Source organism: Lactococcus fujiensis JCM 16395, from assembly GCF_002441655.1.
GTDB classification, from domain to species: Bacteria; Bacillota; Bacilli; order Lactobacillales; family Streptococcaceae; genus Lactococcus; species Lactococcus fujiensis.
Map to the genome: position 1 here is coordinate 1 of NZ_JXJU01000008.1, position 57,671 is coordinate 57,671.

Genomic DNA, 57,671 nt, shown 5'->3' on the forward strand with positions numbered 1-57,671 from the left:
AACTACTGGCGTTACTTGTTTTTTTGATTTCTTCAATTGCATTATACAGTCATAAAAGAGTTGATTTTAAGTGCTTTTTTTATCGTTGGTTCTGTTATTTATCATTATGATTAGCACTTTGGAGTAATTAACTTTAGAAAAGTAAAATTATTGAGTTAAAATTATCTCATCAAAACTCTTTTAAATAAATGACTAGATGATCGAAAAGTTTATCAAACTAAATAAATTGTTTTTTTTACTACGATAGGAAAGACATTAAGATAATAAGTACTTATATATTGCTTGTGAACAACCACCATTATCGTTGTCGTTTACAGAAAAATCAGCTAGGTTTTCGATATTTTTATTCGCATTACCCATTGCAATCCCGAGACCAGCATTTCTTATCATACTTTCGTCATTGTCAGCATCTCCTACTGCAATGGACTCCGATATAGGAATGTTTAAATAATCACAAAGAAATTGTAAGCCACTCCCCTTTTCAACTCCAATTGCTGTCATTTCAAGCCCTGTGGATTCAGCCTTTACCATAGTTACCGTTTCATGACTCAATTTAAGGTAACTTTCTTCTCGCTCTTCAGACTTATGGTGATATAAATTTATTTTTTCAAAATTATCTTTTTCTTTCTCGAGGAGTGAAGTAATGTCATCGACGAGTATCGCTGAACGATCATAAAGTGCCTTGTAGTCTTCCATTTTATATTTGTAAATGTAGTCAAAGTGGGATTGTTGCAAATAGATTTGACCATTTATCATCGCGATAACCATGATATCAGAACATGCTACAAGTTCTTTAATTTTATTTACACTTTCAGAAGGAAGTGTTTTGTGATTCAGCACTTTTTTTTGTTTAAAATCATAAATCAAAGCGCCACTTTCTAATATGCCGTAACGAATATCATCCAATTCTTCTTCATATTCTCTTAATTCTGCAACTGCTCGACCCGTTCCCAAAACAATTTGCTTGTTAAGAGATTTTGCCTTTTTAATGGCAGTAATACTGTCATTAGAAATCATTTTTTGACTATTTAATAAAGTTCCATCCATATCAAATACTATTAATTTATACATTTCTTCCTCTAATTTTCAATTTTTTCATCTTTTTTTTCACGAAAAATTATTAAACATAATCTCTATTACTTATAACCTTCATTTTGTAGGAGGGCAAAGTCTGTAGGCCTCTTTTTCACCCATAATCATTCATCTTTACATCTGCCAAATAATAGTCTTAGAGATTGGCCTTGAAATGGAGTCTTTTGTAGTTTGTGGGAATTAATAATGGTTTTGCTGATGGATCTTAAGACTTGTTTTATAATTCTCATCTTATGCTAAAAGAAAAATAAATAATGCCATTACTTTTTCATTAACTATAATCATTCTCTTGATTGTTCCCTTGACTCTATTTTTTCACTCGTAAAGAAGATATCAATGATTTGTCTCAGCGAGGACAAATCAATCTTTTCCGTCTAACTTTATGCAGCTTCGTCAGCTTGATTTTCCACAAGAATCACAGTTATTATATTTTATGTTCACGGTTTCTCCTTTGGATTTTGATTATACTTTTTTATTGTAAAACTGTCAAATATGTTTTTAGTAAAAAAAGTTACTTATATGATTATAAAAATGCTGCTGATTCGATACAAAAATAGACAAGAAAAGTTGTTCAAAGCATTAGAAATTGAAAATGAGAACAACGTGGTCTGCTGGCATCCTATGCGTGGAATTATCGACAATAATATCGTGAATGATGAGCTAAAAAATATTTGTGATCATGTTATGACCACACACGGACTCCGACATACACGCGTCAGTCCTGATTGATAACAATGTCAATATTATGACCATATCCAAACGTCTTGGCCATGCGAATATTTCGATTAGGCCACACATTATCAAAGAGCTCGAAAAGGTTGAAGATAAAAAAGTGAAGGATCTTTTCAGTAGAATAAATAGAAATTAATTATTTGGTAAAATTTGGTACATATAAAAAATAAAAGCTGTAACCACTAGGGCTACGAGCTTTTTTATTTATTCATTTTAAACTGCAAATATAAATCGTTGTAGACACCAGTCCAATAAGGACTTAAATTCGTGTAAGCTTCGTCATCTTTAATAACCGCTTCGTCTGGATAGTATTCTTTATCCTCACGCATTTCTTTTGGCAATAAGGCTTTAGCTTTATTATTTGGTGTAGAGTAGCCCACCCACTCAGCGTTACTTGCTGCATTTTCTGGCTTTTGCATAAAATTAATAAAAGCATAAGCTGCTTTGATATTTTTGACCGTTTTAGGAATGGCTAAATTATCATACCAGATATTTGTTTTTTCAGGAATAACGTAGTGTAAGTGGCTATTGCTTGTTGTCATTTCTTCTGCTTGACCAGAATAAACGACTGCCATAGGAGTCTCATTATTGGTCATGTAATTCATGACTTCATCCCCTAATATCGCTTTAATATTTGGTGTTAATTGGAGAAGTCGATTGTAGGCCTGATCAATTTGTTTTTGATTTGTCGAATTCACAGAATAGTCTTGTTCAAGTAAGCCCATCCCCATTACATCACGCGTATCATCTGTCAGAATAATGCTATTTTTGTATTTTTTATCCCATAAATCGGTAAATTTAGTCGGAGGATTGCTAATGTATTTATCATTATAGACGATTCCCAAAGTTCCCCAAAAATAAGGTAGAGAGTACTGATTCCCCTTATCAAAACTAGGGTTTAATAGTTTAGGATCATCATCCTGAAGCCCTTTTATTTTAGCGTGATCAATTTTTTCAAGCAACCCCTCTTTTGCCATTTTTTGAACCATATAGTCAGAAGGAACAATAATATCATAACCTGTTCCACCCTGTTTTACTTTGGCATACATTGCTTCGTTGGAATCGAAGGTCATATAATTGACATGGTAGCCTGTTCCTTTTTCGAATTTTGTTATTAAATCGGGATTGATATATTCGCCCCAATTAAAAATTGTTAAGGTATTGCTATCGGTTTTTGCTCCACCATTTGAGGCCAATTTAAGTGTTGTGACACCTAAAACCACAGTAATTGAGAGAATTCCGATAAAGAAATATAGCAATTTTTTCATTTTTTCCCTTCCTACATTAATCTAATCAATTTTCAAATAATCGTAAAATCTTCTTGTCAGTACTGATGTTAAAGTTTCTATAAATTGACAATGCATTGCTAAAATCACTTTGAAACTGCTTAGGTCAAATTCGGTGTTTTACCAGCTGTTTCTGAATCTTTCATGATGAAATAATAGCCCACTACAAGTAAAATTGAAAAGAGGAACACGACCGTAGAAAGTGCATTGATTTCGAGTGAGATTCCTTCTCTTGCTCGACTATATATTTCAACTGAAAGGGTGGTAAAATCGTTACCAGTAACAAAGAATGTGACAGCAAAGTCATCCAGTGAATAAGTAAAGGCCATAAAGAAACCAGCAATAATTCCTGGTGTTAAATAGGGCAAAATCACTTCTTTTAAAATTTGAAAACGATTAGCACCTAAATCACTCGCTGCATCAATCAAGGACTTATCCATTTCTTGATAAAGCGGAATAATCATAAGGACTACAATGGGAATGGAGAATGCAATATGACTAAGCAAAACCGAGAAAAAACCGAGTTGCATACCTAAAAATGTAAATAGGATCAAGAACGAGGCCCCAATAACAACGTCTGGTGAGACCATTAATACATTATTTAAGCCTATAATAGTATCGCGACCTTTATTTTTTACTGTCTCAATAAACATCGCCCCAATCGTTCCAATGAATGTTGCAATTAGAGAACTTAAAAAAGCAAGGAAAAAGGTCTGGACAACAATTAGAATCAAGCGGCTATCAGCAAATAGTTCGCTGTAATTATCCCAAGTAAATCCAGTGAATTTACTCATATCCCCCCCTGCATTAAAGGAATAAAAAATCAGGAAAAAGATAGGCGCATAGAGAATAATCATGACGATTGCCAAATAAATTTTTCCAAGTGGACGTTTTTTCTCCATCTTAGGCTCCTTTCTTTTCTTTGGTTAATCCCATTACAACAAGCATAGCGAGAACTAACACTACAGCGATTGTTGAACCCATTCCCCAATTTTGTGTTATCAAGAAATGTTCTTCAACAGCCGTTCCAAGTGTAATGACCTTATTTCCGCCTATCAAACGCGTCAACATGAAAAGTGACAAACTTGGAATAAACACAGCTTGAACACCAGCTCGAACACCATTAAGTGACAACGGCCAAATGACATTGATAAAGGTTTGAATTTTACTAGCGCCTAAGTCGTAAGAGGCATTAATGAGGTTCGAATCCAAATCTTCTAAAGCATTAAATATTGGTAATACCATGAATGGAATTGAAATATAAGATGCAACAAAGATAAAACTCGCATCCGTAAAAAGGATTTGAACTCTGCCAATTCCAATGAATTGCAAAAAACCATTGATTGAGCCATATTTACCAAAAATTCCAATAAAGGCATACGCTTTTAAGAGTAAATTTACCCAGGTGGGCAGTATAATCAGCATCAACCACATCTGTTTCATTTTCAATTTCGTCAAAACATATGCAGTTGGATATGAAATGAGCAGTGTGACAACTGTGATTATCAAAGCATAAAGAACGGAATTCCAGGTCATCATTAAATAAGTTCCACTTGTAAAATAAGTGCTGTAATTTGATAATGTGAAATGTCCTGAAATATCAAAGAAGCTTTGATAAAAGAGCATGGCCAGTGGAATAATGACAAAGAGTCCAATCCACAAAAAATAAGGAATCGAATAGAGTCTCTTTGTCATTAATGATGGCCTCCTTCTATTTCTTCGTCAGCATCAATCACTTCATGCAGATTTTCAAGTGTATCTCCATCGGCATCAATCGCCTCTTGAACGGCATCATGAACTGCTTCTTGAACTGTTTCTTGGAATTCAGCTTCTTCTTCAGCGATAACGTTGGAAAGTCCAATCGTTTGCTCATCTTCTTCTACGTATTCCTCGATACGGGCATCAAATTCTTCTTCCGTTTCGTTTAAACGCATGATATGAATTGCTTCGGGATCAAAATCGAGTCCTACCGTTTCGCCAACAATTGCTTTGTGAGTTGAATGAATCAGCCATTCATTATTAAATTCATCGTAAGCAACGATTTCATAATGCACGCCGCGAAAAAGTTGTGTATCCACTTTAACATTAAACTTTCCTTCATTTGGACGGCTAAAAACAATGTCCTCAGGACGAATGACAACTTCAATGGGTTCATTTTTACGCATCCCACCATCAACAGCTTCAAATTGTTGACCATTAAACTCAACTAAATAGTCTTTAACCATCCGTCCACTTAATATATTAGATTCTCCAATGAAATCTGCAACGAAGTGATTAATTGGCTCATCATAAATGTCGGTCGGTGTACCTGATTGCACAATTTCTCCATCATTCATGATGAAAATCCAATCAGACATCGCTAAAGCTTCTTCTTGATCATGAGTGACAAAAATAAAGGTAATTCCTAAATTTTGTTGCAGTTCACGTAATTCGTACTGCATATCTTTTCGCAGTTTCATGTCCAGTGCTGACAAAGATTCGTCCAACAAAAGAACTTTGGGGCGATCAATGATGGCACGAGCAATCGCTACGCGCTGTTTTTGCCCTCCTGAAAGTTTCGCAATTGCTCTTTTTTCATAGCCACCCAACTGTACCATTTCGAGCGCTTCTTTAACTCGAACAGCGATTTCTTTTTTGTCTAACCCTTTGATTTTGAGCGCAAACGCTACATTATCATAGACATTCATGTTTGGAAAAAGAGCATAAGATTGGAAAATAGTATGCACATTTCGTTTATTTGAAGGCAAATCATTAATTCGCTTACCATCCAAAATAACATCACCTTCCGTTGCATCTAAGAGTCCAGCAATAATATTTAAAATCGTTGATTTTCCAGAACCTGATGCGCCAAGTAAGGTATAAAACTTTCCTTCTTCAATTTCGAAACTGACGTTTTTCAAAACGACCGTATCACTGTCAAAATAAGTTTTTGAGACATTTTTAAATTCGATAATATTTTTTGTCATTTCAATTGATACTTCCTTTATCCAAAAATTTAGCTGAAAACAATAAAAAACCAAGCTTTTTACTTGGTTACATTCAATATCGTATTTTTTCCCGCCTAAAAGGCAAAAAGGGTCCGAGTTCAGAGTCTATAGTGCAGAAGAACTTTTAATACTCTTATTGATGCGCGCAAGCGTGTTTTCTTGGGTGAGGAAACAAGTCCCCATAGTTGAATGTTTTCAACTAATCAATAAGGCAACGAAAGTCGCCAATTTCGGCTTTTGACCCGGCTGTCCGTCTGGCCTTAGCTCTTCTGTCAGCACTGACAAAAAGCGGTCAAATCTTCTGCTTATACACAGAATAATTCAATTATAACTTAAAATTTATAGCATTTCAAGTATTTTTGCACGATTGGAAATATACTTTAATCGACTTACATTAAGAATACCCTAATTTTCCCCAATTATCCTTACTTCAGTTTCAAGTTTTATTCCCAATTTTTGGTTAACTTGTTCAATGACATAGGCAATTAAGTTCTCGTAATCTTTGGCCGTTCCATCTGCCACATTAACCATAAAACCTGCATGTTTTTTCGAAACTTCAACACCACCAATACGGTGACCTTGGCAGCCAGCTTCCTGAATAAGTCGACCTGCGAAATGCCCTTCTGGTCGCTTAAAGACAGACCCACAACTAGGATATTCCAAAGGTTGTTTGCTACTTCTGAGCTGATTTAATCTGGTCATTTCATTCAAAATGACAGCCGGGTCGCCCGTTGACAATTCAAACTTAGCGGAAATGACAATCAGATTTTGCTCACGAATGATCGAATTCCGGTAACCCCAGTGCATTTCTTCGCCTCTTAAAACAGAAATGTTCCCCTCGGTATCAATAACCTTGCAAGAAGCCAATACTTGTGATAATTCGCCCCCGTAAGCCCCAGCATTCATGAAAACTGCTCCACCAACAGAACCTGGAATCCCACAAGCAAATTCAAATCCTGTCAGTGCGTGCTTTTGTGCTATCTGTGAAACTTCTATTAATGGTGCGCCAGCTTGCGCTTCGATTGTATAACCTGCAATATTCACAAGGTTTAGCTGCTCCAGTAAGATTACAATTCCACGGATGCCACCATCACGAACAATTAAGTTTGACGCATTTCCTAATACGGTAATCGGAAGATCATTAGTACGTGCTACTTCAATGAGTGTCTGCAGTGCGTCAATTGACTTCGGAAAAGCCAACACATCAGCAGGACCGCCTACTTTTGTAAATGTGTAATGGCTAAGTGGTTCATTGTATTTTAATTCTAAATCGTCGATGGTTTCAAATTTACTTTTATCTAACATATTTTTCCTTAATCAAAATGATCGATTTTATGTAACAATTATATCATTTTTTTGGAGAAACTTCCCTCATCTTCAAATTAATATCGTGTACACTTAAAATGTATAAGAAAAACAACTCATTTGTCACAAAATAAACGGGATTTGATGGAAAAGGGGAATTGTATCCATCATGTCGCCTGTCATGTCTGTTCCATCACGGTTATCTCAAATCACATTAAAAGCAGTCGTATGAGTTAATGCCCTATAGCTGTTGGATTCCCAGGCATTTCTGGCGCACCAAAATCAAAGCTAGAGTTGAGATAAATATTTCCAGTTGGAGCTAAAAATTATTGATCAGGAGTTGCACCAATAGCCTTGCCAAAGACCTCATAAACAATCGGATGTGATTTTTCATTAATTTCAGGTCCATAGGAGCCATGTCATACCTCCGCAAGCAAACGATACTCTTTTTATTACAAGAGCGCAAGATTTGTTTATTCTTTTAATCACAAGTTAAATTGTTATCCTATCCTATCCTATCCTAGCCTAGCCAAATAAAAAAACCTATCCCATCAGATAGGTTTATCATTGCTTAAATAAATTTAACAAACCTTTCACGCCATAAATTCTCGAAGAAAGCGATTGTGGCATCTGCCGTCATGAAACGATTGTCATATGTTGACGAATAACCGTGTTTCATCACGTTATTGAAGCCAAGTCCATGAGCAAACTCCAAACTAGCATTGATACAATAATCCGTTTGTGCACCACAAAACTCAATCGAACGAACATTTAATTTTGTTAGAACCTTTAACAGATTGGTCTGATAAAAACTGTTGGCATGCCTTTTTTTCACATAAAAATCAGAGCCACGATGATCGATTTCCGACACCAGTTGCCATTCTTCTGATTCTGCCTGGAGCAGCTCATCTTCATGCTGGACAAATATAATAGGGATGTGATTATCACGGTAAGTATCTATTCGACTCGTGATGGCTTCAAGAAGTTCATCCCTATGCCAAATTTCCTGTTCACCATCCTTCAAAACACCATTTTGTAAATCAATTACAAGAAGCACATCTGCAAACATCCCTCTCCTCCAAACGTTTTGATCGATTGAGCAATATTTTTATGCCAATAAATCCAGTTTTCTTAAGCGATCATCTATTTGTTGCAAAACAGCTTCCAAGTCTTCAGGGTTATTAACAAAGTCAATGCTATCGCCATCAATTTTTATTTTTGGTGATACATCATAATTTTCATACCATTCGGGGTATTCTCCATGAACCTGATTGTAATATTCTTCAAGTCCAGGCTGTGACTCAACTTGCTCAAATGAACGCCCTCGTTGAGCAATCCGTGAGAGCATTGTTTCAAAAGATACATCAATGTACACAAGCAGATCAGGGCGTTTTTTAGGCATTCCTTCTAATTCTTCAAGCATATTTGCTAATAAATCTTTGTAAATATCAAGTTCTGTTTTAGTAACATTCCCATTTTTATAATTTAATGTCAAAAATAATTCATCTTCAAAAATTGAGCGATCCAAAACATTATTATCTTGACGATAGGCCATTTTTATTGATTCGAAGCGTTTGTTCAAAAAATAAATTTGGAGAAGGAAAGCATATTTCTTTGGATCTTCATAATACAAATCAAGCACAGGGTTATTGTCTACTGCTTCATAAAATACTTCTGTTCCCAGATGTTCCCCCAAAGCTTTAGCTAAGCTTGATTTTCCTGCACCTATTGTACCTGCTAATACGATCAAAATTGTATTTTCCTCCTCTAAATTGAACCAACACAAAATAATTTATAACTTCTAGATGTGCGTCGCGTCGTTAACAAAACGCTCTAAATTAATTTACTTAAAACTTCTGGTATTTTTCCATGATACTAAAAAAATAAACAACTCTTTTATTATACTCTAAATTACAAATTTTTCAACAAAAATTCTCGAACTTGAGATGAAAAATAGAGCGAACCCGTGATTAAAAAAATATCATCGACTTGACATTTTCTTCTTATATCGAGTATTTCCTTACGCCAGTCCCCAACGTATTGGACACCGTCAGCAGCGTACTCAGCAAAATCATTCAAAGAAAGGGCTTTAGGATGATCGAACGTCGTCAAAATCAATTGACCATTTTCCACTGAATTCAACATCTCAATCATATGTCGAATATCCTTTGTTGTAATTGCTGAAAAAAGGATCGTAATTTTTTTCCCTGATTGTTCTTTCTTTAAGTTCTCAAGCATTCTTTTCATGGCATGAACATTATGGGCGCCATCGAGTAAAGTTAATGGGGATTCCGCAATTTGTTCCATTCGTGCTGGCCAGTAAGCTGATGCGAGTCCCTCCCGAATTGCAACTTCTGTTAATGGAATGCCCACCCGTTGAGCATACAAATCAGCTATTTCAATAGCCATTGCTGCGTTTTCAATTTGATGGAAGCCCAGCAATGATTTTTCTATTCTTATTAAATTTAAATGATCATTAGTAAAGTTAAAGCATTCATCCTTCAAGACCTCAATTTTATAGGCTTTCTTGAACTCAAACAATTGCGAATGATGTTCTTGAGCTGTTTTTTGAATTACGGCAAGTGCTTCTGGGCCTATATTACCAGAGACAACAGGGATTCCTTCTTTGATGATACCAGCTTTTTGAGCTGCAATTGCTTCATAAGTCTTCCCCAAGATGTCAACGTGATCCAAACCAATTGTCGTAATGGCACAAACTTCTGGTTGAATGACATTAGTACTGTCCATTAAACCACCTAGACCTACTTCAATCACTGCTAAATCAACCTTTTCATCATAAAAATATTTAAACCCCATGGCCGTAATAATTTCAAATTCGGTAATCCCAGTCAATTTTTCATCCGCATCAAGTTGCGCAACGAGCGGTTGTAACAGGTTGACGTATTCAATAATTTTATCATCGGGCATCGGTTGCGTGTTGATTGCCATTCGTTCGCCGAATGTTTCAATAAACGGACTCGTGTAGGATGCCACTTTTTTTAAGCCGGCTTTCATAAAGATGGATCGTACAAATGCGACCGTTGAACCTTTTCCATTGGTCCCGGCAACATGAATCATCGACAAATGTTGCTCTGGATGATCAAGTAAATCAAGCAAGGCAGACACGCGGCTTAAACCTGGGCGAATATTAAATTTTAAACGTGAATGGATCCAGTCTAATGCCTCATCAATTGTAACTACTGCCATTTTTATATGCCTTCTTCTAATAAACTAAAATATTTTTTGAATTCCTCGGGTGCCTCTTCCTGACTCAACAAGTTAAAAGGCAATTCTGCCGAAGACGCGACTTTTTCTTTTTCTAATTTCAATAAATACCTAAAATCAATATGTTGATGTGCTTTTTCATTTCTCTTTTCATTCAGTGGAATCGATATGATATTAGCGTCAACCAAGGTTCCCTTCTCACCTACAAAATAACCTGTTTCCTCATTGAATTCCCGGATTGCTGCCTGAATGGGCTGTTCACCTTTTTCTACATGACCAGCAGGTAAGAGCCATTCCTTCTGATAGGGATGTTCAATAAAAAAGAGTTTTCGACCAACAAAAACTAAAGCTGATGCTGAAATTTGCAAATCAGGATTCGCTTTCCCACGCAATTCTAGTGGAAATAGTTCCAATTTATGCATGAGTCCTTCAATTTTGTTGTCCATTCCTTGTCCTAAAAGTAACTGAAGTTCGTCCGTTAGATCCTTGTTCATTCTATACCCTTTTATACGTTTGATAGGCTTTAATTAAACGGCTTGTTGCTTTTGTATCATGCACACGTAAAATGCGGCCCCCTTCATCCATCATTTTACCCTCTAACATGATCGTCCCTAACAATCGTTCATCGTCTGACAAATCAAAGTCTTGATTTAAAAAACGTTTATTAGAAATTGCGATCATGACTGGCAATCCCGTCCGTGAAAGTAATTCAGAACTTTTTGCTCGTAATAAACTATCTGATCCACGCTTTGGATCAAAAAAACCAACACCTGGATCGATGGCAATCTGTCTCGGATCAAGCCCACATTCCATTAACTCGAGTTTCTTTTTGGAAAAGGCCTGATCAAGATTATCGAACAGTTCTTCTGAATAGGGATAACCAGCTCGTCCATTGTTCATGGCAACCACTGCAGGTTTGTAAGCACTGATGATATTTAATTTCTCATCTGTATCAAAGCCATCAATATCATTGATAATGTCAACACCAGCGTCCAAAACTCGTTCCATAACAAATGGCTCATCAGTGTCCACTGCAACAGTCACCTGTGGGAACTGCTCCTTAAGTGCTGTCAGTGGCCCTTTGAGTCGGTTCCACTCTTCTTTAGGACTAATGTCTTGATAACCTGGACGCGAAGATTTCCCCCCCAGCTCAAGGACACTCGCCCCATCAATTAAAGCAAGTTCCGCTTTTTTTAAAAAACTAGACACAAGTAAATTGTCTGAACTTCCATCATGGAAAGAATCCGGGGTAATGTTCATTATCGTATAGACAATGGGGCTTGTTGTTAAATTAAAAGTAAAGTTTTTCCCTTGCCAAATCATTTTATGACCTTCTAAAATGGCTTCAAAAATGGAACGATCTCTAATGATTGGCCAATTCCGATTCCAGTTTTCAAGATCATAAACATCAAATAAAACGAGGAGTTGCGTCTCATCTAGTAAAGTTTTTTCTGCCTTACGAATCAACGTTCGCAGTAAAAAAGTCCGTTCGTCACTGTTTAAGTCATAAAACAAAACGGGAATATGGCTTATTGTTTTTTGTTCTTGATTTAATAATTCCTTAATTTTCAACATGTCACCTTCACTTCATAAATGATTAATCAAAATTAATTTTTTCTATGGCTTGTTGACTTGTACTTAGATGTTCAATTGCCTTAAGAACATGATTGTATTGGTAAAAATGAGAATCAATGATTTCTAATAAGGGAACCAAGACAAATAAGCGATGGAAAACTTCTGGGTGAGGCAGTGTCAATATCTTGTCATTAGAAACTAATTCATTAAAGAAAAGAATATCAATATCAATTGTTCGTGGTCCCCAATGTATCTTTCGAACCCTTTTCAATTCATGTTCAATATCATGAATTAATTGAAGCAAATCATAGCCACTTAAACTCGTCTCAAGATGCAATGCCATATTGATAAAATCATCTTGAACAACCCCACCAACAGGTGAGGTCTGATAGAAAGATGAGCGCTTTACAAGTGTAACCTGCTCATTTCTACTTAACAGATTAATCGCAGCTACGAGATTTTCATACCTTTGTCCCAGATTACTCCCCAGGCTGAGATAGACATCATTCATTAGAACCTACGCTTTCATAACGACTTCTGCAGCATCAAAAATTCCATCAATTGGCACTGCTAATTTACGCAAATGGATTTCTACAGAATCAATTCTTGTATCCAATGCTTTCACTTGATGAATGATGTCGTAAGCCAGTTTTTCTATTAAGTCAGCCCGAGATTCTTCAACAATTTTCTCCGTCACTTCATAAAATTGAACATAACTTAGTGTATCACGAAGGTCATCATGGCCTGAAAAATTAAAATTTGTATTTACTACCAAATCAATTTCCAAATTTTGCCCAACAATTTTTTCCTCTTTAAGCACACCAATATGTGCTTTAAATTTCATCTTATTTAGTTTAATCTGGAACATTTTTACTCCCTTAATCAACTTTAAATGTTAGAAAAAGCTATGAGCTCTCATAGCCTTTCAATAATCAAATAAATTTTTCGATAGCTCGCCATGCCTCATCTAAGCCAGTTTTATCCGTAGATGAGAAAATAATAAAGTCATCCGTACTATCAAATTTCAATGCTTTTCTAATGATTGATTCCTGACGATTCCATTTGCCACGTGGAACCTTGTCAGATTTTGTAGCAACCAAAATTACTGGAATATGATAATATTTCAAGAATTCATACATCATACAATCATCTTCTGAAGGCTCATGTCTAATATCAACTAAACTGACAACGGCTCTAAGATTTTCACGAGTGGTCAAGTATTCTTCGATCATTTTCCCCCATTTTTCACGTTCTCCCTTTGAAACACGTGCATAGCCATATCCGGGGACGTCGACAAAATGGACCGTTTCATCAATATTGTAGAAATTTAACAACTGTGTTTTTCCGGGATTTGCGGAAGTTCGCGCGAAATTTTTACGATTCAATAATGTATTGATAAAACTTGATTTCCCAACATTTGATCGCCCTGCAAGTGCAATTTCTGGGAGGTCAGATTCAGGATATTGTTTACTTGAAGGTGCTGATACTGTTAGTCTTAGATTATTCAAATTCATTCCTTCATTATATCATACCACAGAATACTTGTAAATTTACTAGGATAAGAATGGATCAAAAAAGATAATAAAAACTCCAATCAATGGAGTTTTTATTCTTCTTCTTCCGCACTTGTTTTATCAGGAATGTTTTCAACTCCTGGGAGTTCTTTTTTAGTCGTTTCTTTTATTAATAGAGGATCGTCTGCCCCATTTACAGCAGCTTCGGTGATAATTACTTTTTTTATGGATTCATCACTTGGAACTTCAAACATAATATCCATCATGACTTCCTCAATAATCGATCGTAAGCCACGCGCTCCTGTTTTACGTTCGATTGCCTTATTGGCAATTGCGCGCAAGGCTTCCGGTTCAAATTCAAGTTCCACACCATCGAAGAAAAGAAGTCGTTGGTATTGTTTGACAAGTGCATTCTTAGGCTCAGTCAAAATATGGACCAAATCTTCTTCAGTCAAGCGTTCTAAAGCAGCAACTACAGGTAAGCGACCAATAAATTCAGGGATAATTCCAAATTTTTGAATGTCTTCTGCAATAATTTCTTGCATATACGAGTCGCCTTCATTCAGTGCCAAATTATTCGCCCCGAAGCCTATAATTTTTTCGCCCAAACGTTGCTTAACGATTTCTTCAATCCCATCAAATGCACCCCCAACGATGAATAAAATATTCTTGGTGTTCACTTGAATCATTTCTTGATTCGGATGTTTTCGTCCTCCTTGAGGTGGAACAGACGCAATCGTTCCTTCAATAATTTTCAAAAGCGCTTGCTGAACACCTTCGCCAGATACGTCACGGGTAATCGAAACATTCTCGGACTTCTTAGCAATTTTATCAATTTCATCAATATAAATGATGCCGCGTTCAGCACGTTCAATATTGTAATCACTCGCTTGTAACAACTTTAATAAAATATTTTCTACATCTTCACCAACATAACCAGCCTCAGTCAAACTCGTTGCATCTGTTATAGCAAATGGAACATTTAAAGCTTTAGCTAATGTTTGAGCAAGGAATGTTTTTCCTGAACCTGTTGGACCAATAAGCAAAATATTTGATTTTTGTAATTCTATATTATCCTCAGTTGAATCAGCAAAATTTATTCGTTTATAATGATTGTAAACGGCTACCGCGAGAGCTCTTTTTGCCTTTTCTTGACCGATAACGTATGAATTCAAGTGATCCATCATTTCTTTGGGTGTCTTAACTTCAAGCATTTCCGATTCAAGGACATCTTTTGCTTCTTCTTCAAGAATGTGGACTGAAAGCTCGATACATTCATTACAAATGTAAACATCACTTCCAGCGATAATTTTTTTTACGTCTTCTTGTGCTTTACCACAAAAAGAGCAATGAATAGTAGGTTGTATTGTATTTGTCATTTTTCGTTTCTATATTTAAAAGAGCATGCCATAAAAAGCATGAATTGAATTTACTAAATTAGTAAAAGCATTTATTAAAAAGAGCGTCCCTAATCCCCAACGTTTTTTTCTAAAACATTGCACCATAATAATAAGGCATACCCAGGCCATCACAGCAGTAAAAAGGCCAAAAATTGATTTTGTCATCAGATTATTTCCATTTGTTTAATTTTGTTAATTAAGACATCACTTTCTTACATATCTTTTGATCGTAAAAGCATAAGCATTCTTCTCATCTACTCCGAAATCTTCTTCAGCAACTGCATGAAAAGTTTGAAAATCAAATGCCTCTGGAAAGTATGCATCACCCACAAAAGTTCCATGGACAAGTGTTCGATAGAAGCCATCCATGTCCTTCTCAAAAAGTCGAAACATCTCTGCTCCCCCTGTAATGAAAAGTGTTTTATCTTGTTGTTTATACCATTCCAAAACTTCTTCTTTACTGTGGAATACGAGAAGATTTTTATTCTCTTTCTCATAATTTAAATCATGAGTAAGCACAATACTTTGACGGCCAGGTAAAATTCTTTTATTCATTCCGTCAAATGTTTTTCGTCCCATAAGGAGAACTTGATTCATCGTGACCTGTTTGAAATGTTGGAGTTCTTTTGGTAAGCGCCAAGGCAATTTACCATCACGACCAATTAAACCATGCTCGTCTTCTGCCCAGATTCCGTATATCATTATTCCCTCCTGATTGTCAGAATTACTCTTATATTATACCAAAAAAAAGCCTTATTTAAACAATTTGGTGCATTTTGAAGTTTTTTTCGATAAAAAGGGGTTAAATTCTTTACAAATGGTTGATGAAGTGCTATTATATTAATTACATTAATTTGTTTCAATCTTTCCTGTTATGATTAAAGCAAATTAATCCCCCAACTAGATTTCTTGCTGAGCTTGACTCCGAGGTATCTAGTTTTTTTATTTTCAAGCTCACCTTAATTCTTTTTATTGTGCTAAAATATTAAAAGAAAGAATAAGGAAAAGAGAAAAAATGAATCATATTGCACTTTTTGAACCAAGAATCCATTTTAATACAGGGAATATTGCCAGAACCTGTGCGGCAACCAACACTGTTCTTCATCTCATACGACCATTTGGATTTGAAATCACAGATAAACATTTGAAACGTGCGGGACTTGATTATTGGGATAAAGTTAATATCGTCTATCATGATAATTTGCAAGACTTCATAGATTCTGTAGATGGTAAACTCTATTTGGTGAGTAAATTTGCAGAACATGTCTATTCGGATGTTGACTATTCTAACACAGATGAAAACCACTATTTCTTATTAGGTCGAGAAGACACTGGACTCCCTGAAGCGTTTATGCATGAACACCGAGATGAGTGCATTCGAATTCCAATGAACGATACTCATGTTCGTGCATTAAATCTTTCAAATTGTGCTTGCATGATGGTTTATGAAGCATTGCGTCAACAGAGTTTTGCTGGCCTTGAACTTGTTCACACTTATGAGCACGATAAATTAAAATAAATAAATCAAACTGAACATTCAATATTAATCCCCCTTCTAAAATTATTGAAGGGGGATTTTTAAAACAGCGTGAATTATCTTATTGGATCATCTAATTTTTGACGGGTCAAGACCATGTTCTTTAGGTTGTCTTTCATCATTTTGTCTGGTAAAAAATTAATTTTTTTCCCTTTAAGATGTTGTGAAAGAGTAAATTTTTCTGGTGACACTGCCCCACGGCTCATCAAATTGATTGAAAAAGTCCCAAGATGTTATAACTTAACTGCATCACCAAGCATTAAATTGTAATTAATTACTTTTGCAAGATTCATTAGTACGGAGGTGATATCTCCTTCTTTGAGGGATGATCGTTCCATAATTTGATGAACAACATCTGGTGTGGAGAGTGTTCGCATTCGGATGAGTTTGCCGTAATACTTTTTTGGCTCATCTCCATTGTTAGGGTTATGCTTTTGAATAATCTTATAATGAGCAACCATTTGGTCACCTCCTTCTATAAAAATTGATCCCTAATTCATAATTCAAAACTGAACTAATCATTAAAAATTCATGCTTAGAATTAGTGAAAATTAAACTATATTTAAATTTAATTCAAGCGAATAAAATTTAAAACTAACGCCTTCCTAATATAATAAACAGGCTTCACTTTCTTCACTTTTTATTATTGTAGTGCTTTATCCTATGTATTCATTATAATAGATTTGTCTCCAAATCCCAAACCATATACAAGTTTAAGTGACTTAACGCAGTCATTTTTTCTTGATGATGAACTGTTATTTAAGAACTAGTCTGAAGAACAAAAGGATTTTAGAAACATTCGACGATATGATTTTAAGTGTGAAAAAAATGAGAATCAAATCGTAAGAACTCAATTATTCCGACCATCATCCTCAAAATTTTACTGCAATGTGTAGAAATTTACTCTTAAAACAAGATAAAAAAATAAGACCTACTGGTCTTTTTTATTATTGAACTTTAACTGATTCTAAGACTTGTTCTGATGCGTGATTGTTCACAACTTCTTTTTTCTTATGGTTAAAAATAAGATTAAGAACAATTGCAGCTAGAGTACTCATGACAATCCCATTAGAGATAAACGGTTGAATGAACTGAGGTAAGCTAGAAAATAGGCTGGTGGAATCAAAACCAACCCCCATTGCGACTGAGACCGCAACAATAAGTAAGTTTTGATTTCCCTCGAAATTGACTGTCGCCAACATTCTCACACCTTGCGTTGCTACCATCCCAAACATAATCAGCATGGCTCCACCGAGTACGGGAGCAGGAATCAGTTGGGCAATCGCAGCAAATTTAGGTAAAATCCCTAAAGCCAAAAGGAAAGCGGCTGTATAGTAAAGGGGTTTCCGCGTTTTTATTCCTGAGAGGTGGACTAAACCAACGTTTTGTGAAAAGCCTGTATATGGAAATGTGTTGAAAATTCCGCCCAACATTACCGCAAATCCTTCAGCACGGTAGCCATTACGCAAACGTGTTTCTGATAACTCTTCTCCCGTGATATCAGCTAGTGCTAAGTATACACCTGTTGACTCTACCAAAGAAACAATGGCTATGATAATCATCATTAAGCTATCAACAAAATAAAATTTTGGTGCTGCGAAGTAAAAAGGTTGTGGCAAATGAATCCAAGGAGTTTGTCCGACAACAGCTGTGTCTACAAGTCCCATTGATGCGGCGAGGAGGGTTCCTCCAACAAGACCAATTAAAATCGCAATTGACCGAATGAAGCCTTTAGTAAAGATATTAATCAATAAGATAAGGGCAATCGTGAAAAAAGCAAGGATTAAACTTGTACTTGTTGGCTTCGTCACATTATTTCCCATGTTCCCAATGGCAACAGGAATAAGACTTAAGCCAATCGTGGTAATGACTGAACCAGTAACAATTGGTGGGAAAAGTTTCCGTATTTTGGAAAAGATGCCTGAAATAAGCATCACGAAGATTCCAGAAACAATAAGTGAGCCAAACATAGCTCCAGAGCCATGTTTTTCACCGATAATAATCAGTGGCGCTACAGATTGAAAAGCAACACCGAGGACAACAGGTAACCCAATACCGAAATGTTTACGTAATTGTAATTGCAATAAGGTGGCTAAGCCACACATGAATATATCAGTAGAAATGAGATAAGTCATTTGTTCTGGTGAATATTTTAGTGCAGATGCAATCATAATTGGAACGAGAATCGAACCTGAATACATCGCTAAAAGATGTTGCAAGCCTAGAACAGCTGCTTGCGTTTGACTGTTTTCATTTTTCTGAAACATGAGCTTTTCCTTTAACTATTTTATTTATCGTAGTTGACATCATCTGCTGGAGCAAATACTATTTTTCCTCCTTCAAAAGCGCCAATACGTGCGAGTGATGTCAACTGAACTCCTTTATCCAAAAGGAGTTGCCGCCCTGTTTGGAAAGATTTTTCGATAACAATCCCTACTCCAACTGCCTGTGCATTTGCTTCTTCAATTAATTTAAGGAGGCCAAGCGCTGCTTGTCCATTAGCAAGAAAGTCATCGATAATAAGAACTTTATCATCAGATGATAAGAACTTCCGTGAAATGGAAACTGTAGAGGTCACCTTTTTAGTGAAACTGAAGACTTCTGTTGTAAGCAATTCTTCATTCATGGTCACGTTCTTCGCCTTTTTTGCAAAAATCATGGGGATTCCAAGGCTTTCAGCTGTGTAAAGTGCAGGAGCAATTCCACTTGCCTCAATGGTGACAACTTTTGTTATTCCCTTGTTCTTGTAAACATCGGCAAAACGTTTACCGATGGCTTTCATCAAATTGTAATCCACTTGGTGTGTTAAAAAGTTATCAACTTTTAATATGTTATCTCCAAGGATACGTCCGTCAGAATTGATGCGGTCTTCTAATAATTTCATTGCTTCTCCTTTAATACAAAAACACCCTGTCAGCTTTCGCTAGGCCTCACAAATGAGGGATGACAGGGTGTTTCTAAAGTACAAAAAAGAATCAAATTTGTCACATTGCAACAAAAAATGAATTCTTATTGTCTCACGTTTGTGGTGTGAGGTAGAAACACCCAGCCATATCCTGGGTATAAATAAGATTTATTTATTATAGTCTTTTTTTTTAATTTTAGCAATCTTATTGTTCGTCATAAACGAACATTTTACTGAATTGTTAGATAATTCAACGAAAAGCCGAACAATAGGTCAAATTGAATCCCCATTCCAAATGGAATTTTTGACCACTACATAATCTACTTTTGTAAGTGCTGATAAATCACGACCACCAGCGTATGAAATTGAACTTTGAAGGTCTTCTTGCATTTCTTTTAGCGTATCTTTAAGGCGTCCTTTATGTGGCAAAAGAATTTTTTTCCCTTCAACATTTTTGTGTTCCCCTTTTTGATATTCAGAGGCTGAACCATAATATTCTTTATAGAGTTTGCCGTCTACTTCAACGGTTTTCCCTGGCGATTCTTCATGTGCTGCAAAAAGTGAACCAACCATGACCATCGTCGCGCCCATCCGAATCGATTTCGCAATGTCCCCATGAGTACGAATTCCACCATCCGCTATAATAGGTTTACTGGCGGCTTTAGCACACCAACGGACTGCTGCTAATTGCCATCCACCTGTACCAAAACCTGTTTTCACTTTAGTGATGCAGACTTTACCCGGTCCAATTCCTACCTTTGTCGCATCGGCACCTGCATTTTCTAATTCACGGACTGCTTCTGGTGTCCCAACATTTCCAGCAATAACAAAAACTGAAGGCATTAAACGTTTGATTAATTGGATCATTTCGATGACTGAATTCGCGTGACCATGAGCAATATCAATGGTGATGAATTCAGGAATAACAGCCTTTTCAGATAATTCTCGGACAAAATCACGTTCATCACCTTTGACTCCTACTGATATTGAAGCAATCAATTTCTTAGCGTGCATGTTTTGGACGAAAGCCAATCGTTTGTCGGCCTCAAAACGGTGCATGATATAAAAATACCCATTTTTAGCAAGTTTTTCAGCAATTGTTTCATCAATAATGGTTTGCATATTAGCAGGGACAACAGGAATTTTAAACGTATATTTTCCTAATTTGACACTTGTATCTGCTTCTGAACGACTATTAATCACACACTTATTTGGGATAAGTTGAATATCTTCATAATCGAATACTGAATTTAAACTGTTCATTGTTGTCCTACTTTATTTTAGATTACAGAATACCGACCTAGCCAATGGCTTCGCTAATTTGGTTGAATAGAACTTCTGCACACCAAACCTTCCATTATTTATTCTAACTTAAATGAGAATGAAAGGAAATAAAAACTCTGTCATTGCTGACAGAATTTTAATAATCGTTCGGAATTAGCTTTGTTCTATTGTTATTTCATTCTTTTTATTCGTGAATAGCCTTTTCGATATAGGCCATAAAAGATAGCTTCGTAGACGATTGCGAAGATTAAAAAGGTGTGCATAAAGTATTGTTCAGGAAGAACATCAATGATTGGATCTTTGGCCGGATCAAAAAGCCAAGTGTTATCACGGAACAAGACTTCATGAAAGTAGAGAAAAAACTGATCAAATCCGATTAAAAAAGCAACAAGACTTATTAAAATAGGTAACCACATCATAAAACGAAGGCCGTTATGAAATACAATTCGTAAGTTGTCCTTGATAAAGAGGACAAATAAGGGGAACAATAAAACAACAAGACTTAGGGCAAACATAAAAAGATGCTTAACTTCGGAAAAATGTTTCAAACCACTTGTAGACGAAGGAAAAACGGGCATCTTCAAAGTACCAATGAAGGGATTCAGTAAGTAATTCATGAGCACAAGGAAGTTATGCCACAATCGGCTCCCAGACATTTGTGCTGCTTCTGTTAAATGATATAGCGGTATTTCTAAGCCAAATAATGGAATAGCCAATAGGATGGTAACAATGACCGAGGTTGCAATAATCCACAATATCGAGCCGGTAAAAATAAATTTATCGCGCACAGCTTCACTTCTTTCTTTATGTTGTACTAAACCTCCCATTCATCAAGACTTGCCACAACATAAGTTGGAGCAAGTGGCAAATGAGGGACTTCTTCTGGTTTCGTAAAGCCAGTGGTTACCAATAATGAGTCTATATCATTATTGAGCCCAGTTTTAATATCGGTCAAATAATTGTCTCCCACCATCAAAAGATCGCTTTTAACAAGACCAAGGTGTTCAACAGCTTTGTCAGCAATAATCGCCTCTGGCTTACCAATATAAGTGGCTTTCACGCGCGTAGCTGCTTCAAGCATGGTAATTAAACTTCCAGCACCTGGCAAAAGGCCACGATGACTTGGTAAATTCAAATCTGGATTCGTTCCAATAAATTTTGCTCCCTTTTGGATGGCAAAGGTGGCTAAAGCCAACATTTCATAGGTCAAATCTGTATCTAGTGCAACAACAACATAGGCAGGATTTTCGCGGTCTTTCTTATAGCCAGCTTCATAAATGGCTTCTTTAAGCCCATCTTCCCCAATAATATAGACCGTTTTTTCAAGACCTAAGTCATTCATATAATCAACCGTTGCAAGACTGGCAGTATAAATAGTGTCTTCTGGTGTATCAATGTTAAATTCATTCAATAATCGCTTTTGCACGACACGAGGAGATTTTGTCGTATTATTAGTCAAAAATAAATAGGGAATATGAGCTTCTTGTAAACGATGAACAAACCTTTCACCTGCAGGGATTCGGTTGTTTCCCATGTAGATTGTCCCATCTAAATCAATCAAGTAACCTTTATATTTTTTCATTATTCTTTATGCTTTCTTCTTTATTGTTGATTTTCAGAAACTTTCTCCCAGCTGATTTCAATCTGTGCACTGTCATCATTTAAGTTATGGTGAGAAACGTTGCTCTCAAATTCCATCTGAGCATGGATGTCAGTCCCATATAAAATTTCATGATTATATTTGATAAATATCTGCTTAGGTTGGTGCGTTTTTCGGAAGTCAAAATCGACCATATCGCTTGCCCAGTCGTAATACTTGGCATTGTTGACATGACCATTCATGTCTAAATCGGAAAAACGAACAGGATAAACAACCGCTTCGGCCTCTTCAAACGAAGCTGCTTTTTTAAATTTGTGAGGTCGAATAATTTTGCTTATTTTCTCAGATTCATATGGTGCCACTATCTCATCTGCAACACGTTCAATTTTACGATTTTCACGGTTCATAAGTACCCAAGTTGAGGTTATCTTTACAAGTGTTTTTCCTTCTTGGTTCTTGAACCAAAAGTTACGATAGCAGAAAAACTTATTGTATGAGATGGCTTCGGTTTCAATAATAATCGCTTCGTCAAAACGAGGTAAACGTTGAATATTAAGCTCATATTCGATGACCGCCCAGAAATTATTATAGTTTTCCGCTACCCAAACGTCTGAGCGCCCTAGCGCTTCCGATTGTTCACCTGAAATTTGTAAAGCGACGGCGAGTAGACTTGAAATTTTCATTTGTTTAAATGTGTCACTCTCATAGAAAGGCACCCGATAGTTCTGTTGATAAAGAATTCCCATTTTTCCCCCTTTTGAAAACAAAATTCACTGCTTACATTTTAACAAAAAAATGAGCAACTTTCATATATTGCTCATTTTAATCTTAAATTTGAGAACAATCAATACTTAGGGTATGAAGCAATTGTTCTTCATAAGGATCTTTCGCGTGATATTCGTCAATGTATTTAATTTCTTTAACTCCCGCAGCCAAAACTAATTTTAAGCAGGCTAAGCAAGGAAAGAGTGTCGTGTAAAGAATTGCCCCCTCTGGAGAAACGCCATGTTTGGCAGCTTGCGCAATTGCGTTTTGTTCGGCATGAACTGTCGCGATACAATGCCCATATTTATCTTCTAAACAGCCCACATCTGTGCAATGTGGCATCCCTGATACTGCACCATTGTAGCCGGTTGACAAAAGTTGTCCACTTGGACTGACTAATAAAGCGCCAACCTGGGCATGGGTACAGGTCGATCTTTTAGCAACGACTTGTACAATTTCCTTAAAATATTCGTCACGAGTAGGGCGCACAAATTGTTCTGTCATAAGTTCTCCTTATTATGTTATCGATTGCTCTATTATAGCAAAAATATTTTCTGATTTTACTATTCAGGGAATAATTTGATTGATGCCAATTATTGTCGGACGTTTTTTCAATCTTTCGGGGTTTAAAATTTTTTCTTCCTAAGTGGCTCAAGATGATCTTCATTCCATTCCCCACTAAGGAACATCTCGATGTGGTCATCGAAGGTAGTTAATTTATATTATAAGAGGTCATGTGATTTTTTCAATTGAGCTATTTTTTGATCCATCTCATCCAATTGGTTCTTAAGGATATGCTTCTGTGCCTGCGTTCTACTAAAAGTCGGTTACGCTTGTGATAAAGCAGCAAAATCTTGTAGTGACTCAATCGATAAGCCTGCTTCCCGAAGCGTTTTCACTAAATATATCCAATTCAAATCAGCATTGCTAAAATTACGATAACCAGAAGTGTTGTGCTTGATTGGTGGGATAACCTTTATTTCTTCATAATATCTTATTGTTGCGGGTGAAATCTTCAACAGCTCCGAAACTTTTTTTATGTTCATTTACTTTCCTTTAATAATCTTTGCCAAAAATCATGAGGTGGGATAAAAAGGATCCCCGCAAGCAAAACACCAATCATTACTGCCGGGGGATAAATTAAACCAAAGGATAGTCCGACAATTTTCAAGCAAAAATCAGCTATTCTTTTGTAGCGCATTCCGAAAATTGAAGCATCATCGTTATCTTTACTCGCTAAATAATAAAGCAAAAAATTGGAGAGGGTAATCAAAATGACGATAATCCCATAGAATTCTTGCGCTACAACTGCAGTGAAATGGCCACTTGCAAAATTAACAGCATAAGGAAAAAAACTACTGAAAAAAAGTAAAACTAGCGAACACCACACCGTTTTATGGCTGATGAGATGCACCCTTTGAAAGGTATTGTGCAGGTTGACCCACATTGTTCCAATCCAGAAAAAAGAGAGGGCATATGTAAAATAATTGGGTAATAATACAGCTAGTGCTTGCCAAGTGGCGTCCGAAGGTTCCTTAAGTCCCAAGACTAAAATCGTCATCACGATAGCAATTACTGCATCGGTAAAAGCAATTAGGCGGTCCTTAGTCATTATTCACCTCACATTCTTAACTGAAAAATATTTTCTATTTTTAACTTTGTCCATTCATTTTACTCTTTTCATAAGCTATTGTAAATTTAATAGGCGTCGAGAATTCATCTTTTTAATATTAAAAAGACTTCACTTGAAGTCTTGTTTATTTATCAAGTTTGTCATAAGTGTCGTCACTTACAGGCTCCAACCACTCTGCTTTGCCAGCTGTCAAAGCCAAATGTGTCATGCTATGTTTGGAACTAGCACCATGCCAATGTTTAATCCCGTCATGTGTGACAATCACATCTCCTTTTTTAATTTTTCGAGCTGCTTGTCCCCATTCTTGATACCAACCTTCGCCATCTGTCACCAACAAAATTTGGTAACCCTCACGATGAATGTGCCAATTATTACGACATCTAGGCTCAAAAGTGACAACACCGACGCCGAAATCAATATTGTCATGGGGATCAACCAAGTGTTTAAGGTAGGACTGTCCAATAAAATACTTCGCAAAAGCATCATTTTTGTCTCCCAATCCGAAAAGAGATTGCAAGTCTTTGTTATCTGTCATTTGTTTGCTTTCTATTCGGGCTATTTTATCCCGAAACCTCTATTTTCTGTAGTGGTCATTATTGATAACAATAAAAGTTGACTTATCACCCCTGTCATTCCTGACAGCTTTACATCATTCCCACGGGTCACTTAATCAACTACCAATTAGGACCTTATGTAACCCAGCAGTGCTCTTTGTGCAAAGTCATGAGGGCACACATAACGCTAATCCATGACTTTTTCCGAGAGAAACAGATGGGTCTACGACGAGAAACGTCCCAATCTTCGTTAATCTTCTTTCCAAATCTCTTTTGCCAAATTAAAGGCAGACCAAGCCTTTGGCCAACCTGTATAAAAGGCCAATTGTGTAATGAGAGCTATGATTTCGTCCTTGGTTACACCATTTTCCTTACCCATTTTGAAGTGACTTTCCAGTTGCGGAAATAAGCCTTGTGCCATAAGTGCGGAAATTGTAATGAGGCTACGTTCGTGCGGTGCAAGGACAGGGTTTGCCCAAACTTCACCGAATAAAACATCATCATTATAGTGAGCAAAATCAGGAGCAAATTCACCTAAATTGTCTCGTCCTGCTGTAATTTTTTTCATGTTATTTCTCTTTTCTTTTAGATAAATTGATTATACTACCGATTGCTCGATAAATGAAATGCTTATTTAAAAGATAATTATGCTCTGAAAGCATCCTTTTTACTACTGAAAATTTTTCCTTCTAATCATTTCATATTTGGATTAAAGTCGTGTGCTCAAAAACTCCAGCAGCTTAGCCAATTCCATTTCGACAAAATCAGGTTTGGCTTTATTTTCCGAGCCAGGCTCCCATAGACCAATGCTGGCGCAATTGTCTAGTTCGGGACTGGCAATCAAGTCCATGATATAATGTACCACGGCTTGGCGCGTCATCTGCACGCCGATAAAAGGCTCCGATTCAGCCAATTTGACATAATCGGTCTTCTGATTATCGTTGTACAGCCAAGGCTGGCGAATGTATGTATAGTTCAGATTTGACGCCTTGAGCACGACATAGCTTTCCTTGTGGCGGTCAATTCCTGCGCCCATCATGCGCTTGTTCCAGTCGCCTTATTTGCCAGCGACTTCATCATGCACACCGAGCGCCGCCGCGATAAGCACGTGCTGCGAAGGGACAAGCACTTCCGTCAAATTTGACGTTGCTTGCCCATTGTCAAAATTCACATAGATAAAATCTTGGTTTTTGACAGCTTGACGTAAAAGCTCTAAATCTTTGGCCTGTGTGACATTTCCGTCAAATTTGACAACATTTTTGTAAGTGCTGACACCAAGAGGTGTGGTCTATCCGCTTTCACTACTTGCATTAATCAATAAAATTTTTGCCATAAATACCTCCTTACGAATAATTAAAACTCGCTCTTTTATATAAGCAAAATATAAGCCTTCAAGTAAACTTGAAGGCAAATAATTAGTATGAATTTATTTAATCAGAAAGTGCTAAAAGTGACTTAATCGTTCGGCGTTGGTCCATATCAACATAAGCTGCCTGAATCTCTTCAAGTTTGTAAGTTTGAGAAAAGACACGACCTGGTTCAATCGATCCATCCAGAACTTTTTCAAGTAACAAGTTCTTAACATCTGATGTGACGGAAGCAATTCCGCCACGTATGCCAATATTCTTCATGAATAATTGGTCCATATAAGGATTATAGTTCATGTCGTGTGGGAGGCCAACACGGCCTACAATAGCACCTGGGCGAGCCACTTGAAAAGCTGTTTCAATAGATTGTGCTGTTCCAACGCATTCAAGTACTGCATCTGCGCCGAGTCCATCAGTTAATGATCGTACCGCTTCAACTGCTTTCTCACCTCTGTCAGCAATGACATCCGTTGCTCCAAAGTCCCGCGCTAAATTTGCTCTGTCTTCATGTCGACTCATCATGATGATTCGAGAAGCCCCAAGCAACTTTGCACCTATGACTGCACAAAGACCAACGGCTCCATCACCAAAGACAACAACCGTGTCTCCAGCTTTGACCTCTGCCGAATCAGCCGCATGAAAACCAGTTGGCATCACATCCGCAAGTGTGGTTAATGAAGCTAACATTTCTGAAGAATAATCCTCAGGTTGACCAGGAATTTTGATTAAGGCGCCGTCAGCATTGATAGCACGTAAATATTCCGCTTGGTAGCCCCCGTTTGAACCTTTTTCGACATTCGGACAGTTGCCATCAAAACCAGCCAAACAAATTTTGCATTTACCACAACCATGCGTAAATGGAACCACAACAAAATCTCCAACTTTAATTTGGTGGACTGCTGAGCCAATTGAATCAACAATCCCAATTGCTTCATGCCCAACCAAACCACTGGGACGTTGTGTTATGCCTCGGAACCACCACAAGTCTGACCCACAAACGCAAGCCCGAACAATCCGAATGATTGCGTCTGTTGAATTTTTGAGTTTTGGTTTTTCCACGTCACGAACATCTATTTTTCCTGCACTTTCAAAATAAGCTGCTTTCATTTTTTTCTCCTTTTTGTATAAAAATTAATCTTCAATTGTCCATGCCAAAAAACGTTGAACTTGCTCTTCATAGGGAAGCTCAAAATAGGCTTTATTTTTATCCATCGCTTCTATTTCTGTCAGCTCTGACGGTTCCAGTTCAAAATCATAGACATCCAAATTTTCCGCCAAATGAACTTCTGATGTTGAACGTGGGAAAATCACAATTCCTTCTTGCAAATGCCAGCGGAGAATAATTTGTGCCGCCGATTTCCCATATTTTTCTCCTAATTCAGCAAATAAAGGTTCTTCAAGCAATACCTTATCTCCATGACCCAAAGGATACCAAGCTTCCATGACCGTTCTATAAGGTGCAAGGTATGCTTTGAGATCTTTCTGTTGTTGATAGGGATGCATCTCCACCTGAATAATTTGCGGCTTTATTTTTGCTGAGTCAAAAATTTTGGTCAACCGAGGCCCGTCAAAATTAGAAATTCCAATGGCTTTTACTTTCCCATCTAAGTAGGCTTTTTCTAGCATTTTCCAGCCTGCATCAACATTGCCAACTTGTTGGTGGAGAAGGACCAAGTCAATGTGCTCTAAACCGAGTCGCTTCAACATGCGATCAATTGCCGTAGGGTCAGCATATTCAGTAGGCCACAATTTACTGGTCACCCAAATGTCATTCCGTTCAATACCAGAATCATTAATGGCTTGACCAACACTTTTCTCGTTCTGATAGGCGTGAGCTGTATCAATGTGACGATAACCAAGCCGCAAAGCAAGACTAACCGCATCATATGTCGCTTGACCTTCAGGAATTTGGTAAACCCCCAAGCCAAGTTGAGGCATTTCTAGACCATTATTTAATTTTATTTTTTTATTCATTTTACTTTTTTACTTTCCTCATTTCAGATTTATAAGATGATTATAAATCATTCTATCGCTAATAACAAATGCTTAATTTGACGGATGATATGCTCCAAAAGCATAATTTGTGACATATAGAACAATGAGACCTAGGGTTAAAAATAGAACCACGAAGCCCATGACAACATGATAATACAACAAGGTATTTTTAATCTTTGCCGTTGCTAAAACAACTAGCGAAAGTCCAACTGGACCACCTAACTGGTGCATCATATTTGTCAGACCAGATGCCGCACCAGATAATTCAGGCGCGACATCTTCCACACCTGCTGCAGTTAATGGAGCCAATAACCAACCTTGTCCTAAACCTACAATGAACATTGGTAAACCAATTGCCAGCCAATAACCATGAGCAGGATTCATCAAAGCTGTCAGAAGCATCCCTAGTAAGAGAATACTCTGCCCAACAATTAATAGAAATTGATTTCCCCATTTTTCAGTCAATTGAGGCAAAACCAGTGCTGAGAAAAACCCAACAAGTGTTAATGGCAGAAAGCCCATGCCAGCTTCTAAAGGACTAAAATGATAAAAATTTTGCATGATTTGTGGAAGGATAAACCAATATGTTAACATGGCCATCATAAACAAAAATCTAGCTAAATAAGCTCCCGTCCGGACTTTATTCTTAAATATTTCCATCGGGATCAGCGCATAAGATAATCTCTGTTCGTACCAATAAAATCCAAAACATGCAACAAGTGACAAGATGATTAATAGCCAACCACCTGTTGTGATACCATAGACAAATAAGAGTGCAATCAGCACTGAGGCCAAACTTCCTCCCCAGTCAATGCGTTGCTTTCGCTTTTTTCCTTTTTCAATCACTTTCCAAGTCATCAAAATTAAAATCAACGAGAGAGGGACATTGATAAGAAAACCGGCACGCCATGTTACCGCCGAAGTCAACCAACCTCCTAAAAGCAATCCTACTGAAGCTCCAATTCCTGCAGTTACCCCATAAGATGCAATGGCTTTCGTTCTCAATTGACCACTGTAATAATCCATTAAGAGTGCCAATGATGTCGGTGCAATAATGGCTGACCCGAGACCTTGAATGGCTCGCCAAACAATCATTTGTGTTCCAGATTGAGTCAGAGCGATACTTAAACTTGCAGTAGCGAAGATTGCTAAACCAATCATAAAAATAATTTTACGTCCCAATAAATCACCCAAACGACCCGCTAGCAATAAAAAACCGCCAAAAGTAATGGTATAAGCATTAGAAACCCATGATAATTGTATTTCATTCATTCTCAGATTCGAAGCAATCTTCAAAGTACTTGTAAAAATGATCGAATTATCCATCAAAATTAAAAAATAAGACATCAAGACGATGACTAAAGGAAGTCCTAATTTTTTACTCTTTTCCATATTTTACCCTTTCATTTTCTAAGAGCAAGTCAAAACAAGCTGCAGCACTCTTGAATTGCAGAAAACCTTCGTGACGTTGAACGTCACAGGCCAATATTGCAATAAGGGGAACATTTTGTTCAAGAAAATAACTTAAGATGACGCCATTTTGACAGGTGATTACAACTGCATCCACCCCTTCAGCTGCCACATGACAAATAAACGGATCATATGCATCCCCCGAAATCAATTGAATTCGGTCCGATACCAGATCAATCCTTCCATCCGCATTTCTTGCCAGTAGTGCTAATTGCCATGAAGTGTTCTCCAAGATCCTTTGCGTTAAATCTCGTCCAATTTTTCCAGCCGCGCCAACAATTAATATTTTCATACCTGCTCCTTTCACATTGAACAGTATAAAACAAAAAAGCACTCCTGAGAAATGCTTATTTTTGACCTTACTATGCTTTTAAAGCATATCTATTCATAAAGATAAAGTTTTATAAAAGCTCTTGTGACTGGGCTAAGCGGAACATTTTTCTTCCAAGCTAAAACACTTTGAGTCAAAATATCAGGATTGAGCGGTCGTGTAACAATATTTGGAAAACCCTCACGTAATGCTCCTTCAGTGACAATGGCAGAGGCTACTCCTTCATTAACAAGTGGAAATAGATTAAATCCAAGATTAAAGCCACCAATGATATTAAAATCTTCAATCTTTCCTTTGGCCCATTCGGCAAAATATTGTCGCACCTCGTGTCTTTGTGAAATCAATAAGGGTTCATTCGCAAGATTTTCAAAGGTCACTGCTTCTAATTGTGCTAAAGGATTATCTCTTTGTGTGAGAAAGACCCAGTGTTCCTTTATATTTAATCGTTCGACATGATATTTTTCAGTCGAGGCGGGTTCAAGAATAAAGCCAACATCCACTAGACCTGAATCAATTCGGCTCTTAATTTCATCAGCATTCCCTGAATATATTGAAAATCTTATTTTAGGGTGTTCATTTCTAAGCACGCGCAAAGTTTTGGCAATACTATCGGCCGTAAAGCCTTCTAATGCACCAATCGTAAGATGCCCTGTAAGTTCAGCATTTTTTCGATCCGCAAAAACACGACTCGTATTGCTTTCGAGTGTCAAAATTTCTTCTGCTTTAATTTTAAGAAATTGACCATCTTCGGTAAGGATCACTTTTCGTCCTTCACGAATAAAAAGTTGTGTATCTAATTCTTCTAATTCCTTGATTTGTCTTGATAACGTCGGTTGAGTGATATAAAGTAGTTCCGCTGCTTTAGAGAATGTCCCCACAGTCGCAACTGTCCAAAAATAGCGTAATATTCTGATTTCCATGCCTATATTATAGCACAGCCTCCAATATTATTAGAAAGAACAGTGGAAAATTCATGATTTATCTGATAATTCTATTTTATTAGAAACAATTCTTTGCTTTTGTATGCTATATTATGTATAATTAATAAAAAAATTAATAGTTTGTTGCAATATTGATATTAGAATCCAAAAAAAGGAGGAAAATTCATGATGACGAGCCATACAAAAACTTGTGCCCCAAAACCAGGGCATTACCACGAGGTTGGACCGAACGGTCAAATTGCTACCAATGGCCATAAAGCTATTATCGGCAAGGGGGATCGACTCCCTCCCACCTCGACTTTTGGAAATCGTTGGGAGCGAGACTAAAAAAAGAGCCTGAAGCTCTTTTTTTATTTTTTAAACTGATAAAAACAACGTTTTGGACTAAAAATTAAATCTTCTTTTTTTAATTGTGCAATCGCTTTTGAAACTTCCTTTTTATCAAGTTCTAATTCAACGGCAATGGCTTTAGAATCTAACATTGTATCTTTTTCTTGAAAAACTCTTAATACTTCTGCTTTTACATCCATTTAGAAATTCCTCCTTTCTAATTTTTGATTCCCAAAAATGTTTTAAGTTGGCTAACCATTAGTTCTGAGTAGGCTTTTGGGTTTGACTTTTTTAGTTTTTCCAGAGCCAATGCTTTTTCAGGATCTGCTTTAAGTTCTGCCGCCTGTTGCTTCATTAAATCAGCTTGACTTTTAACTAATTTATCCGCTTGCGCTTCTGTCAACAAAAGCCATGTTTTCTCTGGAATCTTTATTGTGCTTATTTCTTGAACAAGTTGTCCCTCTTCACCCCCTATGCCAAACAATAATTTTGACCATTTGTCGGTGAATTCACGTCGTTTAGTGATTGTCTCGACTTCGGGTGATTCAAGGTCAACGACTTGATAGGTTGCTTTTTTCTTGATGGCTGTGACTATTTGGCTGATTGAATCTGTAGCAGGCTTAAATTGAGGGCTTGCCTTTTTTTCTGTCTTTGAAGTTCGATAAATGAAAACATAATTTCCGGTATTTTGTCCAATTTCCGCTTTGATAATCATGCCAAAGGGCGAAGACAAATCACCAGCCGTATAAATATCAGTCGAACGTTGACGACTTGTGACAATTTTCGTCCCCCAATTTTTATCCAAATGCAACGTAAGAAGTCCCACAGACAATACTAACATTAGAATCGAAGTCCCTCCAATCAAAATTCGCAATAAAAGTGATTTAAGCACTACCAGACCAATGTAGGTTAATAAGGTAAAGAGCACAATGAGAAAAATAATCATTTGACTTGCCCTCCTTTACTTTGTAAATCGTCAGCCTGATTGGAAATATGTAAAACGTGTCCACGTAAAAAGAATGCTGTAATCAGAGCCATGATAGCAAAAGCGAGTCCTAACGCAAAAGAAACATGATAACCGGTCAACATGGCCTGAATTAATTTATCCGCGTAGAGTAATGGGTTTGTTGTTTTCAAGTGTGCAGCTGGTTGGGCATGGGTAATAACATTTTGTGTCACTGATGATAGGAGAGCCACAACGACCGCCGATGCCACCTGTCGCGCTGTATTGTTGGATGCAGTTCCATCAGCAGCTTCTGAGATGGGTAAGGCCTTCATTGCTGAAGCGGTCAGAGGCATAAAGACCATGGCAATTCCAAACATCCGCATGCCATAAAGAGCCGTGATAAAAATATTGGGCGTCTCAGCCGTTAAAAACACAAAGGGAAAGGTCCCTATAATCAGTATCACTGAGCCTACGAGAGCTAACCGTTTAGCACCTACACGATCATAAGCAAGTCCTGCGATGGGAGACATAATTCCCATCATTAAAGCCCCAGGTAACAAGACCAAGCCAGAATCCAAAGCGGACAGGCCATGCACTTCTTGCATATAAAGTGGCAACATCATTTCGACACCCATCATAGCCATTGTTATTAAGGCGATTACAATCGTCGTCAGTGTGAATTGTTTAGTCTTGAAAACGCGTAAATCCAAAAATGGTTTAGTCATATGAAACTGTCGATAGCCGAAGACTAAGATGATCATCACCCCAAAGAGAATGGGCATAATGACGGTATTCAATTTGGACCAACCATCTGTTGCCACATTCGTAAAGCCCCAAAGAAACAGACCAAATCCTAACACAGATTCAATTAATGAAATAATATCAAGTTTTATGGCTTTATTGGGCAAAACATCTTTGAGCACAAAAGGAGAAATCACAAGACATATTCCCAGAACGGAGAGGGGTAAAATAAATATCGTGCGCCAAGAGTCTGAGAAAGTTATCCCTAAGATCACATGGTTTTTATTTAATATCCAGCCGGCAAAAGTGGGACCAACCGCTGGGGCCAATCCAACAACGAGCCCCCCCAAGCCCATGACAGCCCCCATCTGTTTTGGGGGATACATATTAACAAGCACGACTTGCATGAGTGGCATGGTAATTCCGACAGCAGAAGCTTGTAAAATACGACCTGAAAGAAAAACCCACCAAGTTGACGGTTTTGGCAATGGGGCAGCGAATACAGTAAGCATTCCTGCAAATAAAATTATATATGCTATAATGTAAAGCTTTTTCGTTGAAAATTTAGTTGCCAAGTAGGCTGACACAGGAACCATAATTCCGTTTGCAAGTAAAAACCATGTCGTAGCTTGTTGTGCCGTAGCCATCGAAATGTTGTAATCTCGCATTAAAGTCGGAACAGTTGTCCCCAATACAGTTTGCATGAGCATCCCTGCAAAAGTCGCAAGCAAAATCAATGCGACCATTGGTGCCCTTCGGTAAGTTTTCCCATGACGATCTAAATTAAAAGTTGTGATCTCCTCATTTCCTACTTGCACTTTACTCCTCCTTTTCCTCGACTTTTATTATCTTCGTCCCTAATTCCAGAAAGAGTTCCCAATTACTAATAAATGACTTCGTGCGATTTTCACCCATTTCTTGGAAAATTCGATTGATTCGTCCAATTATACGCTCACGGCTTCGTTTAGTTTCGCGTCTCCCTTTATCTGTTAAAGAAACCAATATTTTTCGCCGGTCTATTCTTGATATTTCGCGCTTAACCAAACCTTTTTCATCTAGATTATTAAGAATATTGGCGACACGTGCAGTACTTGTTCCAATGAATCGGGCAATTTCACTCGGTACAATGCTTTGGCCATTATTTCTATAGAGATAGGTAAGAACGAGCCTTTCCCCTTGAGCCTGCTCATTGAGCCTTAATAAGATTGCCTTACTTTCTTTTTTTTTGATGCATGAAAAAAATTCCTCTGCAGCTTGATTATAATCCATCTGTTCTCCTTAAACTAACGCCCTTCAACTAACTGTATTCTATTGCTAACACTTTTGCTTTTTCAGATTTTACTCTTTTATCATTTTAAAGTCAAGTTATTGTATTCTTTTGATTCCTTTGTAGATAAAAAAAAGAAAAGGTTAACCCTTTCCTGAAAATAATTTGTGATATTCAATTTGTGATCGGATTGTATTCAAATCAACTTCACCAGCATAGCCACCGATTATACCTCTACTAGTGTATTGTTGCATGGCATAATTTAAATCCGTTTTTGGAGAGGCATCCCAAGTCCCCGTATTGCGACCATAATCGGCCATCCATATCGCGTCAAATTTACTTGTATTAATTTTATTTTGGGTAATAAACCAGTCTTGAGCATAAATACCAATTTTTTTGGCGCCTAATGAAACCATTTCAGAACGAAAGGCTTCAATACCACCATTCATATTGGTCATATTTGTTTCTTCAACGTCGAGCCAGTAATAAGTGGGGTGATAGGCCTTTGCATGTTCATAAAAGTTTCGTGCCTGCTGTTTCATTTCAGCATTCGTCTTACCAGTAACATAAGCATATACAGCGACGGGAACATTTCTTTTTTGTAGCTCAATGATGTGCGTTTTGTATGCTTTGTCTTCACCATCAGCTTTAGCCGAACCATCTTCTTTTCCGGGTGTTCCTTCGACGCGAATCACGGCACCAACAATTTGTTTAGCCATAATATCATAATTAATGGTGCTAGGAATTTGCCAGCCTGAAAGGTCAATGACGGGTTTATTTAAATCAACCGTAGTATTTTGAATTCCTAGTGGCTTAATCGTTTCATTTATCGTTTTCTCAGGCTGTATTCGAACCAGTCCTAAAAAGCCAACAAATGAGACCATTAAAATAATAAAGGAAACGGCTGCTAGGCTTTTTAATTTTCGTCTCATCTTTGGTTTCATCATTTCTATTTTATCAAAAATTTGAACAAAATTCTAAGCTGGCACTTTCTTAGGCATTAAAGTTATCATCTAAGAGAAAATCAGCGAATACCTCATTTCCTAGTTCGAAACCTTTATCAGTCAAACGAATGACTTTACGGTCGTCAACAATTAAACCACGGTCAATATATTTCGAAACAACGGCACCGTATAAATTGTTAAAATCAATGCCAAAACGTTGTTCAAATTCTGTCACGGAAACACCCGATTGTTTGCGAAGTCCTAAAAACATTTCTTCCTCAATTTGTTCTTTCTGACTCAAAAACTCCTCGTGAACGCGTTTATTTTCGGCTTCGATATAGTGGTGGACTGGTCCATGGTTCTTGTAGCGTACGCCATCCAAATACCCACTCGCACCGGCACCAATGCCATAATACTCTGCATTGTCCCAATAAGTCAAATTATGTTGACTTTCATAACCCGGTTTTCCAAAATTTGATACTTCATAGTGATTGTAACCGTTTTTAGTTAGGCTGTCAATAATATATTCATACATATCAGCATTTTTATCTTCATTTGGTAATCTCAAAATCCCACGACGTTGGCGATTCATGAAAACAGTATGATCCTCAAGGATCAAGCTATAAAGTGCAACATGAGGTAAATTCAAGGCCAATAGTTTTTGCAAATCTTCTTCAACCATTTCCATCGTTTGCCCAGGAAGTGCATAAATTAAATCAATTGTAATGTTTTCAAATCCGGCAGCGCGTAGTTTTTCGGTGGAGTCATAAACTTGTGCTTCAGTGTGTACCCGCCCAATTTTTTTTAGCAATCGATTGTTGAACGTTTGGACACCGAGTGAAACACGATTCACTGGAGATTGAGCCAACACTTCCACCATTTCATCAGACAAATCGCCAGGGTTTGCTTCAACTGTAAATTCAGAAAGATAGGATAAATCTAGGTTTTCTGTCAGAGCTGACAAGAGACGACGCATTTGACGAGCTGTCAAAACGGTTGGCGTTCCACCACCAATATATAAAGTTTTTAAACGATGAATGTCATGTGCGTTAAACTCTTTAATGAGGGCGTCCAGGTAATCATCTACAGGTTGACCTTCCAAAAATACCTTTGCAAAATCGCAATAATAACAGATATGTGAACAAAATGGAATGTGAATATAGGCTGCTTGTGGCTTTTTCAAGTTCAATCTTCTTTCTTAACTTTTTTTAATCTTGTTTAATTGGTGATTCAATTGATATTTACGCCACTCGAATACGGCACAAAAAACGACGCCAATTAAAATTAAATAAATCGGAAAAGCAACTTCAGCAAATGTCCAATGATTAATCTCAGTAAAACTAGCCGATGCTGATACAACTGAACCTAAATAGAGCCAACCGTTTTCCGTTTCGGGAAACTTCCAGCCTTTAATCAAAGTAGGGAGTGCTGCCAACATATCAGAAGTCAATGAAAGCACAATCGCAATATTGGCATCTTTCGACAAAAACCAAGCTACGAGGGAAAAAATGGAAAAGCCACCGCAAATGAGATCAAATCGAGTCATTTCCCAATAAGAAGTTTTATTAAAAAATGAAGCGATAAAAATCAATAGGGGCCCTATACCAGAACCGAGTACAGGTAAAGCAGCCCAAGTGACACCAGAAGAAAATGCGGCAACAGCACTAATCAGGGGGGCAAGGGCCCATATCAGCCAAGTGACTTTATTAGGTTGTACGGTTCCTTTGATTGTTTCAATCAAATATAAAGCCGAAAATCCTAAACCTATTAATGAGCCGATAATTACAATGCTGTGCATTTTTTTCTCCTTTGTTTTTGAATTTCAAAATAAAAACGGTAGCCCATTTGCCAACCATTTCTATGCTATTTCTATTATAACAAATTTACCACTGAAGCGGAAGATTGTGCCTTTTTAAGATTAATCTGGAAAACGATAAGTTTGAATGCCAAAGTTATCATATGCTTGAAAATAAAGCGTTTTGGACTTCACATCAACGGCACTACGATAAATCGTGTAAGTGTCTGACCGACCGTCTGATTTAGGAACGGTTACACTATTTAAGATATGCCAAGTTTCAATCACATTCGATTTTTCGTTTATTGGTGTTATTGCCCTTTCTTTCAAAACAGTCGCACGGATAAAACGTGTTGTTGGCGTAAATCCACCTGGAAAGACAGACTTTCCACTAAAATTACCTGATGAAATCTGATTAAGGCCTCGTTTTTCATCGGTCAAGTCCAAATAGTCGCCCAATTTTTCAATTTCACGTTCCAATTTAGGAGCATTCGTCACTACTCCAATTGGATTTTCCTTGACTACAAGAATACCGTTAAGTGGTTCAATTGAAATTAAACGACCTGTGGGATCAGTTGCAGAAAAATGTAAATCTGCACGGCCATATTTATATAAGGCAAATTCATCAGTCATGAGCTGAACTTGATTCAATTTAACAATTACCTCAGCAACCGATTGGCAATTCCCCAGCAACCAAAGGACAAATTCAAATGGGGCAAGCGCAATTTTACCAGATTCTGCTTTTTGATTGTATTGAGAAGCATTAGAAAAAGTTAATTTTTGAACGGCAAGTCCAAATTCATTTACCCCATCCGAAATATCGGCATGTCGGTCAACAAAATTTCGACCAACACCCAAAATCGAATATGAATTTGTTATTAAGTCATTATTAAACGATGAATGCCATTGGTAGTTTTTGGGGGCTGTTATTGGAGATGGTGCAAAAGCATGCCAGTCCATTGTACGTGCGAACAAAATGCCGCCATCGCTTGATTTCATTTGAATTGATGTACACATAAATTCCATTATACCCTATGTTAAGCAAATCAACAACTTAATTATTCCAAAAATTAGAGTCAATCGGACTGCTGAAAAGAATAAAAAAAGCACTCTCGTGCTTATTTATTTTATTTATAGATATCAAGTAATCCAAGGAAGCTAGCTGCTTGAAGTGATGCTCCACCAACAAGTGCGCCATCAATGTTTTCTTTAGACATTAATTCTTCAACTGTTTCTGGTTTAACTGAACCACCGTATTGAATACGAACAGCTTCAGAAACGTTTTTACCGTAAAGTTTTTCAACAACTGAACGGACAACGCCACAAGTTTCGTCAGCAATTTCAGCTGTCGCAGTTTTACCAGTCCCGATAGCCCAAATTGGTTCGTAAGCGATGACCATAGATGAAACTTGTTCAGCTGTCAAACCTTTGAGACCAGCTTCAATTTGTCCTGAAACCCATTCTGCTGTTTTGCCAGCTTCAAAAGTCTCAAGTGTTTCACCACAACAAAGAATTGGTGTTACACCAGCAGCAAACAAAGCATGTGCTTTTTTATTGATGTCTTCATCTGTTTCGTGGAAATATTCGCGACGTTCTGAGTGACCAATAATAGAATATTCAATTCCTTCGTCTGCGAGTGCTTTAGGTGATGTTTCACCTGTGAACGCACCTGAATTTTCGAAGTAAACATTTTCTGCAGAAACTTTAAGTGGGTTATTGCCACGATGGTGTACCAATGGAATGAGGTACATCGCAGGTGCAGCGATAGCAACTTCTACTTTGTCTTCTGATGGCAATTTACCGTCGATTTCGGCCAAGAATGCAAGTGTTTCCTTAAGATTCTTGTTGAGTTTCCAGTTCCCTGCGATAATAGGTTTACGTGATGACATTGAGTGTTTCTCCTTTTTAACTTTGTAAGGCAAAGTTTATGTCCTTAAAACACGATTAACGTGTTTTCAATTTTAAGCCTTTCAGCTCATCTTTACATTATAATTTTATCACAAACTTAGCATTTTGTCAGCCATGAATGTTCTTTGATTCAGATAAAAGCGGTTTTATTTCTGGTTAAATTTGATGTTTGATGGAACTAAAGTTCTCTTTCAAAATAGCCGCTGATTTTTTGTAAGCCGTAGCTTCTTTTTCAGATAATTCAACCTCAAATATTTCACGGACCCCATTTTTACCAATCACACAAGGTGCTCCTATATAGACGTCTTTGATGCCATAATGACCTGTCATGTAAGCTGAAACAGGTAGGAGGGCTTGCTCATTTCGAGTAATGGCAACCGTCAGGCGGGCTAAAACTGAAGCAATTCCGTAAGAGGTGTTCCCTTTTCCATTGAAGATATCAAAACCAATCTCTCGAACCCGATTATCAAAATAGTCAAAGTCGGCCAGTTTAGATTCTGGATGCCGTTCAAGCCACTTTGTCAAAGGTAATGAGCCAATTGACAGATTTGACCAAGCTGCAAAACTGCTGTTCCCATGTTCACCTAGTACATAGCCGTGAATGTTTTTCGGATCCACGACCACCTCTTCAGCAATCATATCACGTAAGCGTGCCGTTTCAAGCAATGTACCAGTCCCAATAACTTGACCTTTGGGCAGGCCAGATACTTCTGCAATCACTTGAGAAATAACATCAACTGGATTCGATGCGACTAGAAAAACACCATTAAAGCCGGATGCCATGACACGCTCAGTAATTGATTTAATCATGGAGACATTCGCTTCGAGGAGTTTCAAACGATCCATATCCCCGTCAAAAGTCGCGGCGCGTGCATTAGCAGTGATGACAACAATATCGGCATTTTGACAAGTCTCGTAGTCAGCTGAATAAATCTGTTTGGCTGAAGACTTGAGATAAGGGAGAGAATGGCGCAAATCCCATGCATTGGCTTCAGTTCTTTCTTTGTTAATGTCAATGATGGCAATTTCATCAATTAAATCTGCTGCCACCAGTGTATTGGCATAAGTCATTCCTACTGCACCTGCCCCGATTATTGCTACTTTTGTCACTTCTATCTCCTTTTTTCTTAATCTCTAGTGTCTTATTCAACGGTAAATTTTCGAGCGACGATTTCATCATCTTTCATTTGTTTGATAAGTTCATCCATCCCATTAAACTTGACCATATCGCGAATTTTATCCAACCAATATACAGTCAGATTTTCACCATAAATATCCAAATCAAAATCAAAAACATGGACTTCGATCGTTTTCTCTTTCACATTGAAAGTTTCATTATATCCTATTGATGCAAAGCCTCGATGACGCTCACCTTGAATCAGAACATCGACCACATAAACGCCGGCCGACGGAATACGAATATAATCCTTGATGACCAGGTTGGCGGTTGGATAACCTAATTGGCGACCACGGGCATAGCCGTGGACTACTAGACCAGTGGTTTCGTAGGAATAGCCTAATAATTGATTGGCCTTTTTAACATGACCTGCTTCAATTTCTTTCCTAATCCGAGTCGACGAAATTTTTTCATCGTCCTCTGAAACTTGAGGAATTTGTATGACACGAAAAGCTTCGGTGGACTCCATCTGCTTCATATCTGAACCTGTTTTATGATCAAATCCAGTGATAATCACTTTAGGATGAAATCTTGATAAAATTTGTTGGCTAAATTCTGTCCGCGTTAATTTCGCAAAAGCTGAGGTCATATTTTTAAAAACTAAGTAATCAACCCCATTTTCAGCAAATAGTTCCGCACGTTTTTTATCGCTCGTCAACTTCAATAACATTTCAGGTTCAAATTTTTCAAAAGTTAATGATGGCTTTTCAGGAAATGTGAGGACCACGATTTTTAAATTTAACACTTTAGCTACTTTTCGTGCTTCATTGAATAAAGCTTGGTGACCTCGGTGTAAGCCGTCAAAATAACCTAAAACAAGAACAGATTCATGATCAAATTTTAAATTATCATCAAATTCTAATATTTCCATTACCTTCTCCATATCAACCAAACACTTTATTTGGTTTCCAAATTCCTTCTTTTTCAGGGTGTCGCATATAAACTGCCACAAGTTTACCATCGTAAAGGGCAGCAAATCTTTCTGCTTTCAGTGCCGACAATTTCGTAAATTCAGCCTCGGAAAATTTTTTGCCTACGCGAGCAGCTTCCATCTGATCCAATGATAAGTCAATTTGTGGCAAATCCGAAACAGCATATCCAATGGGATAAATGAGTTCGGAAAGTTTTCCAGTATCACGATAGCTCTCAATCTGCTCTAAAGTCACAGCCTCTTCAATTTTGAGTCCGTTTGCTGCTGTACGCTGAAGTTTAGACATGTGCCCTTCAAGACCCAATGCTTTAGCCAAATCAACTGAAAGCGTACGAACATAAGTTCCTTTTGAGCAAGAAACGCGAAAAGTAAAGGATTCCGTTTTATTTACCGAGTCATAGACAACTGGACTCGTTCGTACAAATTCATGAATATTAATGGTTCTTTTGGGCCGATCAATGGTCACCCCTTGTCGAGCATATTCGTAGAGTTTTTTCCCATTTATTTTGACCGCCGAATACATTGGCGGTGTTTGCTGAATTAGTCCGACAAACTTTTCCATGGCCGTATCTATTTCAGAAGCAGGTATTTCATTTTCGAGCGGGCTTTTGGAAATTATTTTACCTTGCGCATCTTCCGTATCGGTCGAAAAACCAAGTGTCACTTCTCCCTCATAGACTTTCCCTGCAGCTTCCATATATTCGAGTAAACGGGTAGCTTTACCAACAGCAATTGGAAGAACGCCCGTTACTTCTGGGTCCAATGTTCCTCCATGGCCGATTTTTTTTGTTTTTAATAGGCCTCGAAGTTTTGCAACGACATCAAACGATGTCCAACCTGCCTCTTTATAGACATTTAATATTCCATTCAAATTTTCGTTCATCATTGAAATTATATCATTTTTTTGCTCGATTTTACGTAATCGAGTTGTTCATATAAAAAACCCAGTCTAAATTCAATCTGCTTCAGAATTTAAACTGAGTCTCTTTTTAGTAATTCTTATTCTGCTGTACCTAATGTTTGTGAAAGTTGAGAATAAGGTTGCGCATGGAGCATCCATTGAACGCCAAATTCGTCGGTAAAGTCTCCCATTGCACCACCCCAGAATTGTTCTTCAAATGGTAAATTAATTGTGACGCGACCACTATTTGCAACAAGATTCCAAAATATTTTTGCTTCAGTCATTGCTTTCTCGTCTTCTGAATTCAATTCAAGTAAGATTGAAACACCGGTATAGCTTAAATGATCTCCTCTAAAATTGTCTGCCGCCATAATTGTTGTACCAAGTACGTCAAACTGGCTATGCATGGTCATTTCAGAAGCTTTTTCAACAGGGACACCAAATTGTTCAGCTTGTTCTTCCGAAACCGGGATTCGATGAATGTTGGTGGCAGCAAGCACTTCCTTATAATAATCCAGTGCTTTTTTTGTATTGTTCAGTGCTAAATATGGATGAACAGTTGTCATGTAAGAACCTCCAAAAGTGTTTTTGTCACAATGAAAAAGCTGTCATTAATGACAGCTTTATTTTATCACAAGGAAACGGTTTAATCTACTAATTCAGCGTACTTAAAGCAAGTTTCAACATGATCATTGATAACTCCTATGGCTTGTAAGTAAGCATAAATTACCGTCGAGCCAGTAAATTTGAAACCGCGCTTTTTCATATCCTTGCTCATCCGGTCAGAGAGTTCATTTGTCGCGGGTACTTTTGATTCATCCTGAATACGATGTTGTTCAACTTTTCCTGATGTGAATGACCAAATGTATGCGTCAAATGAGCCCCATTCTGCTTGAATTTCTAAAACTTTACGAGCGTTATTGATGGCAGCATTTACTTTTAATTTATTCCGAATTATTCCAGAGTTCTGCAATAGCTCGGCTACTTTCTCTTGCCCATAATTCGCAACTTTATCCAATTGAAATTGATCAAAAGCCACATAAAAATTTTCTTGCTTATTTAAAATTGTGTTCCAAGATAAACCAGCTTGATTCATATCTAAAACCAATTTTGCAAACAATTCTTGGTCATCATGTAATGGTGTCCCCCAAAATTCATCATGATATTTCATCATCTTTTCAGAAGACTGACACCACTTGCATCGCGTTTGAATTTCCATTTTCTGCCTCACTTAAAATTAATATACATAATTTAATTTATGTATATTTAATAAAATTTCTTATTCCAAACTTTATTTTCAATTTCATAAAAAAATTCTGATGAATGACGTTGATCCAGCATCATTTCAGCCATTTCGATAAATCCGTCAGAAAGTGACTGCTCACTCAATGTATCTATTGGTGTCCAAAAAACTCTGCCCTCTGATGTCTCTTCTAAAAGTTGACCACAATAATCAGATGTTTGATAGAGAAAGACCATATAGCGCTTGTTTTCTTTTGTTTCATACCAGTCTTTTATCCCACACAGTTTAAGATTTTGAATTTCAAGTCCTGTTTCTTCCTTAATTTCTCGGATAGTTGACAATACGATCGATTCTCCGGCTTCAACATGCCCCCCAGGAAAGGCAATCCCTTTCCAAGATTTAATTCGTTTCTGAACAAGGACGGTTCTTGAATCTGAATTAATTACAGCACACATGTTGGTCAATTCAACCCGTTCCAAAGGATGCTTGCTCATTTTAGTCAGCTTTCTTTTCAATTGGGGCCATTGCAGCCAACAAGCGTTTCATACCAACCTCTGGAAAATTAATTTTCAATTCCATATTATTTCCACTTCCAGTCACGCTCAACACCATTCCTTCACCCCATTTACGATGAATCGCAGTATCACCAATTTGCCAATTGACGACCTGTTTCTGGCTCACTTTTTGTTGTATAGGACGTGAAGTGGGATTGATCGCTGCTTTACGATTATGAATGGCATCAGACATGGATTGACCTGAGCCAAAACGTGTTCCTCCTGTTTTAGTTCGGTAAGCGGCATTAAATGAACTGTTTGCTTTGCGAGCGAGCCCCGCATAATCAATCAAATCATCTTCAATTTCTCCAATGAAACGACTGGGGCGATTGTAGCTCGATTTCCCATACAGGACACGAGAATTCGCATTGGTCAAATAGAGTTGCTTTTCTGCCCGCGTAATTCCAACGTAAGCCAAGCGACGTTCTTCTTCAAGTTCTTCAACATCTTCATTCGCTCTTGAAAGTGGGAAAATATTTTCTTCCATTCCAATTAAAAATACAATAGGAAATTCTAATCCTTTCGCCGCATGAAGTGTCATTAAAGTGACCATGTCAGAATCTTCCGCCACGGAATCCGTATCTGCAATTAGACTTAGATCATTTAAGAATCGGCTCAACCTATCTATACCATTTTCTAAAATTGCTTCACCTGTTTCTTCATCAAGTGGCGTTTCATCTTTTTCATCGAAATTTTTTGTAACAGATAAAAATTCTTCAATATTTTCTATTCTCGTTTGACTTTCAATGTTGTTTTGCAACTTTAAACTGTCAAGATAACCAGAGCGATTTATGACTTCTTCGGTCAATTGAGTGACCGTGAGAACTTCAGCTTTTTGACGTAAGAGGTCAAACATCACACCTAGATCAAAGATACTTCCCGCCGCTTTTCCTCGAATATCCGACAAAGTAATATCCATTGTTGATTCTTCCATCGAATTTCCGCGATCTCTGGCAAATTGACGCAATTTATCTACGGTTCCAGGACCGATTCCTCTTTTAGGTTCATTGATAATTCGTTCAAAACTCATATTGTCGGCAGAATTAGCGATGACGTTTAAGTAAGAAATGACATCACGAATTTCTTTACGAGAATAGAATTTGGTTCCTCCAACCATTCCGTAAGGAATATTCGATTTAAGGAATGCTTCTTCAATATTACGTGATTGTGCATTTGTCCGGTACAAAACGGCAAAATCTGAGTATTTTTTTCCTTCCCCTCGGACTTGTTCAACTATTTTTTGAGCAGCAAACAAGGCTTCATCACGTTCATCATTTGCACGATAGTATATGATGTGATCCCCTTCATTATTTTGTGTCCATAAGTCCTTTGGTCGACGATTGACGTTGTTTTTAATGACATTATTTGCTGCCTGCAAAATCGTTTTCGTTGAACGATAGTTCTCTTCTAGTAATACAACTTTTGCATCTGGATAATCCTTTTCAAAGTCCAAAATATTTTGCATATCAGCCCCACGCCAACCGTAGATTGATTGATCGGCATCACCAACGACACAGATATTTTTAAAACGAGAGGCGAGTAGTTTCACCAATTGATACTGAGCATGGTTTGTATCTTGATATTCATCCACGTGGATGTATTGAAATTTTCCTTGATAATAGGTCAATACATCAGGATTTTTATCAAATAAGCGCAAGGTTTGCATGATAAGGTCATCAAAATCCATGGCCTCTGATTGACGCAATTCTGCCTGATAAACTTTATAGACACGCGCAGTTAATAATTCATAAGGATTACGGGCATTTGCTTGTGCCTCATAAGCATTCTCATCTAAAAGTTCATTCTTGGCATTTGAAATTGACCCCAGCAATGTTTTCGGATCCCATTTTTTTGGATCGAGATTCATTTCTTTAAGAATACGTTTCATTAATGTCTTTTGTTCACCTGGGTCAACAATCGTGAAATTTCGATTATAACCAATATGATCTGCATCTCGACGCAAAATCCTTACACACATAGAGTGGAAAGTGGCTATGAGCGTATCCTGAGCTCGCGGTGTCAAAGCTAATGCACGGTCTCGCATCTCACGTGCTGCTTTATTGGTAAATGTAATGGCCAATATATTCCACGGATTTACCATTTTTTCATCTATTAGATAAGCAATACGATGCGTTAAAACACGAGTTTTTCCTGAGCCTGCACCAGCCATGATCAAAAGTGGTCCCTCCGTGGTTTGCACAGCTCTTGCTTGTTTTGTATTCATTCCTTGAAGTAGTGGATTCATCTTTTTTCCTAACTTTCAAAATTCAATTGATTCATTTTATATAAGTCTAAAAATATCAGCCTTACTATTATACCATAATCTCCCCACCAAATTTAAGTCAATACAAAAACTGAACCTCTAGAGTTCAGTCGATGAATTATTTTTTAAATGACCGGACGAATGTTGAAGCAAATCCCATAATCTTACTAAGGTTTGGTTCATAAGATTTAATTTCTTTTCCTCTCTCGTCTACAATTTTAGCATTGTGATTTTTTCCATCAAACAAAAAGTCAGAAATGATTTGAGCGGCCTCCTCGGGTTTTTTCACAAAACGACTGGCTTGCGCACCATTTAAGTCCGTCGCTACTGCTCCTGGCATGACACCAAAAATTTGGCGTTTACTTTTATCTTTGATAAATTGATTCCCGAAAGCCATTGTCATTGAATTTTGCGCCGCCTTTGAAGTAATATAAGCCAAAGGTTGCCAAAATTGGTTTCCTGATATTGGGACAGTCACATTGAGTATTTTTGCATCATCGGCCAAATTACTTAAGAGATTCAGAATTAATTCATGTGTTCCAAGAAAGTTGACTTCCAATGTTTCTCTCAAGTCATCTGTACTGTATGCAAAAGCTGATTTCGACATATCAAGTTGACCTTTATCACTTTTTAAATTTCCTGGAATACCAGCATTATTGACTAAATAATCTAAGCGCCCAACTTGTTTAGCAACGTTATGAAGACTGCCAAAATCATTGAGGTCCAATTTTACAAAATGTGCATCTAATCCCTCTGCTCGCAAAATTTGAACAGCTGCTTGCCCTTTTTCTTCATTGCGGGCCCCAATGAAAACTGAAATACCTTTGTGTCCCAAATAACGAGCAATTTCAAGTCCAATCCCTTTGTTTGCTCCTGTAACGAGTGCTTTTACCATTAGAATTCCTCATTTATTAATTATTTGGTTCTAATTTTATCACTTTTTTGAACAATGGTAATATATTATTGATTATTAATCGCTTTTTTGACAATATATCCAAGAAACAGTATAATTTTCGTATGGAAAATCAATTTGAACTCTTACGAGACGGAATTCTAAAAATGCAGATTACCACTGTTAAAAAAGCTCAGCTAGTCACAGGACTTTCTCCAGATAAGATTATCAATTTTGTCAGAAATGATCCTTCGCTCCGGATTTTTGACAATGAAAATGGTTGTTGGATTAACGAAAGTGCAGCTGGACACTGCTAAAAAGACCCGTCAGGACTGACAGGTCTTTTTTTATTTCAAGTCATTAATGTTGGCAATTTTATATGTTGAACTGGTCAGTTTAAATTTATCTTTTAAACCTGGTGTGATATACACGTTATCGTCCTTGTCAACAATAACAACTTCAACATTTTTCATTTTTTCAACTAATTGATAACCTTTTTTCGTGCCGAGTCCAAAGATAACTGTTGAAAGACCATCACCATTAGTATCATCTTTTCCTGAAATCAATAAAGTTATACTGGCAATATCATTATCAAATGGATAACCCGTTTGTGGATTTAATTCATGAGAATATTTAACGTTGTTTACTGTCAAATAGCGTTCATAGATACCAGACGTGTTGACATGCTGATTGGCAGCATCCAAGATTCCCATTTGTGTTCCTGTAGGGTCATTGGGATCTTTAATCCCAATGCGCCATGGCGAATTATTTCCTCGAGGAGAATGTCCAATCACGTAAATTGAACTTGATCCTAAATCAACAATTCCAGTGGTAACACCGGCTTTCTTCAATGAATCTACCATCAACATGGCCACATAACCCTTAACAATAGAGCCTAAATCTAATTTCGTTCCTTTATTTGTCAAATAGACGGATTGATTAGCATCATCAAATTGTACAAATTTATAATTAATTGTGGGTAAAACTTCATCAATTTCTGCCTGCGTTGGCTTTTTTTCATCCGGGAATCCTATATCCCAAAGTTTTGTCAACCGTCCTACAGTGATATCATAGCCACTTTCAGGATATTCTTTTGAATAATTGTAACCTGCTTTTATGAGTTGATATACACCAGCAGAAACTTGAACTGGTTTGATCCCAGCATTTGAATTGATTTGATCAACTTCTGAACCTTTTTGATTTACGGTTGTTAGAGTATTATATTGAACCGGAATCTTTAAGGCATTTGCAACAGCTTTTTCTTTATTTTTGTCATAAACAGTCACCTGAATGAAAGTTCCCATGGTTGTCACATCTTTTGTATAAGGTGTTTGAAGCAGATTTTCATTCGTTGTTGTCGTTTTGCTCGTTCCGCAAGCTGCTAAGGTCACAAGGCTAACAGCTAAACTTAAAAATAATGCAATTTTTTTCATTTTTTTAAATTTCATGAAAGAAACAACTTCGTAAAGCTGTTCCTTATTCCTTAAATTATTTTTTATTCAACCGAATCATCGGATATAATTTCTTCAGAAACGTTCTCGTCACTTCCTAAAATAATATGCTCACCATCGACTATTTCTTCTTCCAATTCAGGTTCTGCTTCAACTAAGGCGAACGTCACAATTTGAGCATTGTCATCTAAACGCATCACTTTTACACCTTGTGCTGCACGGCCTGTTTGAGAGATGTTCTGTACACTTGTCCGAATGATAACACCAGTATCAGTGATCACCATTATATCTTCATCCCCATCAATTGCGGCTAATCCAGCTAGTTTTCCAGTTCTCTCAGTCACATTCATGACTTTAATTCCTTTACCACCACGTCCCTTAGTTGGATATTCGCTTGCGGCCGTACGTTTTCCTAAGCCATTTTCGGAAATGACCAGAATTTCCTGACCATCTTTAACGGTAGATGAACCAACAACGAAATCACCTTCACGTAAGTTAACGCCTTTAACACCGGTTGCCGAACGTCCCATATCTCGTACAAGATTTTCAACAAAACGAACGGAATAGCCATTATGTGTCCCGATGATAATTTCGTCATCCCCATAAGTGAGTAAAACATTAATTAATTCATCATCGTCGCGCAAATTGAGCGCTTTAAGCCCATTCGTTCGGATATTAGCAAATTGATGTAAGTTCGTCCGTTTGACAGTACCAGCTTGCGTTGTGAAGAACAGGAAACGTTCTTGATCTGAATGACCGACATTTATGACCGTTTGAACTTTTTCACCTTCATCCAATTTTAAAAGATTGACAATAGGTAACCCTTTTGCAGTCCGTCCGTACTCAGGAATCTCATAACCCTTCATACGATACACTCGACCTTTATTGGTAAAGAAGAGCAAATAATCATGCGTTGATGTTGAAACTAAATGTTGGACAAAATCATCATTGCTCATTCCCATCCCTTGGACTCCACGTCCACCGCGATTTTGAGCTCTGAATTCATCATTGGCCAAGCGCTTGATATAGCCTTTATTAGATAAAGTAATTAAGACATCTTCTACCTCAATTAAATCTTCATCTTCAATAGTCAAAACATCACCAACTAATAATTCTGTCCGACGAGGATCGGCAAATTTACGTTTGATTTCTTCCATCTCATCACGAATGATCCGTTTCACACGTTCAGGTTTTGCTAAAATATCAGCTAAATCAGCGATTAATGCGACTAATTCTTGATATTCATTTTCAATTTTATCACGTTCTAAACCTGTCAAACGGCGCAAACGCATATCCAAAATCGCTTGAGATTGTTTTTCAGACAATAAAAATTCAGACATCATTGCTTCTTGAGCAATGGCATCCGTTTTAGATTCGCGAATAATTGTAATAATGCGATCAATATTGTCAAGGGCAATGCGCAAACCTTCGAGAATATGAGCTCTCCCCTCAGCACGCGTCTTGTCAAACTGTGTCCTTCTTGTTACAACTTCGATTTGATGTTCAATATAATCAACCAAAATTTGTTTCAAGGAAAGGACTTTGGGAATTCCTTTTTCAATGGCAAGCATATTAAAACCAAATGAGGTCTGTAATGAGGTTAATTTGAACAGATTATTTAAAATAACTGCAGCTGACATATCACGTCTTACTTCAATAACAACGCGAATCCCTTCACGGTTTGATTCATCACGGACAGCTGTTAATCCTTCAATTCGTTTTTCATGATTCAAACGGACGATATGTTCTACTAATTTTGCCTTATTTACCATGTAGGGCAATTCAGTGACAACAATCCGTTCCTTTCCACCAGCAAGTTCTTCAATATGCGTTTTTGAGCGTACTGTAATTGAACCCTTACCTGTTTCATAGGCACGACGGATTCCTGCTTTCCCCATGACAATTCCACCAGTTGGGAAGTCAGGGCCAGGCAAAACGGTCATTAAATCAGCAATTGTTGCATCTGGATTTTCCATTAACATATCGGCAGCATCAATGGTTTCAGCCAAATTATGTGGTGGAATATTTGTTGCCATCCCAACAGCAATACCTGTTGTTCCATTGACCAAAAGGTTAGGAAAACGTGCAGGTAAAACTAGTGGTTCACGTTCTGTCCCATCATAGTTATCGCCGAAATCCACTGTGTTTTTATTGATATCACGCAACATTTCTAGCGTGATTTTACTCATTCGAGCTTCTGTATAACGTTGTGCCGCAGCGCCATCACCGTCCATAGAACCAAAGTTCCCATGACCGTCCACGAGCATGTGACGATATGACCACCATTGAGCCATACGAACCATAGCTTCATAAATCGAGCTATCACCATGGGGATGATACTTACCCATGACATCACCTGTAATACGAGCTGATTTTTTGTGTGGTTTATCTGGGGTATTCCCCAATTCATTCATTCCATATAAAATTCGGCGGTGAACAGGTTTTAGTCCATCGCGTACATCAGGCAAAGCACGTGCGACAATGACTGACATCGCGTAGTCGATGAAGCTCGTGCGCATTTCTTTTGCTAGATTGACTGTTACAACATTTTTATCTTCCATGTTTCCCACTTTCAAAGCAAAATTTAACAAAAATGAAGTCCCCTTCATTTGCAAACATACTTAATTAATTATAACAAAAAATATCAATTTTTGCGAACCGAATGTAAGGAATTGTCTTGATTCTAATCCTATTGATCAAAGATATTTTTCAGATCAATTGATATTGATCATCACCTAAACGAACAGTAAAATAATCAAAAGTAAACAAGTTTACGCAAAAACTTAATGTGAACGAATCGTTCGGTATTTACTTAAATTTATGTGAAAAAAATTAATCGACATGTGAATCTCTTTCATTACATTTCAATTCTTTACTCAAATGTGATTATTTTTGCTTGTATTCCTACTGAGGTAAATCCTCATAAAAAAAGAACCAACTTTTTGGTCCTTTTTATGTTCATTTAATCTTCATCCATGCTCAAAACAGACAGAAAAGCTTCTTGTGGTACTTCGACTGAACCAATTGCTTTCATTCGTTTTTTCCCTGCTTTTTGTTTTTCCAATAATTTTCGTTTCCGAGAAATGTCACCACCATAACATTTTGCTAATACATTTTTCCGCAATGCCTTAATGTCACTTCTGGCAACGACTTTATTTCCAATCGTAGCTTGAATGGGAACTTCAAATTGTTGACGAGGAATTAATTTACGTAGTTTTTCAACAATAGTCCGTCCTCGTTCTTGCGCAAATTCTTTATGTGAAATAAAAGAGAGTGCATCTACTTTATCTCCGTTGAGTAAAATATCCATTTTTACTAAATTTGAAGGACGATAATCAGATATTTCATAATCAAAGCTTGCATACCCTTTCGTTGAAGATTTCAATTTGTCGAAAAATTCAAAGACAATTTCACTAAGTGGAATATGGTATTGCACATTAACACGATTGGCATCTAAATAATCCATGGTCACAAATTCACCACGTTTTCTCTGAGCCAATTCCATCACTGGGCCAACAAAATCATTGGGCACCATAATCTGTGCTTTTACAAATGGTTCTTCGATTGTTTCAATTCGAGTTGGATCTGGGAAGTCACTTGGATTGGCAACTTCAAGGACTTCACCATCTGTTGTTTTAATATGATAAACCACCGATGGGGCAGTCATAATGAGATCAAGGTTGAATTCACGCTCCAAACGTTCTTGAACCACATCCATATGAAGCATCCCCAAAAAGCCACATCGAAAACCAAAACCTAGCGCCTGTGATGTTTCAGGTTCAAATTGAAGACTGGCATCGTTTAATTGTAATTTTTCTAGGGCTTCACGTAAATCATTATATTTATTAGATTCAACTGGATAAATCCCTGCAAAAACCATCGGATTCATTTTTTTGTAGCCAGCAAGAGGCACTGTTGCTGGATTTTCAGCCAAAGTGATGGTATCTCCAACTCGTGTATCCTGCACTGTTTTAATACTTGCGGCAATATACCCAACATCACCTGACATTAAAAAATCACGAGCAACAGCTTTAGGGGTAAAAATTCCTACTTCTGTCACGTCAAATTCTTTACCATTGGACATTAATTTGATTTTGTCTCCAACTTTTACGACGCCTTCTTTTAATCGGACTTGTAAAATAACGCCTCGATATGCGTCATAGACGGAGTCAAAAATGAGTGCTTGAAGTGGAGCATCTACTTCACCTTGTGGTGCTGGTACTTTCTCAACAATTTGTTCAAGAATTTCTTCAATTCCAATTCCAGCTTTCGCAGAAGCTAAGACGGCCTCAGAAGCATCTAAACCAATGACGTCCTCAATTTCTTGCCGAACGACTTCTGGTTGTGCACTCGGCAAATCAATTTTGTTGATGACTGGAATAATTTCAAGATCATTGTCAAGTGCCAGATACACATTGGCAAGCGTTTGCGCTTCAATTCCTTGAGCAGCATCAACCACTAAAATAGCCCCTTCACATGCGGCTAAACTCCGTGAAACTTCGTATGAAAAATCCACGTGTCCTGGTGTGTCAATGAGATGGAAAATATAAGTCTCCCCATCTTTGGCATGATAATTTAACTCAATGGCATTTAATTTGATGGTGATGCCACGTTCACGTTCCAAATCCATACTGTCTAACATTTGGGCTTGGAGTTCACGTTTTGATACAGTTTCTGTTAATTCCAAAATTCGGTCTGCCAAAGTTGATTTACCATGGTCAATATGCGCAATAATACTAAAATTTCTGATTTTCTCTCTACGCGCATTCATTTCATTAATATTCATTCGAATTTCCTCAATTTACTAGGGGTATTGAATCTATTATAGCATATTTTTTTCACAAAAAAGGCGGTCAATATTGACACACCCTCTTCTGCTTTCTTGCTCGGAATAACACGATTACACCTCGTTTTAGTCAAATGACAGCTTGTTAAAACTTGCGTTATCTTCAGCAAATTCTTGTTCGATTTGCCCCACTTGTCCAAATTCGACATGTAATTTGTCACCAACAAAATGAACCAAATGTGCACCAAATGTTCGATCATCTGATATAAAATGAAGATGAAATCCGTTTCCGTAAAGACTCTCTAAGTGCTTTGGTGACCATATTCCAACAATGGTACCTGATATATTCTCTTTTGTAAAATGAGGCTGTTTGGCTAAAATATCAAGATAAGGTGCTGTATTACGAGGGGGTTTTGACGAAATTTCAATTGATTTAAAAGTCCCTGAAATAAGGACACTATAAGGAACATTAGCATTTGTGATGCGCTCAGTCAATAGAGACTCGATTGTTTCACTCGTTAAATCTGTAAGATCAGTTGCCACACTCACATGATGTTCAACAACTGCTGCATAGGGCATCGTTTCGTCATAACTGACCAAACGGACCTGATTTTCATTTGATCCGTGATAAACATGGCCATTCAGGATAATCACTTCCCCATCAGCGCCATCCAAAGTTCCAATCCCATTGAGACCATGTTTTAACACTTCTCCAGCTGTAATAGTGCCTTCATAAAAGCCACCATAAAGTGTCGTATATGTATTATGTTGAAAAATTTTACTTGTTTTCATATTAAATGCTCTTTCCAGTTTATTCTGAATAATTCATTATAGCACAATAATTTGTAAAAAATAGTTTGATCAGTCTATCTATTTTTACGTTGTTTCTAATTTCAAAAAAGTTTTGATTTTGCTATAATAGCATCATGACAATTAAAACATCATTCGCGAAAGCAGTAGGTAAGACCTCGGGTTTTGTGTTGGAAAAATTTTTCAAACGTGGCTCGACATTCCCTGGTAAAATTGCACTAAAATTTGACCCCAAAATATTGAGTCAGCTAACTAAAAACTATGAAATAATTGTAATTACCGGAACGAACGGTAAGACTTTGACTACGGCATTAACGGTTGGGATTCTCGAAAAAGCTTGTGGCCCTGTTGTCACCAATCAAACTGGTGCCAATATGATTACTGGGATTGTTTCCACTTTTTTGAAAGCACCCAAAGCTAAAGTTGGGCAAAAAAAATATGCCGTTTTGGAAATCGATGAAGCAAGTTTACCCCGTATCACACAATATTTAAAGCCTTCTTTATTTGTTTTTACAAATATTTTCCGTGATCAGATGGATCGTTATGGTGAAATTTACACCACTTTTGATTTTATTGTGAAAGGAGCTGCTCAAGCGCCTGAAGCAACGATTTTACTGAATGGTGATAGTCCCCTTTTTAATTCTAAAAAATTGGTTAATCCCGTCAAATACTACGGCTTCGATCACGAGAGTCATCAACCAAAGCGGGCACATTATAACACCGAAGGCGTGCTTTGTCCAGTTTGTCATCATATTTTAGATTTCGAAATGAATACGTATGCGAATTTAGGAAATTACATCTGTCAAAATTGTGGCTTTACTCGTCCACAATTAGATTACAAGTTGTCAGAACTGACTGAAATTACTAATACTTCTTCCACTTTTGTAATTGATGACCATGCATATAAAATTAATGTGGGTGGACTTTACAACATCTATAATGCACTTGCAGCCGTTTCCGTTGCAGAATATTACAAGATTCCAACAGAAACAATTAAAGCAGGTTTTGATCAGTCCAAAGCTGTTTTTGGTCGCCAAGAAACTTTCCAAGTCGGTCAAAAATCAGTGACCATCGTATTAATTAAAAATCCGGTTGGTGCAAATCAAGCGCTTGAAATGATGAAACTGGCGCCATACCCATTCACTCTGTATAGTTTATTAAACGCTGATTATGCAGATGGAATTGATACCTCGTGGATTTGGGATGCTGAATTTGAACTGATTAATGAAATGTCAATTGACCACATCTATACCGGTGGTGTACGTCATTCAGAAATGGCTCGTCGGTACCGCGTTGCTGGCTTCGATGAAAATAAAGTAACAGAATTAACAAGTTTACCAGAAGTCGTTAAGTCGATTGAGAATGATGCCTCAGATCATGTTTATTTATTAGCGACCTACACAGCAATGCTTGAAATTCGTGAGCATTTGGCAGAAAAAGGATACGTGCAAAAAAAATTGAATTGACTGTGATGACTAGTAAAAAATCGAATTGCTTTGTTTTTTTAAATGATAAATTCGAGATTCAATAGCCATATCTTTCACATTCTTCTATGTAAATGTCAATAACAACATGGGCGAAATGGCTTATGCTGATAAAAATGAATATCGGAGTTATTTTTTTAACTTAGTACCATCTCTTCTTAGTGAGCATCATTTTTACTAAAAAACTTATTCTTATCATTGACAAAAGCCTTATTAATTTAAACAGGACAAAAAAATGACCTATACCTCTCTAAAATCAAATTTAAAAAATCCAAAATATAACTTACGAGTCGCACATTTATATGGCGACCTTATGAACACTTATGGTGATAATGGAAACATATTGATGTTAAAATATGTCGGTGAAAAATTAGGAGCCGAAATGATTTTTGATATTGTTTCCATCGGTGATTCATTCAAATCAGACGACTATAACCTCGTTTTTTGGGGGGGTGGTCAAGACTATGAACAAGGAATTATTGCAACTCACCTCTCAGAACTGACCGATGAATTGCGGACCTATATTGAAAATGAAAAGCCAATGTTAGCCATTTGCGGTGGCTATCAAATGCTTGGACAATCTTATACTTTGGCAGATGGAAAACAAATCGCATGTACTGGAATTTTAGGACATTATACTGAAAATCCTGGAAATGACCGTATCATAGGTGATGTTGAAATCCATAATGATGAATTCGATGAGACCTATTATGGCTTTGAAAACCACGGGGGCCGAACCTATCTTTCGGCTGATGAAAAACCACTTGGGAAAGTCATCTACGGGGGAGGAAATAATGGCAACTCTGGCGAAGAAGGCCTAATTTACAAAAATACATTCGCTTCATACTTCCATGGACCTCTGCTTTCGCGTAATGCTAAATTAGCTTACCGACTCGTTGTAATTGCCTTGCGGCAGAAATATGGTGATGACATTGACTTACCAGAATTTGTCGATATTATGGCAAAAGAAGAATTAGGCCAAGCAATTAGCGACATCAAAAGAAAAGCATAAAAAGCTGTCATTAATGACAGCTTTTTATTAATCTACTGATTTCAAAGCACCTAGCATATCAACGTTTTTTAATTTTATATGGACCATAATACTCAACAAAAGTGTCGTAGCAAGTGTAATTAAGGCCGATAAAATCAGATTCGTCATGGTCAAGCCTGGACTAAACATGACCATATCCGTTGGCAACATGGTGATAATCACATGGTGTAAATAAGCTCCTAAAGCAAAACCACCAACTATTCCTAGAAAACTTAACAGAATAGTTTCACGGTAAATATATAAAGTCACTTCGTGATCATAAAAACCAAGCACTTTAATCGTTGACAACTCCCTAATTCGTTCGGATACATTGATATTGGTCAAATTATAAATCACAACAACGGCCAACAATATCGCACAGCCTATCAAAACAAACATGACCGAATTAATACCATACAAAAATGAATTAATCGTTGTTTTCAAGTCATTATTCTGTGAAACTGTCAATATTCCATTGTTTTTCATTAATTTCGCTGCGAAATCTTGAACATTTGCATCAGAATTATTTCGGAGCCCAATCAATTGCGCATTGCTTTTGAATGATTGATGCAAAGCTTGTTCATAGGCAGCACGATTCATGAAAAGATAGTGGCCCATATACATTTCTGTGATACCAGTAACCTTGATGGACACTGTTTTGTTATTCTCATCGGCAAGTTTTATCGTATCTCCGACCTTCGCATTTAATAATTTAGCAAA

61 protein-coding genes, 2 pseudogenes and 1 riboswitch (1 of these 64 running past the window's edge) are annotated in these 57,671 nt (G+C 37.3%); of the genes and pseudogenes, 6 read left to right on the forward strand and 57 right to left on the reverse strand.

Annotation, left to right across the window (positions count from 1 at the left end; all coding sequences use genetic code 11):
- Nucleotides 1–255: 255 nt before the first annotated feature.
- Entirely contained in the window at nucleotides 256–1,071 is an 816-nt protein-coding gene (locus tag RT41_RS06915) for a Cof-type HAD-IIB family hydrolase (RefSeq protein WP_096818420.1), read from the reverse strand.
- A gap of 513 nt (nucleotides 1,072–1,584) precedes the next feature.
- Here RT41_RS06915 and RT41_RS10460 point away from each other — a divergent pair.
- Nucleotides 1,585–1,821, forward strand: a complete 237-nt coding sequence (locus tag RT41_RS10460) for a hypothetical protein (RefSeq protein WP_096818424.1) — start codon at nucleotides 1,585–1,587, stop codon at nucleotides 1,819–1,821.
- A gap of 203 nt (nucleotides 1,822–2,024) precedes the next feature.
- Here RT41_RS10460 and RT41_RS06925 read toward each other — a convergent pair whose 3' ends face one another.
- The 16 genes from RT41_RS06925 to RT41_RS07000 all read right to left on the reverse strand — a co-directional run bounded on the left by RT41_RS06925 (nucleotide 2,025) and on the right by RT41_RS07000 (nucleotide 15,818).
- Nucleotides 2,025–3,092: an ABC transporter substrate-binding protein gene (locus RT41_RS06925; RefSeq protein ID WP_096818426.1), complete on the reverse strand. Its 1,068-nt coding sequence runs from the start codon at nucleotides 3,090–3,092 to the stop codon at nucleotides 2,025–2,027.
- Between the two features lie 119 nt (nucleotides 3,093–3,211).
- Entirely contained in the window at nucleotides 3,212–4,012 is an 801-nt protein-coding gene (locus tag RT41_RS06930) for an ABC transporter permease (RefSeq protein WP_096818428.1), read from the reverse strand.
- A 1-nt stretch (nucleotide 4,013) separates the two neighbouring features.
- On the reverse strand, nucleotides 4,014–4,805 hold the full coding sequence (locus RT41_RS06935) for an ABC transporter permease (RefSeq protein ID WP_096818430.1): 792 nt from the start codon (nucleotides 4,803–4,805) through the stop codon (nucleotides 4,014–4,016).
- On the reverse strand, nucleotides 4,805–6,076 hold the full coding sequence (locus RT41_RS06940; RefSeq protein ID WP_096818432.1) for an ABC transporter ATP-binding protein: 1,272 nt from the start codon (nucleotides 6,074–6,076) through the stop codon (nucleotides 4,805–4,807). Before RT41_RS06940 ends, RT41_RS06935 begins: the two co-directional genes overlap by 1 nt.
- Nucleotides 6,077–6,502: 426 nt before the next feature.
- Nucleotides 6,503–7,402, reverse strand: a complete 900-nt coding sequence (gene murB, locus RT41_RS06945) for a UDP-N-acetylmuramate dehydrogenase (protein WP_096818433.1) — start codon at nucleotides 7,400–7,402, stop codon at nucleotides 6,503–6,505.
- Between the two features lie 571 nt (nucleotides 7,403–7,973).
- Nucleotides 7,974–8,471, reverse strand: a complete 498-nt coding sequence (locus RT41_RS06950; protein WP_096818436.1) for a cysteine hydrolase family protein — start codon at nucleotides 8,469–8,471, stop codon at nucleotides 7,974–7,976.
- Between the two features lie 39 nt (nucleotides 8,472–8,510).
- Complete coding sequence (locus RT41_RS06955; protein ID WP_281251377.1) at nucleotides 8,511–9,155, reverse strand: deoxynucleoside kinase; 645 nt, start codon at nucleotides 9,153–9,155, stop codon at nucleotides 8,511–8,513.
- Between the two features lie 158 nt (nucleotides 9,156–9,313).
- Complete coding sequence (locus RT41_RS06960; RefSeq protein ID WP_096818440.1) at nucleotides 9,314–10,609, reverse strand: bifunctional folylpolyglutamate synthase/dihydrofolate synthase; 1,296 nt, start codon at nucleotides 10,607–10,609, stop codon at nucleotides 9,314–9,316.
- A gap of 2 nt (nucleotides 10,610–10,611) precedes the next feature.
- Nucleotides 10,612–11,121, reverse strand: a complete 510-nt coding sequence (locus tag RT41_RS06965) for an NUDIX domain-containing protein (RefSeq protein ID WP_096818442.1) — start codon at nucleotides 11,119–11,121, stop codon at nucleotides 10,612–10,614.
- Nucleotide 11,122: 1 nt separating this feature from the next.
- Nucleotides 11,123–12,202 (reverse strand): dihydropteroate synthase, encoded by a 1,080-nt coding sequence (folP, locus tag RT41_RS06970; RefSeq protein ID WP_245811637.1) that lies wholly within the window; start codon nucleotides 12,200–12,202, stop codon nucleotides 11,123–11,125.
- A gap of 22 nt (nucleotides 12,203–12,224) precedes the next feature.
- Entirely contained in the window at nucleotides 12,225–12,713 is a 489-nt protein-coding gene (folK, locus tag RT41_RS06975; RefSeq protein WP_054639379.1) for a 2-amino-4-hydroxy-6-hydroxymethyldihydropteridine diphosphokinase, read from the reverse strand.
- Nucleotides 12,714–12,719: 6 nt separating this feature from the next.
- Complete coding sequence (gene folB / locus RT41_RS06980) at nucleotides 12,720–13,070, reverse strand: dihydroneopterin aldolase (RefSeq protein WP_096818444.1); 351 nt, start codon at nucleotides 13,068–13,070, stop codon at nucleotides 12,720–12,722.
- Nucleotides 13,071–13,134: 64 nt separating this feature from the next.
- Nucleotides 13,135–13,716, reverse strand: coding sequence for a ribosome biogenesis GTP-binding protein YihA/YsxC (gene yihA / locus RT41_RS06985; RefSeq protein ID WP_096818446.1), 582 nt, complete (start codon nucleotides 13,714–13,716; stop codon nucleotides 13,135–13,137).
- 92 nt (nucleotides 13,717–13,808) lie between these two features.
- The gene (clpX, locus tag RT41_RS06990) at nucleotides 13,809–15,095 is read right to left on the reverse strand and encodes an ATP-dependent Clp protease ATP-binding subunit ClpX (RefSeq protein WP_096818447.1); all 1,287 of its coding nucleotides are present in this window, start codon (nucleotides 15,093–15,095) and stop codon (nucleotides 13,809–13,811) included.
- A 15-nt stretch (nucleotides 15,096–15,110) separates the two neighbouring features.
- On the reverse strand, nucleotides 15,111–15,281 hold the full coding sequence (locus RT41_RS06995; RefSeq protein WP_096818449.1) for a hypothetical protein: 171 nt from the start codon (nucleotides 15,279–15,281) through the stop codon (nucleotides 15,111–15,113).
- Between the two features lie 39 nt (nucleotides 15,282–15,320).
- Nucleotides 15,321–15,818 (reverse strand): dihydrofolate reductase, encoded by a 498-nt coding sequence (locus tag RT41_RS07000; RefSeq protein ID WP_054639380.1) that lies wholly within the window; start codon nucleotides 15,816–15,818, stop codon nucleotides 15,321–15,323.
- A 313-nt stretch (nucleotides 15,819–16,131) separates the two neighbouring features.
- On the opposite strand from RT41_RS07000, the gene RT41_RS07005 reads away from it, so the two are divergent.
- A complete protein-coding gene (locus tag RT41_RS07005; protein WP_054639381.1) occupies nucleotides 16,132–16,635 on the forward strand; it encodes a tRNA (cytidine(34)-2'-O)-methyltransferase in 504 nt (167 codons plus the stop codon).
- Between the two features lie 74 nt (nucleotides 16,636–16,709).
- Here the strand turns inward: RT41_RS07005 and RT41_RS10655 are convergent.
- The 18 genes and pseudogenes from RT41_RS10655 to RT41_RS07095 form a co-directional block, all read right to left on the reverse strand.
- Nucleotides 16,710–17,114 (reverse strand): annotated as a pseudogene (locus RT41_RS10655) (HU family DNA-binding protein).
- Between the two features lie 486 nt (nucleotides 17,115–17,600).
- Nucleotides 17,601–18,920, reverse strand: a complete 1,320-nt coding sequence (locus RT41_RS07015; RefSeq protein ID WP_096818451.1) for a nucleobase:cation symporter-2 family protein — start codon at nucleotides 18,918–18,920, stop codon at nucleotides 17,601–17,603.
- A gap of 20 nt (nucleotides 18,921–18,940) precedes the next feature.
- The gene (locus RT41_RS07020; RefSeq protein WP_096818453.1) at nucleotides 18,941–19,537 is read right to left on the reverse strand and encodes a xanthine phosphoribosyltransferase; all 597 of its coding nucleotides are present in this window, start codon (nucleotides 19,535–19,537) and stop codon (nucleotides 18,941–18,943) included.
- Between the two features lie 108 nt (nucleotides 19,538–19,645).
- A riboswitch (purine riboswitch) is annotated at nucleotides 19,646–19,743 on the reverse strand.
- Nucleotides 19,744–19,831: 88 nt separating this feature from the next.
- Nucleotides 19,832–20,821, reverse strand: coding sequence for a GMP reductase (guaC, locus tag RT41_RS07025; RefSeq protein ID WP_054639384.1), 990 nt, complete (start codon nucleotides 20,819–20,821; stop codon nucleotides 19,832–19,834).
- A 191-nt stretch (nucleotides 20,822–21,012) separates the two neighbouring features.
- The gene (locus RT41_RS07030) at nucleotides 21,013–21,630 is read right to left on the reverse strand and encodes a TIGR01906 family membrane protein (protein ID WP_096818560.1); all 618 of its coding nucleotides are present in this window, start codon (nucleotides 21,628–21,630) and stop codon (nucleotides 21,013–21,015) included.
- A 26-nt stretch (nucleotides 21,631–21,656) separates the two neighbouring features.
- Nucleotides 21,657–22,424, reverse strand: coding sequence for a TIGR01457 family HAD-type hydrolase (locus tag RT41_RS07035; protein ID WP_096818455.1), 768 nt, complete (start codon nucleotides 22,422–22,424; stop codon nucleotides 21,657–21,659).
- Between the two features lie 20 nt (nucleotides 22,425–22,444).
- The gene (locus tag RT41_RS07040) at nucleotides 22,445–23,188 is read right to left on the reverse strand and encodes an acyl-ACP thioesterase domain-containing protein (RefSeq protein WP_096818457.1); all 744 of its coding nucleotides are present in this window, start codon (nucleotides 23,186–23,188) and stop codon (nucleotides 22,445–22,447) included.
- A gap of 82 nt (nucleotides 23,189–23,270) precedes the next feature.
- Complete coding sequence (locus RT41_RS07045; protein ID WP_054639385.1) at nucleotides 23,271–23,711, reverse strand: deoxycytidylate deaminase; 441 nt, start codon at nucleotides 23,709–23,711, stop codon at nucleotides 23,271–23,273.
- Nucleotides 23,712–24,034: 323 nt separating this feature from the next.
- Complete coding sequence (locus RT41_RS10760) at nucleotides 24,035–24,253, reverse strand: MerR family transcriptional regulator (RefSeq protein ID WP_252899471.1); 219 nt, start codon at nucleotides 24,251–24,253, stop codon at nucleotides 24,035–24,037.
- Nucleotides 24,250–24,819 (reverse strand): TMEM175 family protein, encoded by a 570-nt coding sequence (locus RT41_RS07055; RefSeq protein ID WP_054639386.1) that lies wholly within the window; start codon nucleotides 24,817–24,819, stop codon nucleotides 24,250–24,252. The genes RT41_RS10760 and RT41_RS07055 overlap by 4 nt, the downstream gene beginning before the upstream one ends.
- Before the next feature lie 145 nt (nucleotides 24,820–24,964).
- Nucleotides 24,965–25,375: a cupin domain-containing protein gene (locus RT41_RS07060; protein ID WP_096818462.1), complete on the reverse strand. Its 411-nt coding sequence runs from the start codon at nucleotides 25,373–25,375 to the stop codon at nucleotides 24,965–24,967.
- A gap of 269 nt (nucleotides 25,376–25,644) precedes the next feature.
- Complete coding sequence (locus tag RT41_RS07065; RefSeq protein ID WP_054639387.1) at nucleotides 25,645–25,962, reverse strand: carboxymuconolactone decarboxylase family protein; 318 nt, start codon at nucleotides 25,960–25,962, stop codon at nucleotides 25,645–25,647.
- Nucleotides 25,963–26,103: 141 nt separating this feature from the next.
- Nucleotides 26,104–26,436 (reverse strand): annotated as a pseudogene (locus RT41_RS07070) (NAD(P)H-binding protein); the annotation flags it as partial.
- Between the two features lie 388 nt (nucleotides 26,437–26,824).
- Entirely contained in the window at nucleotides 26,825–27,868 is a 1,044-nt protein-coding gene (locus tag RT41_RS07075) for a zinc-dependent alcohol dehydrogenase family protein (protein WP_096818464.1), read from the reverse strand.
- Nucleotides 27,869–27,892: 24 nt separating this feature from the next.
- A complete protein-coding gene (locus RT41_RS07080; RefSeq protein ID WP_096818467.1) occupies nucleotides 27,893–28,735 on the reverse strand; it encodes an aldo/keto reductase in 843 nt (280 codons plus the stop codon).
- A gap of 72 nt (nucleotides 28,736–28,807) precedes the next feature.
- Nucleotides 28,808–30,148 carry an MFS transporter gene (locus RT41_RS07085; protein WP_096818469.1) on the reverse strand — a complete coding sequence of 447 codons (1,341 nt, stop codon included), beginning with the start codon at nucleotides 30,146–30,148 and terminating at the stop codon, nucleotides 28,808–28,810.
- The gene (locus tag RT41_RS07090; protein WP_054639389.1) at nucleotides 30,135–30,518 is read right to left on the reverse strand and encodes an NAD(P)H-binding protein; all 384 of its coding nucleotides are present in this window, start codon (nucleotides 30,516–30,518) and stop codon (nucleotides 30,135–30,137) included. The genes RT41_RS07085 and RT41_RS07090 overlap by 14 nt, the downstream gene beginning before the upstream one ends.
- A gap of 89 nt (nucleotides 30,519–30,607) precedes the next feature.
- Nucleotides 30,608–31,477: a LysR family transcriptional regulator gene (locus RT41_RS07095; RefSeq protein WP_096818471.1), complete on the reverse strand. Its 870-nt coding sequence runs from the start codon at nucleotides 31,475–31,477 to the stop codon at nucleotides 30,608–30,610.
- A 186-nt stretch (nucleotides 31,478–31,663) separates the two neighbouring features.
- Between RT41_RS07095 and RT41_RS07100 the strand changes: the two genes are divergently transcribed.
- The gene (locus RT41_RS07100; RefSeq protein WP_096818473.1) at nucleotides 31,664–31,825 is read left to right on the forward strand and encodes a YjzC family protein; all 162 of its coding nucleotides are present in this window, start codon (nucleotides 31,664–31,666) and stop codon (nucleotides 31,823–31,825) included.
- A gap of 23 nt (nucleotides 31,826–31,848) precedes the next feature.
- Here RT41_RS07100 and RT41_RS07105 read toward each other — a convergent pair whose 3' ends face one another.
- The 17 genes from RT41_RS07105 to RT41_RS07185 all read right to left on the reverse strand — a co-directional run bounded on the left by RT41_RS07105 (nucleotide 31,849) and on the right by RT41_RS07185 (nucleotide 47,393).
- Nucleotides 31,849–32,028, reverse strand: coding sequence for a MarR family transcriptional regulator (locus tag RT41_RS07105; protein ID WP_096818475.1), 180 nt, complete (start codon nucleotides 32,026–32,028; stop codon nucleotides 31,849–31,851).
- A 17-nt stretch (nucleotides 32,029–32,045) separates the two neighbouring features.
- Nucleotides 32,046–32,774, reverse strand: a complete 729-nt coding sequence (locus RT41_RS07110) for a DUF4811 domain-containing protein (protein ID WP_096818477.1) — start codon at nucleotides 32,772–32,774, stop codon at nucleotides 32,046–32,048.
- A complete protein-coding gene (locus tag RT41_RS07115; RefSeq protein WP_096818562.1) occupies nucleotides 32,771–34,261 on the reverse strand; it encodes an MDR family MFS transporter in 1,491 nt (496 codons plus the stop codon). Before RT41_RS07115 ends, RT41_RS07110 begins: the two co-directional genes overlap by 4 nt.
- Nucleotides 34,262–34,334: 73 nt before the next feature.
- A complete protein-coding gene (locus tag RT41_RS07120; RefSeq protein ID WP_096818479.1) occupies nucleotides 34,335–34,784 on the reverse strand; it encodes a MarR family winged helix-turn-helix transcriptional regulator in 450 nt (149 codons plus the stop codon).
- Between the two features lie 141 nt (nucleotides 34,785–34,925).
- Nucleotides 34,926–35,729, reverse strand: a complete 804-nt coding sequence (locus RT41_RS07125; RefSeq protein WP_425435560.1) for a glycoside hydrolase family 25 protein — start codon at nucleotides 35,727–35,729, stop codon at nucleotides 34,926–34,928.
- A 46-nt stretch (nucleotides 35,730–35,775) separates the two neighbouring features.
- Nucleotides 35,776–36,915 (reverse strand): radical SAM family heme chaperone HemW, encoded by a 1,140-nt coding sequence (hemW, locus tag RT41_RS07130; protein WP_096818481.1) that lies wholly within the window; start codon nucleotides 36,913–36,915, stop codon nucleotides 35,776–35,778.
- A 9-nt stretch (nucleotides 36,916–36,924) separates the two neighbouring features.
- Complete coding sequence (locus RT41_RS07135) at nucleotides 36,925–37,524, reverse strand: hypothetical protein (protein ID WP_096818483.1); 600 nt, start codon at nucleotides 37,522–37,524, stop codon at nucleotides 36,925–36,927.
- 120 nt (nucleotides 37,525–37,644) lie between these two features.
- A complete protein-coding gene (locus RT41_RS07140; protein WP_054639461.1) occupies nucleotides 37,645–38,538 on the reverse strand; it encodes a choloylglycine hydrolase family protein in 894 nt (297 codons plus the stop codon).
- Between the two features lie 110 nt (nucleotides 38,539–38,648).
- The gene (tpiA, locus tag RT41_RS07145; RefSeq protein WP_096818485.1) at nucleotides 38,649–39,410 is read right to left on the reverse strand and encodes a triose-phosphate isomerase; all 762 of its coding nucleotides are present in this window, start codon (nucleotides 39,408–39,410) and stop codon (nucleotides 38,649–38,651) included.
- 175 nt (nucleotides 39,411–39,585) lie between these two features.
- Entirely contained in the window at nucleotides 39,586–40,539 is a 954-nt protein-coding gene (locus tag RT41_RS07150; protein WP_245811641.1) for an L-lactate dehydrogenase, read from the reverse strand.
- A 32-nt stretch (nucleotides 40,540–40,571) separates the two neighbouring features.
- Nucleotides 40,572–41,477, reverse strand: coding sequence for a bifunctional riboflavin kinase/FAD synthetase (locus RT41_RS07155; RefSeq protein ID WP_096818486.1), 906 nt, complete (start codon nucleotides 41,475–41,477; stop codon nucleotides 40,572–40,574).
- A gap of 13 nt (nucleotides 41,478–41,490) precedes the next feature.
- Entirely contained in the window at nucleotides 41,491–42,408 is a 918-nt protein-coding gene (gene truB / locus RT41_RS07160; RefSeq protein ID WP_281251378.1) for a tRNA pseudouridine(55) synthase TruB, read from the reverse strand.
- A gap of 128 nt (nucleotides 42,409–42,536) precedes the next feature.
- Complete coding sequence (locus tag RT41_RS07165) at nucleotides 42,537–43,004, reverse strand: VOC family protein (protein ID WP_054639395.1); 468 nt, start codon at nucleotides 43,002–43,004, stop codon at nucleotides 42,537–42,539.
- An 80-nt stretch (nucleotides 43,005–43,084) separates the two neighbouring features.
- Complete coding sequence (locus RT41_RS07170; RefSeq protein ID WP_054639396.1) at nucleotides 43,085–43,657, reverse strand: DNA-3-methyladenine glycosylase I; 573 nt, start codon at nucleotides 43,655–43,657, stop codon at nucleotides 43,085–43,087.
- Between the two features lie 47 nt (nucleotides 43,658–43,704).
- On the reverse strand, nucleotides 43,705–44,175 hold the full coding sequence (locus RT41_RS07175; protein WP_096818488.1) for an 8-oxo-dGTP diphosphatase: 471 nt from the start codon (nucleotides 44,173–44,175) through the stop codon (nucleotides 43,705–43,707).
- A gap of 1 nt (nucleotide 44,176) precedes the next feature.
- Nucleotides 44,177–46,480, reverse strand: a complete 2,304-nt coding sequence (pcrA, locus tag RT41_RS07180; protein WP_096818490.1) for a DNA helicase PcrA — start codon at nucleotides 46,478–46,480, stop codon at nucleotides 44,177–44,179.
- Between the two features lie 136 nt (nucleotides 46,481–46,616).
- Entirely contained in the window at nucleotides 46,617–47,393 is a 777-nt protein-coding gene (locus RT41_RS07185; protein WP_096818492.1) for an SDR family NAD(P)-dependent oxidoreductase, read from the reverse strand.
- 122 nt (nucleotides 47,394–47,515) lie between these two features.
- On the opposite strand from RT41_RS07185, the gene RT41_RS07190 reads away from it, so the two are divergent.
- Nucleotides 47,516–47,707 carry a hypothetical protein gene (locus tag RT41_RS07190; protein ID WP_096818494.1) on the forward strand — a complete coding sequence of 64 codons (192 nt, stop codon included), beginning with the start codon at nucleotides 47,516–47,518 and terminating at the stop codon, nucleotides 47,705–47,707.
- Nucleotides 47,708–47,737: 30 nt separating this feature from the next.
- Here the strand turns inward: RT41_RS07190 and RT41_RS07195 are convergent, their stop codons facing one another.
- The 4 genes from RT41_RS07195 to RT41_RS07210 all read right to left on the reverse strand — a co-directional run bounded on the left by RT41_RS07195 (nucleotide 47,738) and on the right by RT41_RS07210 (nucleotide 54,419).
- Nucleotides 47,738–48,823, reverse strand: a complete 1,086-nt coding sequence (locus RT41_RS07195) for an FAD:protein FMN transferase (RefSeq protein ID WP_096818569.1) — start codon at nucleotides 48,821–48,823, stop codon at nucleotides 47,738–47,740.
- Between the two features lie 62 nt (nucleotides 48,824–48,885).
- Complete coding sequence (gene gyrA, locus RT41_RS07200; protein ID WP_096818571.1) at nucleotides 48,886–51,402, reverse strand: DNA gyrase subunit A; 2,517 nt, start codon at nucleotides 51,400–51,402, stop codon at nucleotides 48,886–48,888.
- A 401-nt stretch (nucleotides 51,403–51,803) separates the two neighbouring features.
- Nucleotides 51,804–53,627, reverse strand: coding sequence for a translation elongation factor 4 (gene lepA, locus RT41_RS07205; RefSeq protein ID WP_054639399.1), 1,824 nt, complete (start codon nucleotides 53,625–53,627; stop codon nucleotides 51,804–51,806).
- A gap of 126 nt (nucleotides 53,628–53,753) precedes the next feature.
- Nucleotides 53,754–54,419, reverse strand: a complete 666-nt coding sequence (locus tag RT41_RS07210; RefSeq protein ID WP_054639400.1) for an acetolactate decarboxylase — start codon at nucleotides 54,417–54,419, stop codon at nucleotides 53,754–53,756.
- Nucleotides 54,420–54,553: 134 nt separating this feature from the next.
- Here RT41_RS07210 and murT point away from each other — a divergent pair, with 134 nt between their 5' ends.
- Both murT and gatD read left to right on the forward strand, forming a co-directional pair.
- Nucleotides 54,554–55,903 (forward strand): lipid II isoglutaminyl synthase subunit MurT, encoded by a 1,350-nt coding sequence (gene murT, locus RT41_RS07215; protein ID WP_096818496.1) that lies wholly within the window; start codon nucleotides 54,554–54,556, stop codon nucleotides 55,901–55,903.
- A gap of 253 nt (nucleotides 55,904–56,156) precedes the next feature.
- Nucleotides 56,157–56,933: a lipid II isoglutaminyl synthase subunit GatD gene (gene gatD / locus RT41_RS07220; RefSeq protein WP_054639401.1), complete on the forward strand. Its 777-nt coding sequence runs from the start codon at nucleotides 56,157–56,159 to the stop codon at nucleotides 56,931–56,933.
- A 27-nt stretch (nucleotides 56,934–56,960) separates the two neighbouring features.
- Here the strand turns inward: gatD and RT41_RS07225 are convergent, their stop codons facing one another.
- A protein-coding gene (locus tag RT41_RS07225; RefSeq protein WP_096818498.1) for an FtsX-like permease family protein crosses the window boundary here: on the reverse strand, nucleotides 56,961–57,671 show its final stretch. It continues 1,998 nt past the right edge of the window; the window shows 711 of its 2,709 coding nt (coding positions 1,999–2,709); its start codon lies beyond the right edge, outside the window; its stop codon occupies nucleotides 56,961–56,963.

Coding starts and splice junctions, on each gene's coding strand:
- guaC (WP_054639384.1), bottom strand. CDS start 20,821: ATGAACAGTTTAAATTCAGTATTCGATTATGAAGATATTCAACTTATC.
- RT41_RS07045 (WP_054639385.1), bottom strand. CDS start 23,711: ATGACAGAACAATTTGTGCGCCCTACTCGTGACGAATATTTTAAGGAA.
- lepA (WP_054639399.1), bottom strand. CDS start 53,627: ATGAATATTAATGAAATGAATGCGCGTAGAGAGAAAATCAGAAATTTT.
- murB (WP_096818433.1), bottom strand. CDS start 7,402: ATGTTAGATAAAAGTAAATTTGAAACCATCGACGATTTAGAATTAAAA.
- murT (WP_096818496.1), top strand. CDS start 54,554: ATGACAATTAAAACATCATTCGCGAAAGCAGTAGGTAAGACCTCGGGT.
- RT41_RS07055 (WP_054639386.1), bottom strand. CDS start 24,819: ATGACTAAGGACCGCCTAATTGCTTTTACCGATGCAGTAATTGCTATC.
- RT41_RS07170 (WP_054639396.1), bottom strand. CDS start 43,657: ATGGAAATTCAAACGCGATGCAAGTGGTGTCAGTCTTCTGAAAAGATG.
- RT41_RS07080 (WP_096818467.1), bottom strand. CDS start 28,735: ATGAATAAAAAAATAAAATTAAATAATGGTCTAGAAATGCCTCAACTT.
- pcrA (WP_096818490.1), bottom strand. CDS start 46,480: ATGAATCCACTACTTCAAGGAATGAATACAAAACAAGCAAGAGCTGTG.
- RT41_RS07175 (WP_096818488.1), bottom strand. CDS start 44,175: ATGAGCAAGCATCCTTTGGAACGGGTTGAATTGACCAACATGTGTGCT.
- RT41_RS07005 (WP_054639381.1), top strand. CDS start 16,132: ATGAATCATATTGCACTTTTTGAACCAAGAATCCATTTTAATACAGGG.
- RT41_RS07165 (WP_054639395.1), bottom strand. CDS start 43,004: ATGACAACTGTTCATCCATATTTAGCACTGAACAATACAAAAAAAGCA.
- RT41_RS06940 (WP_096818432.1), bottom strand. CDS start 6,076: ATGACAAAAAATATTATCGAATTTAAAAATGTCTCAAAAACTTATTTT.
- clpX (WP_096818447.1), bottom strand. CDS start 15,095: ATGACAAATACAATACAACCTACTATTCATTGCTCTTTTTGTGGTAAA.
- RT41_RS06965 (WP_096818442.1), bottom strand. CDS start 11,121: ATGAACAAGGATCTAACGGACGAACTTCAGTTACTTTTAGGACAAGGA.
- RT41_RS06925 (WP_096818426.1), bottom strand. CDS start 3,092: ATGAAAAAATTGCTATATTTCTTTATCGGAATTCTCTCAATTACTGTG.
- RT41_RS06930 (WP_096818428.1), bottom strand. CDS start 4,012: ATGGAGAAAAAACGTCCACTTGGAAAAATTTATTTGGCAATCGTCATG.
- gyrA (WP_096818571.1), bottom strand. CDS start 51,402: ATGGAAGATAAAAATGTTGTAACAGTCAATCTAGCAAAAGAAATGCGC.
- folK (WP_054639379.1), bottom strand. CDS start 12,713: ATGAATGATGTCTATCTCAGCCTGGGGAGTAATCTGGGACAAAGGTAT.
- gatD (WP_054639401.1), top strand. CDS start 56,157: ATGACCTATACCTCTCTAAAATCAAATTTAAAAAATCCAAAATATAAC.
- RT41_RS07035 (WP_096818455.1), bottom strand. CDS start 22,424: ATGAAAAAATATAAAGGTTACTTGATTGATTTAGATGGGACAATCTAC.
- RT41_RS07065 (WP_054639387.1), bottom strand. CDS start 25,962: ATGAAAAAAATTACAGCAGGACGAGACAATTTAGGTGAATTTGCTCCT.
- RT41_RS07135 (WP_096818483.1), bottom strand. CDS start 37,524: ATGCACAGCATTGTAATTATCGGCTCATTAATAGGTTTAGGATTTTCG.
- RT41_RS10760 (WP_252899471.1), bottom strand. CDS start 24,253: ATGAACATAAAAAAAGTTTCGGAGCTGTTGAAGATTTCACCCGCAACA.
- RT41_RS10460 (WP_096818424.1), top strand. CDS start 1,585: ATGTTTTTAGTAAAAAAAGTTACTTATATGATTATAAAAATGCTGCTG.
- RT41_RS07090 (WP_054639389.1), bottom strand. CDS start 30,518: ATGAAAATATTAATTGTTGGCGCGGCTGGAAAAATTGGACGAGATTTA.
- RT41_RS07060 (WP_096818462.1), bottom strand. CDS start 25,375: ATGACAGATAACAAAGACTTGCAATCTCTTTTCGGATTGGGAGACAAA.
- RT41_RS07120 (WP_096818479.1), bottom strand. CDS start 34,784: ATGGATTATAATCAAGCTGCAGAGGAATTTTTTTCATGCATCAAAAAA.
- RT41_RS07095 (WP_096818471.1), bottom strand. CDS start 31,477: ATGGAAATCAGAATATTACGCTATTTTTGGACAGTTGCGACTGTGGGG.
- RT41_RS06935 (WP_096818430.1), bottom strand. CDS start 4,805: ATGACAAAGAGACTCTATTCGATTCCTTATTTTTTGTGGATTGGACTC.
- RT41_RS07110 (WP_096818477.1), bottom strand. CDS start 32,774: ATGATTATTTTTCTCATTGTGCTCTTTACCTTATTAACCTACATTGGT.
- RT41_RS07210 (WP_054639400.1), bottom strand. CDS start 54,419: ATGAAAACAAGTAAAATTTTTCAACATAATACATATACGACACTTTAT.
- RT41_RS07140 (WP_054639461.1), bottom strand. CDS start 38,538: ATGTGTACATCAATTCAAATGAAATCAAGCGATGGCGGCATTTTGTTC.
- RT41_RS07000 (WP_054639380.1), bottom strand. CDS start 15,818: ATGATATACGGAATCTGGGCAGAAGACGAGCATGGTTTAATTGGTCGT.
- RT41_RS06915 (WP_096818420.1), bottom strand. CDS start 1,071: ATGTATAAATTAATAGTATTTGATATGGATGGAACTTTATTAAATAGT.
- RT41_RS07195 (WP_096818569.1), bottom strand. CDS start 48,823: ATGAAAAAAATTGCATTATTTTTAAGTTTAGCTGTTAGCCTTGTGACC.
- RT41_RS07075 (WP_096818464.1), bottom strand. CDS start 27,868: ATGAAAGCAGCTTATTTTGAAAGTGCAGGAAAAATAGATGTTCGTGAC.
- tpiA (WP_096818485.1), bottom strand. CDS start 39,410: ATGTCATCACGTAAACCTATTATCGCAGGGAACTGGAAACTCAACAAG.
- RT41_RS06950 (WP_096818436.1), bottom strand. CDS start 8,471: ATGTTTGCAGATGTGCTTCTTGTAATTGATTTACAAAATGGTGTTTTG.
- RT41_RS06995 (WP_096818449.1), bottom strand. CDS start 15,281: ATGACAAAATCAATTTTTGGCCTTTTTACTGCTGTGATGGCCTGGGTA.
- folB (WP_096818444.1), bottom strand. CDS start 13,070: ATGTTCCAGATTAAACTAAATAAGATGAAATTTAAAGCACATATTGGT.
- RT41_RS07115 (WP_096818562.1), bottom strand. CDS start 34,261: ATGGTCGCATTGATTTTGCTTGCGACTTTTGCAGGGATGCTCATGCAA.
- RT41_RS07015 (WP_096818451.1), bottom strand. CDS start 18,920: ATGTTTCAGAAAAATGAAAACAGTCAAACGCAAGCAGCTGTTCTAGGC.
- RT41_RS07155 (WP_096818486.1), bottom strand. CDS start 41,477: ATGGAAATATTAGAATTTGATGATAATTTAAAATTTGATCATGAATCT.
- yihA (WP_096818446.1), bottom strand. CDS start 13,716: ATGAATTTGAATAATCTAAGACTAACAGTATCAGCACCTTCAAGTAAA.
- RT41_RS07020 (WP_096818453.1), bottom strand. CDS start 19,537: ATGAAATTATTAGAAGACCGCATCAATTCTGACGGACGTATCCTTGGA.
- RT41_RS07125 (WP_425435560.1), bottom strand. CDS start 35,729: ATGATGAAACCAAAGATGAGACGAAAATTAAAAAGCCTAGCAGCCGTT.
- RT41_RS07190 (WP_096818494.1), top strand. CDS start 47,516: ATGGAAAATCAATTTGAACTCTTACGAGACGGAATTCTAAAAATGCAG.
- folP (WP_245811637.1), bottom strand. CDS start 12,202: ATGTTGAAAATTAAGGAATTATTAAATCAAGAACAAAAAACAATAAGC.
- RT41_RS06960 (WP_096818440.1), bottom strand. CDS start 10,609: ATGGCAGTAGTTACAATTGATGAGGCATTAGACTGGATCCATTCACGT.
- RT41_RS07085 (WP_096818469.1), bottom strand. CDS start 30,148: ATGGAAAAGAGTAAAAAATTAGGACTTCCTTTAGTCATCGTCTTGATG.
- RT41_RS07040 (WP_096818457.1), bottom strand. CDS start 23,188: ATGGGAATTCTTTATCAACAGAACTATCGGGTGCCTTTCTATGAGAGT.
- RT41_RS07185 (WP_096818492.1), bottom strand. CDS start 47,393: ATGGTAAAAGCACTCGTTACAGGAGCAAACAAAGGGATTGGACTTGAA.
- RT41_RS07105 (WP_096818475.1), bottom strand. CDS start 32,028: ATGGATGTAAAAGCAGAAGTATTAAGAGTTTTTCAAGAAAAAGATACA.
- RT41_RS07100 (WP_096818473.1), top strand. CDS start 31,664: ATGATGACGAGCCATACAAAAACTTGTGCCCCAAAACCAGGGCATTAC.